The sequence below is a fragment of the Williamwhitmania taraxaci genome, from assembly GCF_900096565.1.
Taxonomy (GTDB): domain Bacteria; phylum Bacteroidota; class Bacteroidia; order Bacteroidales; family Williamwhitmaniaceae; genus Williamwhitmania; species Williamwhitmania taraxaci.
Window position 1 is genome coordinate 1 of record NZ_FMYP01000012.1, and the last position, 56,565, is coordinate 56,565.

General features: G+C 41.6%; 58 protein-coding genes (1 of these 58 only partly in view). 38 read left to right on the forward strand and 20 right to left on the reverse strand.

The window, feature by feature from the left end; all coding sequences use genetic code 11:
• Positions 1–632: 632 nt before the first annotated feature.
• From BLS65_RS04720 to BLS65_RS04745, 6 genes are all read left to right on the forward strand, one after another.
• The gene (locus BLS65_RS04720; protein ID WP_092436407.1) at positions 633–1,478 is read left to right on the forward strand and encodes a transketolase; all 846 of its coding nucleotides are present in this window, start codon (positions 633–635) and stop codon (positions 1,476–1,478) included.
• 49 nt (positions 1,479–1,527) lie between these two features.
• Positions 1,528–1,923, forward strand: coding sequence for a methylglyoxal synthase (locus tag BLS65_RS04725; protein WP_092436409.1), 396 nt, complete (start codon positions 1,528–1,530; stop codon positions 1,921–1,923).
• Between the two features lie 36 nt (positions 1,924–1,959).
• The gene (locus BLS65_RS04730; RefSeq protein ID WP_092436411.1) at positions 1,960–2,916 is read left to right on the forward strand and encodes a transketolase family protein; all 957 of its coding nucleotides are present in this window, start codon (positions 1,960–1,962) and stop codon (positions 2,914–2,916) included.
• A gap of 18 nt (positions 2,917–2,934) precedes the next feature.
• Positions 2,935–3,483 (forward strand): RNA polymerase sigma factor, encoded by a 549-nt coding sequence (locus BLS65_RS04735; RefSeq protein WP_092436412.1) that lies wholly within the window; start codon positions 2,935–2,937, stop codon positions 3,481–3,483.
• Positions 3,484–3,616: 133 nt separating this feature from the next.
• Positions 3,617–4,087: a hypothetical protein gene (locus tag BLS65_RS04740; protein WP_092436414.1), complete on the forward strand. Its 471-nt coding sequence runs from the start codon at positions 3,617–3,619 to the stop codon at positions 4,085–4,087.
• Positions 4,088–4,096: 9 nt separating this feature from the next.
• Positions 4,097–4,555, forward strand: a complete 459-nt coding sequence (locus tag BLS65_RS04745; RefSeq protein WP_092436416.1) for a hypothetical protein — start codon at positions 4,097–4,099, stop codon at positions 4,553–4,555.
• A 235-nt stretch (positions 4,556–4,790) separates the two neighbouring features.
• On the opposite strand, the gene hutH is transcribed toward BLS65_RS04745, so the two are convergent.
• Together hutH and hisS are read right to left on the reverse strand one after the other, a co-directional pair.
• Positions 4,791–6,293 carry a histidine ammonia-lyase gene (hutH, locus tag BLS65_RS04750; protein WP_092436522.1) on the reverse strand — a complete coding sequence of 501 codons (1,503 nt, stop codon included), beginning with the start codon at positions 6,291–6,293 and terminating at the stop codon, positions 4,791–4,793.
• 61 nt (positions 6,294–6,354) lie between these two features.
• Positions 6,355–7,725, reverse strand: a complete 1,371-nt coding sequence (hisS, locus tag BLS65_RS04755; protein ID WP_092436418.1) for a histidine--tRNA ligase — start codon at positions 7,723–7,725, stop codon at positions 6,355–6,357.
• 202 nt (positions 7,726–7,927) lie between these two features.
• Between hisS and BLS65_RS04760 the strand changes: the two genes are divergently transcribed.
• Positions 7,928–8,749 (forward strand): M48 family metalloprotease, encoded by an 822-nt coding sequence (locus BLS65_RS04760; RefSeq protein ID WP_092436420.1) that lies wholly within the window; start codon positions 7,928–7,930, stop codon positions 8,747–8,749.
• A gap of 76 nt (positions 8,750–8,825) precedes the next feature.
• Here the strand turns inward: BLS65_RS04760 and ettA are convergent, their stop codons facing one another.
• The 3 genes from ettA to BLS65_RS04775 form a co-directional block, all read right to left on the reverse strand.
• Entirely contained in the window at positions 8,826–10,505 is a 1,680-nt protein-coding gene (gene ettA, locus BLS65_RS04765) for an energy-dependent translational throttle protein EttA (protein WP_092436422.1), read from the reverse strand.
• Positions 10,506–10,666: 161 nt separating this feature from the next.
• The gene (locus BLS65_RS04770) at positions 10,667–11,515 is read right to left on the reverse strand and encodes a hypothetical protein (protein ID WP_125869767.1); all 849 of its coding nucleotides are present in this window, start codon (positions 11,513–11,515) and stop codon (positions 10,667–10,669) included.
• A 23-nt stretch (positions 11,516–11,538) separates the two neighbouring features.
• On the reverse strand, positions 11,539–12,213 hold the full coding sequence (locus BLS65_RS04775) for a hypothetical protein (RefSeq protein ID WP_092436426.1): 675 nt from the start codon (positions 12,211–12,213) through the stop codon (positions 11,539–11,541).
• Between the two features lie 135 nt (positions 12,214–12,348).
• Between BLS65_RS04775 and BLS65_RS04780 the strand changes: the two genes are divergently transcribed.
• From BLS65_RS04780 to BLS65_RS04815, 8 genes are all read left to right on the forward strand, one after another.
• Positions 12,349–14,154, forward strand: a complete 1,806-nt coding sequence (locus BLS65_RS04780) for a lysophospholipid acyltransferase family protein (protein ID WP_092436428.1) — start codon at positions 12,349–12,351, stop codon at positions 14,152–14,154.
• Positions 14,155–14,300: 146 nt separating this feature from the next.
• The gene (locus BLS65_RS04785; RefSeq protein ID WP_170830000.1) at positions 14,301–14,975 is read left to right on the forward strand and encodes a YceI family protein; all 675 of its coding nucleotides are present in this window, start codon (positions 14,301–14,303) and stop codon (positions 14,973–14,975) included.
• 153 nt (positions 14,976–15,128) lie between these two features.
• Positions 15,129–15,755: a ribosome biogenesis GTP-binding protein YihA/YsxC gene (gene yihA, locus BLS65_RS04790; RefSeq protein ID WP_092436432.1), complete on the forward strand. Its 627-nt coding sequence runs from the start codon at positions 15,129–15,131 to the stop codon at positions 15,753–15,755.
• Positions 15,756–15,884: 129 nt separating this feature from the next.
• On the forward strand, positions 15,885–16,829 hold the full coding sequence (locus tag BLS65_RS04795) for a ribose-phosphate diphosphokinase (RefSeq protein ID WP_092436434.1): 945 nt from the start codon (positions 15,885–15,887) through the stop codon (positions 16,827–16,829).
• Positions 16,830–16,920: 91 nt separating this feature from the next.
• A complete protein-coding gene (locus BLS65_RS04800) occupies positions 16,921–17,496 on the forward strand; it encodes a 50S ribosomal protein L25/general stress protein Ctc (protein ID WP_092436436.1) in 576 nt (191 codons plus the stop codon).
• Between the two features lie 9 nt (positions 17,497–17,505).
• Positions 17,506–18,069, forward strand: coding sequence for an aminoacyl-tRNA hydrolase (gene pth, locus BLS65_RS04805; protein ID WP_092436438.1), 564 nt, complete (start codon positions 17,506–17,508; stop codon positions 18,067–18,069).
• Between the two features lie 2 nt (positions 18,070–18,071).
• On the forward strand, positions 18,072–18,461 hold the full coding sequence (locus tag BLS65_RS04810; protein WP_092436440.1) for an RNA-binding S4 domain-containing protein: 390 nt from the start codon (positions 18,072–18,074) through the stop codon (positions 18,459–18,461).
• Between the two features lie 4 nt (positions 18,462–18,465).
• Entirely contained in the window at positions 18,466–19,011 is a 546-nt protein-coding gene (locus tag BLS65_RS04815) for a DUF4924 family protein (RefSeq protein ID WP_092436442.1), read from the forward strand.
• A 10-nt stretch (positions 19,012–19,021) separates the two neighbouring features.
• Here the strand turns inward: BLS65_RS04815 and BLS65_RS04820 are convergent, their stop codons facing one another.
• From BLS65_RS04820 to BLS65_RS04845, 6 genes are all read right to left on the reverse strand, one after another.
• Positions 19,022–19,993, reverse strand: coding sequence for a DUF3078 domain-containing protein (locus tag BLS65_RS04820; RefSeq protein ID WP_170830001.1), 972 nt, complete (start codon positions 19,991–19,993; stop codon positions 19,022–19,024).
• Positions 19,990–20,427: a DCC1-like thiol-disulfide oxidoreductase family protein gene (locus BLS65_RS04825; RefSeq protein WP_092436446.1), complete on the reverse strand. Its 438-nt coding sequence runs from the start codon at positions 20,425–20,427 to the stop codon at positions 19,990–19,992. Before BLS65_RS04825 ends, BLS65_RS04820 begins: the two co-directional genes overlap by 4 nt.
• Complete coding sequence (locus tag BLS65_RS04830; protein WP_092436448.1) at positions 20,408–20,941, reverse strand: flavin reductase family protein; 534 nt, start codon at positions 20,939–20,941, stop codon at positions 20,408–20,410. Before BLS65_RS04830 ends, BLS65_RS04825 begins: the two co-directional genes overlap by 20 nt.
• Before the next feature lie 172 nt (positions 20,942–21,113).
• The gene (locus BLS65_RS04835; protein ID WP_125869768.1) at positions 21,114–22,082 is read right to left on the reverse strand and encodes a hypothetical protein; all 969 of its coding nucleotides are present in this window, start codon (positions 22,080–22,082) and stop codon (positions 21,114–21,116) included.
• A gap of 84 nt (positions 22,083–22,166) precedes the next feature.
• Positions 22,167–22,736, reverse strand: a complete 570-nt coding sequence (locus tag BLS65_RS04840) for a SiaB family protein kinase (RefSeq protein ID WP_092436452.1) — start codon at positions 22,734–22,736, stop codon at positions 22,167–22,169.
• A gap of 87 nt (positions 22,737–22,823) precedes the next feature.
• Positions 22,824–23,807: a type I phosphomannose isomerase catalytic subunit gene (locus tag BLS65_RS04845; protein WP_092436454.1), complete on the reverse strand. Its 984-nt coding sequence runs from the start codon at positions 23,805–23,807 to the stop codon at positions 22,824–22,826.
• 107 nt (positions 23,808–23,914) lie between these two features.
• On the opposite strand from BLS65_RS04845, the gene udk reads away from it, so the two are divergent.
• Positions 23,915–24,535 carry a uridine kinase gene (gene udk / locus BLS65_RS04850; RefSeq protein ID WP_092436456.1) on the forward strand — a complete coding sequence of 207 codons (621 nt, stop codon included), beginning with the start codon at positions 23,915–23,917 and terminating at the stop codon, positions 24,533–24,535.
• 4 nt (positions 24,536–24,539) lie between these two features.
• Complete coding sequence (locus BLS65_RS04855; RefSeq protein ID WP_092436458.1) at positions 24,540–25,277, forward strand: 3'-5' exonuclease; 738 nt, start codon at positions 24,540–24,542, stop codon at positions 25,275–25,277.
• Here BLS65_RS04855 and BLS65_RS04860 read toward each other — a convergent pair.
• Positions 25,266–26,069 carry an alpha/beta fold hydrolase gene (locus tag BLS65_RS04860; RefSeq protein ID WP_092436460.1) on the reverse strand — a complete coding sequence of 268 codons (804 nt, stop codon included), beginning with the start codon at positions 26,067–26,069 and terminating at the stop codon, positions 25,266–25,268. The genes BLS65_RS04855 and BLS65_RS04860 overlap by 12 nt on opposite strands.
• A gap of 94 nt (positions 26,070–26,163) precedes the next feature.
• A complete protein-coding gene (locus BLS65_RS04865; RefSeq protein WP_092436462.1) occupies positions 26,164–26,880 on the reverse strand; it encodes a pyridoxine 5'-phosphate synthase in 717 nt (238 codons plus the stop codon).
• Positions 26,881–26,928: 48 nt separating this feature from the next.
• Here BLS65_RS04865 and BLS65_RS04870 point away from each other — a divergent pair, with 48 nt between their 5' ends.
• The 9 genes from BLS65_RS04870 (at position 26,929) to murI (ending at position 35,226) form a co-directional block, all read left to right on the forward strand.
• Positions 26,929–27,594: a CBS domain-containing protein gene (locus BLS65_RS04870; RefSeq protein ID WP_092436464.1), complete on the forward strand. Its 666-nt coding sequence runs from the start codon at positions 26,929–26,931 to the stop codon at positions 27,592–27,594.
• A 4-nt stretch (positions 27,595–27,598) separates the two neighbouring features.
• Complete coding sequence (locus BLS65_RS04875; RefSeq protein ID WP_170830002.1) at positions 27,599–28,477, forward strand: NAD kinase; 879 nt, start codon at positions 27,599–27,601, stop codon at positions 28,475–28,477.
• 117 nt (positions 28,478–28,594) lie between these two features.
• Positions 28,595–29,350, forward strand: coding sequence for an outer membrane beta-barrel protein (locus tag BLS65_RS04880; protein ID WP_092436468.1), 756 nt, complete (start codon positions 28,595–28,597; stop codon positions 29,348–29,350).
• A 13-nt stretch (positions 29,351–29,363) separates the two neighbouring features.
• Positions 29,364–30,005: a type IX secretion system protein PorG gene (porG, locus tag BLS65_RS04885; protein WP_092436469.1), complete on the forward strand. Its 642-nt coding sequence runs from the start codon at positions 29,364–29,366 to the stop codon at positions 30,003–30,005.
• Positions 29,974–30,756, forward strand: coding sequence for an isoprenyl transferase (locus BLS65_RS04890; RefSeq protein WP_262507980.1), 783 nt, complete (start codon positions 29,974–29,976; stop codon positions 30,754–30,756). The genes porG and BLS65_RS04890 overlap by 32 nt, the downstream gene beginning before the upstream one ends.
• 124 nt (positions 30,757–30,880) lie before the next feature.
• Positions 30,881–33,280: an outer membrane protein assembly factor BamA gene (bamA, locus tag BLS65_RS04895; RefSeq protein WP_244500662.1), complete on the forward strand. Its 2,400-nt coding sequence runs from the start codon at positions 30,881–30,883 to the stop codon at positions 33,278–33,280.
• A gap of 14 nt (positions 33,281–33,294) precedes the next feature.
• On the forward strand, positions 33,295–33,804 hold the full coding sequence (locus BLS65_RS04900; protein WP_092436475.1) for an OmpH/Skp family outer membrane protein: 510 nt from the start codon (positions 33,295–33,297) through the stop codon (positions 33,802–33,804).
• 45 nt (positions 33,805–33,849) lie between these two features.
• On the forward strand, positions 33,850–34,371 hold the full coding sequence (locus BLS65_RS04905; RefSeq protein ID WP_092436476.1) for an OmpH/Skp family outer membrane protein: 522 nt from the start codon (positions 33,850–33,852) through the stop codon (positions 34,369–34,371).
• Positions 34,372–34,431: 60 nt separating this feature from the next.
• Positions 34,432–35,226: a glutamate racemase gene (gene murI, locus BLS65_RS04910; RefSeq protein ID WP_092436478.1), complete on the forward strand. Its 795-nt coding sequence runs from the start codon at positions 34,432–34,434 to the stop codon at positions 35,224–35,226.
• Positions 35,227–35,279: 53 nt separating this feature from the next.
• Here the strand turns inward: murI and BLS65_RS04915 are convergent, their stop codons facing one another.
• Entirely contained in the window at positions 35,280–35,798 is a 519-nt protein-coding gene (locus BLS65_RS04915; protein WP_092436524.1) for a gamma carbonic anhydrase family protein, read from the reverse strand.
• Positions 35,799–36,122: 324 nt separating this feature from the next.
• Here BLS65_RS04915 and BLS65_RS04920 point away from each other — a divergent pair, with 324 nt between their 5' ends.
• The 5 genes from BLS65_RS04920 (at position 36,123) to BLS65_RS04940 (ending at position 44,105) form a co-directional block, all read left to right on the forward strand.
• Positions 36,123–37,973: a 2-oxoacid:acceptor oxidoreductase subunit alpha gene (locus BLS65_RS04920; RefSeq protein ID WP_092436480.1), complete on the forward strand. Its 1,851-nt coding sequence runs from the start codon at positions 36,123–36,125 to the stop codon at positions 37,971–37,973.
• 2 nt (positions 37,974–37,975) lie between these two features.
• Positions 37,976–39,010: a 2-oxoacid:ferredoxin oxidoreductase subunit beta gene (locus BLS65_RS04925; protein ID WP_092436482.1), complete on the forward strand. Its 1,035-nt coding sequence runs from the start codon at positions 37,976–37,978 to the stop codon at positions 39,008–39,010.
• A gap of 105 nt (positions 39,011–39,115) precedes the next feature.
• Complete coding sequence (locus BLS65_RS04930) at positions 39,116–42,109, forward strand: PEP/pyruvate-binding domain-containing protein (protein WP_092436484.1); 2,994 nt, start codon at positions 39,116–39,118, stop codon at positions 42,107–42,109.
• 134 nt (positions 42,110–42,243) lie between these two features.
• Complete coding sequence (gene gdhA, locus BLS65_RS04935; RefSeq protein WP_092436486.1) at positions 42,244–43,581, forward strand: NADP-specific glutamate dehydrogenase; 1,338 nt, start codon at positions 42,244–42,246, stop codon at positions 43,579–43,581.
• Positions 43,582–43,694: 113 nt separating this feature from the next.
• A complete protein-coding gene (locus tag BLS65_RS04940; protein ID WP_092436488.1) occupies positions 43,695–44,105 on the forward strand; it encodes an OsmC family protein in 411 nt (136 codons plus the stop codon).
• A gap of 26 nt (positions 44,106–44,131) precedes the next feature.
• Here BLS65_RS04940 and fabD read toward each other — a convergent pair whose 3' ends face one another.
• A complete protein-coding gene (gene fabD / locus BLS65_RS04945; protein ID WP_092436490.1) occupies positions 44,132–45,013 on the reverse strand; it encodes an ACP S-malonyltransferase in 882 nt (293 codons plus the stop codon).
• Between the two features lie 105 nt (positions 45,014–45,118).
• On the opposite strand from fabD, the gene BLS65_RS04950 reads away from it, so the two are divergent.
• On the forward strand, positions 45,119–45,826 hold the full coding sequence (locus BLS65_RS04950) for a porin family protein (protein ID WP_092436492.1): 708 nt from the start codon (positions 45,119–45,121) through the stop codon (positions 45,824–45,826).
• A gap of 60 nt (positions 45,827–45,886) precedes the next feature.
• Here BLS65_RS04950 and folE read toward each other — a convergent pair whose 3' ends face one another.
• The gene (gene folE, locus BLS65_RS04955) at positions 45,887–46,525 is read right to left on the reverse strand and encodes a GTP cyclohydrolase I FolE (RefSeq protein ID WP_092436494.1); all 639 of its coding nucleotides are present in this window, start codon (positions 46,523–46,525) and stop codon (positions 45,887–45,889) included.
• Between the two features lie 12 nt (positions 46,526–46,537).
• Positions 46,538–46,957, reverse strand: coding sequence for a 6-pyruvoyl trahydropterin synthase family protein (locus BLS65_RS04960; RefSeq protein ID WP_092436496.1), 420 nt, complete (start codon positions 46,955–46,957; stop codon positions 46,538–46,540).
• 506 nt (positions 46,958–47,463) lie between these two features.
• On the opposite strand from BLS65_RS04960, the gene rfaD reads away from it, so the two are divergent.
• The gene (rfaD, locus tag BLS65_RS04965) at positions 47,464–48,429 is read left to right on the forward strand and encodes an ADP-glyceromanno-heptose 6-epimerase (RefSeq protein ID WP_092436498.1); all 966 of its coding nucleotides are present in this window, start codon (positions 47,464–47,466) and stop codon (positions 48,427–48,429) included.
• A 39-nt stretch (positions 48,430–48,468) separates the two neighbouring features.
• Here rfaD and BLS65_RS04970 read toward each other — a convergent pair whose 3' ends face one another.
• Positions 48,469–48,678 (reverse strand): DUF1858 domain-containing protein, encoded by a 210-nt coding sequence (locus BLS65_RS04970; protein ID WP_092436500.1) that lies wholly within the window; start codon positions 48,676–48,678, stop codon positions 48,469–48,471.
• Between the two features lie 429 nt (positions 48,679–49,107).
• On the opposite strand from BLS65_RS04970, the gene BLS65_RS04980 reads away from it, so the two are divergent.
• From BLS65_RS04980 to BLS65_RS04990, 3 genes are all read left to right on the forward strand, one after another.
• Positions 49,108–49,710, forward strand: a complete 603-nt coding sequence (locus BLS65_RS04980) for a superoxide dismutase (protein WP_092436504.1) — start codon at positions 49,108–49,110, stop codon at positions 49,708–49,710.
• A gap of 139 nt (positions 49,711–49,849) precedes the next feature.
• A complete protein-coding gene (locus BLS65_RS04985; protein ID WP_092436526.1) occupies positions 49,850–50,425 on the forward strand; it encodes a superoxide dismutase in 576 nt (191 codons plus the stop codon).
• 98 nt (positions 50,426–50,523) lie between these two features.
• A complete protein-coding gene (locus tag BLS65_RS04990; RefSeq protein WP_092436527.1) occupies positions 50,524–51,099 on the forward strand; it encodes a nitroreductase family protein in 576 nt (191 codons plus the stop codon).
• 35 nt (positions 51,100–51,134) lie between these two features.
• Here the strand turns inward: BLS65_RS04990 and BLS65_RS04995 are convergent, their stop codons facing one another.
• Complete coding sequence (locus BLS65_RS04995; RefSeq protein ID WP_092436506.1) at positions 51,135–53,033, reverse strand: methyl-accepting chemotaxis protein; 1,899 nt, start codon at positions 53,031–53,033, stop codon at positions 51,135–51,137.
• A 180-nt stretch (positions 53,034–53,213) separates the two neighbouring features.
• Here BLS65_RS04995 and argR point away from each other — a divergent pair, with 180 nt between their 5' ends.
• Positions 53,214–53,687 carry an arginine repressor gene (argR, locus tag BLS65_RS05000; RefSeq protein WP_092436508.1) on the forward strand — a complete coding sequence of 158 codons (474 nt, stop codon included), beginning with the start codon at positions 53,214–53,216 and terminating at the stop codon, positions 53,685–53,687.
• A gap of 491 nt (positions 53,688–54,178) precedes the next feature.
• Complete coding sequence (locus BLS65_RS05005; RefSeq protein ID WP_092436510.1) at positions 54,179–55,054, forward strand: formylglycine-generating enzyme family protein; 876 nt, start codon at positions 54,179–54,181, stop codon at positions 55,052–55,054.
• A gap of 77 nt (positions 55,055–55,131) precedes the next feature.
• On the opposite strand, the gene BLS65_RS05010 is transcribed toward BLS65_RS05005, so the two are convergent.
• Positions 55,132–56,565, reverse strand: the 3' portion of a protein-coding gene (locus BLS65_RS05010; RefSeq protein WP_170830003.1) for a M6 family metalloprotease domain-containing protein. Its footprint extends 420 nt past the window's final position; 1,434 of the gene's 1,854 nt are visible here — the last part of the coding sequence; its start codon lies beyond the right edge, outside the window — the gene reads right to left on this strand; it ends in the stop codon at positions 55,132–55,134.

A 56,565-nucleotide genomic window follows, 5' to 3' on the forward strand; every position in this document is an offset into this window, starting at 1 on the left:
CTGAATTAATTGTCGTACATCCATGATATCTATCTTCTTTGCGGCCATATCCCTGATTTAAGTTTCAGCGATAAGATAGAAATCATTCCTTTCAATGGCTCAATGGCGCAATTTGCGTCGAAACGGGTGGCGCAACTTCGACCGAAACAATAGCCTAAATGCACCTAAAAAAGTGGCACAACTTCGACCGAAACGCCTGGCACAACTTGAACCGAAATGGGTGGCACAACTTCGACCGTTTTATCTAGTTTTCACCTAAGTAGGTGAAAATATTTTAATCGGGAAAGCCTTGTGATGATTATTATTACAGGGGTTCCCGATTATTTTATGCTTTTATGTTGCGGATATAAGGTAGTGTGCTAATTTGCTAATGAAAACGATCGAAGTGGGGGCTACCATTTGGGTTAAAATCTTAGCGAAAGCAATGAGGGTTTAGATTGCAACTGATTAGTAGAACGGAATTAGCAAATTACTACATTCTCTTATTGTCATTGGGCTTGCCGATGGATAATCAAAAACATCCATTAATCTATGGTAATCGTTGGAAAAGAGTTAATTTTACCACCGAATTTTCATAAACTAGGAGAGATGATTCTGCTAGTTTGCAATATGGATTAACTTTTTCAGAATTAATGGAAGACATAGAAAAGCTAAAGAAAATTGCTTCTCAAGTTCGACGGGACATTGTCCGGATGGTACATGCCCAAGCATCGGGTCACCCAGGTGGCTCATTGGGTTGCACCGATTTTATGGTTGCCCTATACTTTAGCGTATTGGAGCATGAACCAAAGAATTTTGACATGGATGGAAAGAATCAAGATCTATTCTTCCTTTCCAATGGTCACATTTCCCCAGTATGGTATAGCGTTTTAGCGCGCAGCGGTTATTTCGATGTTCGCGAACTCTCTACGTTTCGTAAGATTAACTCACGTCTTCAGGGTCATCCAACTCCAGCCGAACACCTTCAAGGTATTCGTATTGCATCAGGATCGCTTGGACAAGGGCTCAGCGTTGCTTGCGGTGCTGCCCTCGGAAAGAAGATGAATGGCGATAAGAAGCTCGTCTTCACCCTTCACGGCGATGGCGAATTGCAAGAGGGTCAAAACTGGGAGGCAATAATGTTTGCTGCCCATAATAAACTCGATAATATAATTGCTACCGTAGACTATAACGGTCAGCAAATCGATGGCCCTGTTGATAAGGTTCTTTCGTTGGGCAACCTTGGTGCCAAATGGGCTGCTTTTGGCTGGGATGTTCTTGAGATGAACGGTAACGATATGGCCGATGTGATTCGTGGTTTAAATGAAGCCAAGAGTCATGCCGGTAAAGGAAAGCCAGTTGTTATCATCATGAAAACAGAGATGGGCATGGGTGTCGATTTTATGGTTGGAACCCACAAATGGCACGGCAAAGCTCCTAGCGATGAACAATTGGCTTCGGCACTCGATCAACTGCCAGAAACTCTTGGCGATTACTAGTCAGTAGATACGATATTAACCCGGCAACTGCCGATAAACTCTTATTACAATGAAGAATATTGTTGTAATAGCACACGATGCAAAGAAAAACGATTTGGTTGAGTTCCTTAAAGAGCGGCTCGACTGGATTCAGGGCGTAAATCTTCTGGCTACCGGAAGAACTGCTGAATTTATAGAAGCACAAGGGATTGCTGTGAAGCATCTCAGTCCAGGTCTTTCGGGAGGGTATATTCAAATTACCGAAATGATTGGCCGCGGCGAGGTGGATATCGTAATCTTCTTGCGCGACCATAAACTGGCGCAGCCTCATCACGAGGATATTCGTCGGCTTTTGGAACAGTGCAACGTGCATAATATTCCGTTGGCAACCAACATTGCCAGCGCAGAGTTGCTCATTCTCGGCCTTATTAAAAAGGAGGCTTCTGAGCGTTTAAAACACAAGTAGGGATTCACTCTACAATTTTCTAGAAAAAACAGAATAATGAAGAAATACGTTTCCACAGGACTTAAAGAAACAAGAGCAGGCTTTGGCGATGCGCTTACTGAGTTAGGGAAAACAAATCCTAACGTAGTTGGGCTCTGTGCCGACCTTATTGGTTCACTTAAAATGGAGGGCTTTATTGAGCATTGCCCCGAGCGTTTCATTCAAACGGGTATTGCCGAGGCAAACATGATTGGTATGGCGGCAGGCCTTACCATTGGTGGAAAGATTCCATTTGCGGCTGGATTTGCTAATTTTGTTACTGGCCGAGTTTACGATCAAATACGCCAAAGCGTTGCCTATTCCAATAAGAACGTGAAGATTATTGCCTCGCATGCGGGTATTTCTCTTGGCGAGGATGGCGCTACGCACCAGGTAATGGAGGATATTGGGTTGATGAAAATGCTACCCAACATGGTCGTGATTAACACTTGCGATTACAACCAAACCAAGGCTGCTACGCTTGCCATTGCCGACTATAAGGGACCGGTTTATCTTCGGTTTGGTCGCCCTGCGGTTCCTAATTTTACTCCAGCCGATGAGAAGTTCGAAATAGGAAAGGCTATTGTTCTCAGCGAAGGCGAAGATGTTACCATTTTTGCCACAGGAAACCTCGTGTGGAAAGCACTAGAGGCTGCTGAAATTCTAGCGGAGGATGATATCTCCGTTGAGGTGATCAATATCCACACCATTAAGCCTCTCGACGATAAGGCAATTCTACGTTCTGCCGGAAAAACACGTGCTGTTGTTACTGCCGAGGAGCATAACATGAACGGTGGCCTTGGCGATAGCGTTGCTCAACTATTGGCTCGCAAGCTTCCTACTCCAATGGAAATGGTTGCTGTTGATGATGTTTTTGGCGAAAGTGGTAAACCATCCGAATTGATGGAGAAATATCATCTCGATACGCCTTCAATTGTTGAGGCCGTTAAGCGTGTTTTGAAACGGAAAAAGTAATAGTTCCAGTTTTACTAAATGGCTGAATACTCCGATACTACTATAGTTGAAATGTTCCGGGTGGGTGAAAGCAAAGACTTTGCTTTCACCCTTCTTGTACAAAAATATCAGGAACGACTATATTGGCATGTTAGGAGGATGGTGACCGATCACGATGATGCCGATGATGTTCTGCAGAATACCTTCTTAAAGGTGTGGGGCGGTCTTGGGGGATTTCGCGAGGATGCCCAACTCTACACTTGGCTTTATCGGATTGCTACCAATGAAGCTCTTACTTTCTTGAAGAAAAAACGAGCAAACGTCTTTATTCCATTGGGTAACGTGGAGTATCAGTTGGGTAATACTCTTGCGTCCGATCCCTATTTTAATGGCGATGAAATCCAAGCTAAGCTGCAAAAGGCTATACTGAAGTTGCCCGAAAAGCAACGCCTTGTTTTCAATATGAAGTACTACGATAATATGAAGTATGATGAGATGTCGGAAGTGCTTAAAACTTCTGTCGGTGCGTTGAAGGCATCATTTCATCATGCCGTCAAAAAGATTGAGAAATTCATGCTTGCCGATTAAACCTTTGCATGGGGGGGTAATCCTACCCACAAGCAAATGATATTTAGATGTCCCCATATTCATTAAAATTGGCTATTTATGGGGTTTTCAACGGCTCGCCAAGCCCGAATAACAACGGAGAAAAATTACTACAATGAAAACGAATTTTAGTGGAGAAGAGAATCTCGAGAAATTGCTTAACGGACTTCCAAAGGGAAATCCCTATTCTGTTCCTGAGGGTTACTTCAATGCATTTCCACAAAAAATTTCTGAGAGAATTGCTCAAACAAAAAGTGGACAAGAAACAGATACTTCAAACAAAGGATGGTCCATGCGACCCTATTTGGCCTATGCTGCCGGACTTGCTCTGGTTTTAAGCCTAGGTTACATTGGCACCAAAATGAGTTTGAATGAAAAAAGTATTTCGGTATCTACCAAGGCAATTGCACAAAGAACCGATAGGGGAACTTATGTCGATTTTGATGAATCTTCATTAATTCAAGCATTACACGAGGATAGTCGTGTTCCAAAACCAACCCTTGGCGAAACAGACAATCGTGACGCGATGATTCAATATTTGGTAGATGAGAATGTTGACTATACAACCCTCGTTGAAAAGTATTAAAAGGACACTATGACAATCTTGAAGTATATATTTGCCATTTCCATATTTGCCTTTGTAAGTTTTGGCTTTGCAGCCAATGCGCAAGATATTCAAGACAAGGCTGAGATAGTGAAGGCTCAGAAAATTGCTTTTTTTACAGAGAAACTTGACCTTACTTCTTTGGAGGCTCAGGATTTCTGGCCTCTTTATAACGATTACTGGAAGCGGAAGAATGTAATCATAAGTGAGCGTAGGGAAACCATGGTTTATTGTGAAAAGAATTTAAACCGCATGTCGACTAAAGAGATTAAGGCATATGCTGATAAATACGTTGGCTTTCAGCGCAGAGAGGCTGATCTGCTCAACGAGTTTAATGGTCGTTTTCAAAAAGTTCTTCCGGCAGAAAAGGTTATGAAACTCTATTTGGCCGACAATGAATTTAAGAATTGGCTACTTCAGCAAATAAAGGGTTCCGGGAAGAGTGACTGATGATGAACGTCTGTGGCGTTAGCCGACGTAAATAAATCGAAGCGCAGCAAGGATTACGACACAGCGTTTCGATGATTCCATAAATAAAAGTATAACCTCGATTCGTCGGGGTTTTTTATTAGGATAGATATCCTTCCGATCCGAAAATATTTGGAGCGATAAAGTGTGTCTGCCTATAGCACAAAAAAATACGGGGCTGCATCATTTGATGCAGCCCCGTTTATACTTTCCTCAGTTATACGATGGGCTTAATGCCGATCTTCTGAATGAAATCTACGGTCTTGTCAATTTCGAGATACATAATTTTATCCTCGGTAATGAAGGAAACCACCTTGCGGTAACTTGCAAGGAAGTCCTCCAAGTAGGGGGATGTTTTTGCAGGCCGACGGAAGTCAAATGCTTGGGCGGCATCCATTAATTCAATGGCCATTATTCGCTCCAGATTGTCGATTACCTTAAGCAACTTGGTAGCAGCATTTGCTCCCATGCTTACGTGGTCTTCCTGTCCGTTGCTCGAGACAATCGAGTCGCAGGAGGCTGGGAAACAATACATTTTATTCTGACTAACCATGGATGCTGCAGCATACTGCGGAATCATATAGCCTGAGTTCAAGCCTGGGTTTGCCACCAAAAATTCAGGAAGGCCACGAAGACCTAGGATTAGCTGGGCTGTTCTTCTCTCCGATATGTTTCCAAGTTCGGCAAGAGCCAAGGCAAGAAAGTCCATGACAAGCGCAATGGGTTGACCGTGAAAGTTTCCACCCGAAAGGATTAGATCTTCGTCGGGCCAGATGGTCGGATTGTCGGTTACCGAATTGATTTCGGTTAAAACTACCGAGGCAGCATAGCGAATGGTGTCCTTCGAAGCGCCGTGAACTTGCGGCATACAGCGGAAGGAGTAAGGATCTTGAACATGCTTTTTTGCACGGTTTATCAGTTCGCTGTTGTTGAGTATTCTGCGTATGTTTTGTGCAGTTTCAATTTGACCTTTATGCGGTCTAACTGCATGGAGGTTTTCGTGGAATGGTTCAATTCTACCGTCGAAAGCTTCCAGCGATACAGCCCCAATGATGTCGGCAAGGGTGCTGATTCTAAATGCCTTTAATAGAGCAAAAACAGCATGTGAACTCATGAACTGGGTTCCGTTTAGCAGAGCCAACCCTTCCTTGCTCTGTAACTCAATAGGGGCCCATCCTAATTTTTTGAGTACGTCGGCCGATTGCATCTTTTCGCCCTTAAAACGAACTTCGCCTAAGCCTAGTAATGGGAGGAACAGATTGGATAATGGAGCTAAATCGCCCGATGCTCCTAGCGATCCGCGATCGTAAACGATGGGTAATACATCGTTGTTGACCATCTCAATAATCCGTTCAACGGTGATTACCTGAACACCGGAGTTGCCCATCGAAAGAGCGTGCGCCTTGAGGAAAAGCATTAGCCTTACAATATCTCGGCTTACCTCTGTTCCGGTGGAGCACGCGTGCGACATTACTAAGTTCTTTTGCAGTTGAGCCAGCTGATCGTGTGAGATAGATTGTTTACACAACGATCCAAAGCCTGTGGTGATTCCGTAAATTGGCTCGGTTTGATTCTTTACCTTGTTGTCGAGGTAGGTGCGGCATTTTTGGATGAGGGCCTTTGCCTCCTCCGAGAGTTTTATCTCAATATTTCCTTCGAGAAATTTTTCCAATATCTCAAAAGAAAGAGGGGTTTGATTAATGTAGTGAACTGTCATAATTGGTTGTTTATGATTTATTGGAGACACAAAAACCCTTCCAGAGGAGGGGTTTTTGCGTGGTTTATTGGTTTGTTAAGAAGTCGTTGAGTTGATGGAATGCTACTTGATGCTGTTCGCCGGAGGCCATCGACTTAACGGCCATGGTTGAGGTTGCTATCTCGTTCTCACCAATCAGCGCAACGAACGGAATCCCTTTTCTATTTGCATAATCCAGCTGCTTTTTCATTTTAGCAGAATCGGGGTAAAGTTCGGCTGCAATGCCAGCCTTACGGACTAGGGCGAGAAGACCTAGGCAGGTCTGAGCTTCTTTTTCTCCAAAGTTTACAAACATAACTTTGGATGTGGCTGCCGATTCGGCCGGGAATATATCCAGCTGTGCCATCACGTCGTAGATCCGGTCGGCTCCAAACGAAATGCCTACCCCCGACATGTTGTTTAGTCCAAAAATTCCGGTGAGATCGTCGTAGCGTCCACCTCCACATATACTGCCAATGGCAACATCCTTGGCCTTAACTTCAATGATTGCACCGGTATAGTAGTTCAGCCCCCTGGCAAGGCTTAGGTCTATCTCAATAGGGGTGCTTAGTGATAGCGATTCGGCGTAGGCAAGTATTGTTTCCAACTCTTCAATACCCTTGATTCCGGTTTCGGAGGAGGCGAGGATTTTTCGCAGGGTATTTAATTTATCTTGGTTTTTACCTTCCAGTAGAAGTATTGGTTCCAACTTCCCAACAGAATCGGCAGAAACACCTCGCTCGATTAATTCGTCTTTAACGGCATTGAGTCCTATTTTGTCGATTTTGTCGATGGCAACCGTAATATCAGTAAGGCGTTCCGAAGCATTTAAGTATTCAGCAATTCCCGATAGTATTTTGCGGTTGTTTAGCTTTATTACTACTTTAATCTTTAGTTTTTCGAAAACGGTATCGATGATTTGGAGCAATTCGACCTCGTTGAGAAGTGATGTGCTGCCAATAACATCTACATCGCACTGGTAGAATTCGCGATAGCGTCCCTTTTGTGGACGATCGGCGCGCCATACTGGCTGGATTTGGTAGCGCTTAAATGGAAACGATATTTCGTTTTGGTGCATCACAACGTATCGGGCAAAAGGCACGGTAAGGTCGTAACGTAGCCCCTTCTCCGATATTCGTGTTGCTAGAGGTGAACTACTTTCGGGTGTAAGGTCGCCCTGTGGTATTTTACTTAAATAGTCACCCGAGTTAAGTATCTTGAATAGGAGTTTGTCTCCTTCGTCACCATATTTACCAAGAAGGGTAGATAGGTTCTCCATTGCAGGGGTCTCCAGCGGTTGATATCCAAAGCACTGGAACTGGCGCTTTACTGTGTCGAATATGTAGCTTCGCTTTGCTGATTCCTCAGGTGAAAAGTCTCTTGTTCCTTTTGGAATACTTGGTTTTTGAACAGCCATGATAAATAATTTTCACAAAGATAGGAAAACAACCTTATTCTTTGCTGTTCATGCTGTTTAGCATTGGTAGTTTGCGGCAATGTTTTGGAAACAGCTGTTTTGAACAATATCAAATAGGGCTAAGTTTATTGTAGTTGTATTGTTTTTTAATATTTTTGATTCGTAAATACTTGTGTTATTTCAATGTAACCCCAAACTGATTATGAGGCGTTTATTTATTGTGCTTGCGGTGGTTGTTCCTTTGTCCGTATTCACGGGATGTAGTAAGGATGGCGGAATTAACTTATTTACGCTACAACAGGATATTGAGTTTGGGCGACAGCTCGATTCTTCAGTAATGGCAAATCCAGATGAGTATAAGATATTGGATAAAGCCACTCATCCTAAAGCATACGAGCACTTAGAACGGGTTCGCGATGCTATTTTGAACTCAGGGCTTATTACGTATAAATCTGAATTTGAGTGGCAGGTAAAGATTATTGATAACGATGAGGTTCTAAATGCATTTGCTGCTCCTGGTGGTTATATGTATTTCTATACTGGGCTCATTAAATACCTCGACAATGAATCGCAATTTGCCGGAGTGATGGCTCACGAAATGGCGCATGCTGATAAAAGACACTCCACTCAAACGATGACTAAGACGTATGGTTTTGATGTTCTCTTAAGTGTTTTGCTTGGCGATAAACCATCGGTTATGGCCGATGTTTTGGGCCAGCTGGCCAAAGGGGCAACTTCGCTTAAGTTTAGCCGGGAGCATGAATACCAAGCTGATGAGTTTGCGGTTAAATATCTTAATGCAACCAATGGCAACTCGAACTATGCACCTCGCGAGGTAGCCGGGTTTTTTGAAAAACTCACTGCAGCCGGTCAAAGTGGTAAAACGCCTGAATTCCTAAGTACTCACCCTTCGCCAGAGAATCGAATTAGCGAAATTGAGCGTATTTGGAAGGAGTTAGGCTCAAAGGTAGGTGAAACCTACATAGACAGATATAATGAGTTTAAAAGCAGCGTGTCGAAATAAACGTTGTTCATAGAATAAAAAGAGCGAGGGCGTTTCTGATGTGAAACGCCCTCGCTCTGTTCTATAGTATTACGAATTAGTCGGCAATAAGCTTCTTGTAACGAAGCCTTTTTGGCCCCTCTTCTCCCAATCGCTCCTTCTTGTTAATTTCATAATCGGAGTAGGATCCTTCGAAGAAGTAAACCTGTGAGTTGCCTTCGAAGGCAAGAATATGCGTAGCAATACGATCGAGGAACCACCTGTCGTGCGAAATTACTACTGCACATCCAGCAAAGTTCTCTAGACCTTCTTCAAGGGCACGAAGGGTGTTGATGTCGATATCGTTGGTAGGCTCATCGAGCAGTATCACATTACCTTCCTCTTTCAGAGCAACGGCCAAGTGCAACCGGTTACGCTCTCCGCCCGAAAGCGCAGCGCACTTTTTTTCCTGATCGGCACCAGAAAAGTTGAATCGACCAACGTATGCCCGAGAGTTTTGCATTTTCCCTCCGAGTAGCATTGTTTCCGTTCCGCCCGAAATAACCTCAAAAACCGATTTTACAGGGTCAATGTCTTTATGCTGTTGGTCTACATAGGCCACTTTTACTGTTTCGCCAACCTCAAAGGTTCCATGGTCCGGTGTTTCAATACCCATAATCAACCTAAATAGGGTGGTTTTACCGGCACCGTTAGGGCCAATTACACCAACAATTCCGGCTGGAGGTAAAGAGAAACTTAAGTCTTCGAAGAGCAGTTTGTCGCCATAGCCCTTCGATACATTTTTAACCTCAATTACCTTGTTTCCAAGTCTCGGTCCATTGGGGATGTATATTTCTAACTTTTCCTCTTTTTGTTTCTCGTCTTCATTCAGCATCTTGTCGTATGCCGCAAGACGTGCCTTTCCTTTGGCTTGGCGAGCTTTAGGAGCCATCCTAACCCATTCCAATTCATGTTCCAACGATTTTCTTCGCTTGCTCTCTTGCTTCTCTTCTTGAGCCAATCGTTTGGATTTCTGATCGAGCCAAGAGGAGTAGTTGCCTTTCCATGGAATTCCTTCGCCACGGTCTAACTCGAGAATCCACCCTGCAACGTTATCGAGGAAATAGCGATCGTGGGTTACTGCAATAACGGTTCCTTTATACTGCTGTAGGTGTAACTCCAGCCACTCAACACTTTCGGCGTCGAGGTGGTTAGTAGGCTCGTCGAGTAGAAGAATCTCTGGTTCTTTGAGCAGTAATCGGCAGAGAGCTAATCGGCGTCGTTCTCCTCCCGAAAGGTTCTTTACAATTGAATCGCTATCGGGGCAGCGAAGAGCATCCATTGCCCGCTCTAACTTGCTGTCGATTTCCCATCCGTTCACTGCATCAATTTGTTCGGTAACAATACCTTGCCGCTCAATGAGTTTGTTCATTGCATCATCGCTCATTGGCTCTGCAAAGCGATTATTTATCTCTTCATACTCTTTTAGGAGATCAATCACCTCCTGCACGCCTTCTTGCACAATCTCTCGGGCAGTTTTTGTCTCATCGAGGTGCGGCTCCTGTTCGAGATAGCCAACGCTGTAACCCGGTGAAAAAACAACATCTCCTTGAAATGATTTCTCAATACCCGCAATAATCTTGAGTAGAGTCGATTTTCCAGAGCCGTTTAATCCAATGATGCCTATTTTGGCACCATAGAAAAATGAGAGGTAGATGTTGCTTAGAACTTTCTTTTGAGGAGGGTATGTTTTAGTAACCCCCACCATCGAAAAAATGATTTTTTTGTCGTCAGCCATTATTGTTGTTTAATTGTTTTCGAAGAAATGCCCCGCTAGTGCGGGGCAAATATATTGCAATTTAACCATCTCTGGTTTACACCGTAGAATGAACTCGTGTCCTCTTCAATCGTTCCTGATAATTTGGCGATTGTGGGAGGACTTTGTTGTGTATCTAACGCCTACTTGTTCAGTTTTTTTAGATCCTTAATCATAAGTCCATCGTCTTCTTTGTTCTTGATGGTATGATAATCCCAATAGTATAGCTTGTTTTCGCCTATACCTATAATCATTTTATAGCAACGGGCTTGCATTCTGGTTCCCTCGGGACCTACCTTATGTAAAAAAACCACGTTGGTATTTCTCTCTTCAATTGCCTTCTCAATATCTTCGGACTTTACCACTTTAATGGTGAATTTATAGTTCGATTGAAGTGTTGCTAAACTACGGGCCTCTTTGGCGAGGTCTTTTTCTACAACCCAAAGCTCTTTAGTATGTACGTCTCCTCGGTTTTTATTGTAGTAGTTAAACATGTTTGCCGTTAGCAGTTCGGAATTTGTTTTCATGAGCTGTATGTGGTTCTGGAGAAAGGTGACTAGCGCTTTCGACTTGTAAGCCCAGCTAAACTCATCCACATTGGCATAGCTAATTGGAATACCGCAAATTTCGGGCATGTCGGTAATCCTCTTCACTGCTGCACCAAGCAATACGCTTAGAAAGTTATAGCTTGCCTCTATTTTGTCTTTTGGAAATTTTACCTGAATAACTACCAAAAATGACTTTTCAGGGTCTTTGCGCATTTCCTCAAACTGGGTGTTGTTGATAAACTCGAAGGGGGTGATGGTCCAAAACTTTTCAACAGCTTCCTTCACTTTCATGTTGTACTCGCTCATTGGATTGTTTTGGAGCACAACATAGGTTTTGGTTTTGAAAAACCGATCAACGTCAGCCTGAGTGGGGACGTATCGTTCAGCGCTACAGTAGAAAGCGCTCAATATTAGCGATGCGGTAATGAAAATGAATTTTCTCATAGCGTATGGTTTTTGTTGTGATTTTATTTCTTTGTTGGTATTAAAAGCGGATTGCATTGGTTATACCTGCGAATGTAAAGAAACTTTAAATCTTTTTTCTTTCTCTTGCTTAAATTTAAATACTCTTTTGCCAACTCGTCATCGGCTGCAATGGAGGTCGATACATTTGGGACGGTGTAGTCGGAGACTTTACCTGTTTTAAAATTTAATAGGAACTGGCGCGTCTCCTGTATTGAGTAAAGGTTTGGTGAGATATTGTAATTGGCTCCATAGCCATTATAGAAGGGATCGTAATATTGTTGATTTGTCACTGTAACGGTTGCAATAAAGTGGCAGAGGTTGCCTACAATTGAAATCTTATTAAAACTACCTCCAAGGTTTATGTAGATTACGCCATTGTTAGAGAATCCCCAAATTTGTTCGGTTAATACCTCTTTTCGAAGCCCATTCTCATCGAAAAAGAAAATCTTTTTTCCGCCCAATACTTTATCGAAGAATGCGGGGCTGGAAAGATTCTCGGAGATGATTAGGCGTGACTTAGGAATGGGATTGTTGTTCTTTACTTGTGCAAAAGTAAGATAAATCCCATTATTAAAAGAGAAATCGGGGGTATATACGGTGCTCGACAAACTGTCCGATTGGGCATGAAAGCCTGTGGATAGAAGTAAGAGAACTAGTAGGTTGATGAACTTAGTCATGTGAGGATATTAATCTTCCAAAATTACAAAAATATACTAATTCAAGGCTACGTTTCGGTTAAGGCATGTCTTTACTTCTTATTTTTTTCACGATAATATCTATCTTGCGACCAAATTCAATAGAACAGTTGAGCTATGAACCTAGTTGATTCGGAAGAGTTTAAAAAGGCTGCGAACTTGAACACTGTAGGTGGGGATAGTCTATCCAAACTCCTGATGTACATGTTGAAAGTTAACGCAATTAATAAGGTTTATGCAAAATTTGCCGACAAAAAGGGTTTGGAGTTTATAGATGCGGTAATTGGTGAACTCGAGGTTAAGTTTGAAATTAGTCCCGAAGATCTTAAGCGAATCCCAAAGACCGGATCATTTATAACTGTTTCGAACCATCCCTTTGGAGGCATTGATGGAATTCTTCTGATTCGAACATTGGGGGAGATTAGGCCGGATTACAAAGTGCTTGCTAATTTTATGCTTAGTAAGATAAGGCCCATTGAAGAGTTTTTTTTCCCCGTTAATCCTTTTGAAACACGTAAGGGAGCGAAATCGAGCCTTACGGGACTGAAGTTGGCTCTCAACCATCTACACGATGGAAATTGCCTCGGAGTTTTTCCTGCTGGTGAGGTATCGTCCTATCAATCAGGTTTTTTGGGAGTGGCAGATAAAAAATGGCAACCTTCTATTGTTAAATTAATTAAGAATGCAAAGGTGCCAGTGGTTCCCGTGTATTTCGATGGCACCAATAGCAAGTTATTTCATTTGCTTGGGTTGATTCATCCTATATTGCGAACTATTAAGCTACCTTCCGAACTGTTCAATAAGCGCAACAAGGTAATCCGCATACGGATAGGGAACCCCATATGCGTTAATGAGCAGGAAGAATTTTCTGATTTGAGCCAATACTCACGCTTCCTTCGTGCAAAAACCTATGCGCTGGGAACTTCGTTGGAGGTAAAAAAATTCTTTTCTCCTAGGATTAAAGAGGTTGAGGTGGTCGAAGATATTGTTGCCCCGATCGATCCTTCCATTGTTCTTGAGGAAGTCGAAAACCTAAAGAAAGAATATTTGCTTTTTCAGAGTAAGAACTATTCTGTGATATGCGCTCCTTCGGTTCAAATGCCGAACATGATGAATGAAATTGGGCGTCTGCGCGAAATTACTTTTAGGGAGGTAGGCGAGGGCACAAACCGAAAAATTGATATTGATGAATTTGACCTTTACTATAATCAACTCTTTATTTGGGATGAGGATGAGAAAAAAATTGTGGGGGCATACCGAGCCGGTAAAGGACAAGATATCCTAGATCAATATGGAATTGATGGGTTTTATCTGCATACGCTGTTTAAAATTGATGAGAATTTCTCACCTTACCTCAGACAAAGCATCGAACTGGGAAGATCCTTTATTGTTAAGGATTATCAGCGAAAGCCCATGCCGTTGTTCTTGCTATGGAAAGGTATTCTTTATTTCATTCTAAAACATCCCGAATACAGGTACTTGATAGGCCCGGTTTCTATTAGCGATAAACTCTCGATGTTTACCAAGGGTATCATCATTCAGTTTATGCGCGATAATCATTACGATGTGGAACTGGCCAAGTTTATTAAGCCACGTAAACGATTCAAGGCTAAGTTTGGAAACGTAGATGCCGATATTTTGCTTCAGCACTCCAACGATATAAATAAGTTGGATAAATTTATCGCCGATATTGAAGATGCCGACTATAGGATGCCGGTGCTCCTGAAAAAATACATAAAGTTGAATGGTAAGATCATTGGGTTTAACGTCGACCCCCTCTTCAACAACTGTCTTGATGGTCTTCTGATCCTTGATTTGTTTCAGGTGCCAATTGAAACGATTACCTCGCTTTCAAAGGAGATTAATGATAAAACGATTTTAGAGCGGTTCAATCTCTCCGACTATACCTTCGAGGAGGAGTAATCGTTGTGTTAATTGTGGCGAAGTGCTTCCGTTTTTCTGAAGCACGTTTGTTTTTGCTGAACAATCTTATGTAAATGAGACGCTGTTTAATTGCACATCCCGCTGTTTTTTTGTTATTTGCATAGAAATTCATTAATACCATGGCCATGCAAAAGAGATCAATGTTTTCTATCCTTACCCTGATGGTGAGTTTTATTATGGCCTCCTGCAGCGGTGGGGGTGACGGTTCAATTGTCGAAGTTAAGGCAGGTTCCCCACAGGAGGTGGAGTCGATTTCGAAAACGACTTCTCTGTTGCAGATCGACACCGTTGCATCTCTAGTTAATTGGATTGGAAACAAGCCGGGTGGAAGCCATACCGGCACTCTAAAACTTCAAAGCGGTTACTTGGAATATGCCGATCAACAATTAGTTGGTGGTAGGATAGTATTCAATATGAGTTCCATTGCAAATACCGACATTAGCGATTCCGAGTCGCGCATTAGGTTGGAAACACATTTGAAATCGCCCGATTTCTTTAATACCGTCCGGTTTGCAACTTCCGATCTGGTTATAACAAAGGTGAATTTTTCCGACTCCAACAAATCGGGTGAGTGTATTGTAAGCGGAAATTTAACTATTAAAGGTATAACAAAAGGTATTGTTTTTAGCAGTCGTGTTGAGGTTAGCGGTGGTCAAGTAACTGCGCACGTTGGTCCAATCTCAATAAATAGAACCGATTGGGGGGTTAACTATGGCTCGAAATCTATTTTCGACAACCTCAAGGATAAGTTTATTGACGATAATATTGAGATCACGGTTGTATTAAAAACAGTAAAGTAATATTTTTGGATTCTTACCCGTAATGCTCCAATTCTAATAAAAAATATGACCGTAGGCACTGGTGTAGATCGTTTTTGTGTTCTCTTTTTATAATACTATCAATTAATCGCTTGGATTAACCTCAAGCCTTCCTACCTTTGCAAAAAAAGCAAGATGGATAATTTGGTTAAAAAGGCATTGTTTGTAAAGTCGAGCGCCAAGATTGAGGAGTGTCCAGCCGATGGAATCAATGAGTATGCCTTTATTGGCCGAAGCAACGTTGGAAAATCGTCTCTTATTAATATGCTCACAGGCCAAAATGGTATGGCTAAAGTGTCCCAAACGCCAGGCAAAACGCAGCTGATCAACCACTATTTTATCAATGGGAGTTGGTATTTAGTCGACCTTCCTGGTTACGGTTTTGCAAAAACATCAAAAGCGTCACGGGCGATATTCCACGCAATGATTACCAACTACATCCAGAATAGGGAAACGTTAATAAACCTTTTCGTTTTGGTTGACTCAAGGCTAGAGCCACAAAAGGTCGATCTGGAATTTATAAGTGCACTCGGAGAGAGCCAGGTTCCATTTACAATAATCTTTACAAAGGCCGACAAGATTAGCAAATCCGCACTTCAGCGAAATATAGCAACGTACCAAGAGGAGTTGTCCAAAGAGTGGGACGAGTTGCCTAAGATGATTGCTACTTCTGCGGAAAGTAAGTTAGGGCGAGAAGAAGTGATGCACTTCATCGACGAGTTGAACCGCCTTGTTAAGGAGGAGAAGTCTGAAAACAGTTAGTTGCTCGTAACAGAGATTCTGTAAACATGGTATTAAACAGTAAGGAATATCGTACGTCAGCAATTTATTATCATTAAATTTGTGCCGTAATTATTTGCAGTAAATCCATACCAAATAAATATTTCACCAATGCCTCACAAGAGCCCCATCAAGTTTTTTACAGGTAGAAACTCTCGCTATCTCGCTGAAAAAATTGCAAAGAGTTTTGGAACGGAACTGGGAAAATCATCGGTAATTGACTTTAGCGATGGTGAATTTCAGCCCTGCTTTGACGAGTCTGTTCGAGGTGCTACCGTCTTCATTATCCAGTCTACGTTTCCGCCCACAGACAATTTGTTCGAGTTATTGCTGATGATAGATGCTGCTCACCGCGCATCTGCCTATAAAGTGGTAGCTGTTATTCCTTATTTTGGTTTTGCAAGGCAAGACCGCAAGGACAAACCACGCGTGTCTATTGGAGCTAAGTTGGTGGCCAATTTGCTCAGCGCAGCAAAGGTTGATAGGATTATGACCATGGATCTGCATGCCGATCAAATTCAAGGGTTCTTCGATGTGCCAGTGGATCATCTGTATGCCAGTTCTATTTTTGTGCCTTATATCAAGGCGCACAACTTAGAAAATATTGCTATTGCAGCTCCTGATATGGGCGGTGCAAAAAGGGCAAATGCTTATAGTCGTTTCTTCGATGCTTCCATGATTATTTGTCACAAAAATCGGGAGAAAGCGAATGTGGTTTCTGAAATCACGGCTATTGGCGATGTGATGGGGAAGAACGTGCTTATTTTGGATGACATGATTGATACTGCGGGAACCATGACCAAGGCGGCTGACATGCTTATGGATCGTGGTGCAAAAAGTGTTCGGGCCATCGCTACCCATCCGGTACTCTCAGGACCGGCATACGACCGGATTGCCAATAGCGTTTTGTCCGAAGTCTTGGTTACCGATACCATTCCACTCAAATTGGGTGAGGATATCTCCAAGATTCATGTGTTAAGCGTGGCTGATTTGTTTGCAGAGGTAATCGATAAAGTTTACAACTACCAGTCAATAAGTTCCAAGTTTATAATTTAATGCTATATTTGCACCTCCATTTTTAGCAAATGGTGTAATGGGGAGCATATGCTCTGAGTAGCACTAATTACTAATTTTTAATTACACAAAAATGAAAACTCTAGAAATTCAAGGCACAATCCGTGCTAGCATTGGCAAAAAGGAAACAAAAGCGTTGAGAAACGAAGGTCTGGTTCCTTGTGTTCTTTATGGAGGAGGCGAAAACCTTCACTTTGGCGTTGAAGAAAAGTTGTTGAATACTTTGATTTACACTCCTAGTGCTCACATCGTGTTGCTTAACCTTGATGGTAAAGTTCACAAGGCTGTGATCCAAGCTAGCCAATTTGGTCCTGTTTCCGATCGCACCATTCACGTTGATTTTGTTCGCATTTCCGACGATAAGAAAGTTGCTATTGATGTGCCAATTACTATCGTAGGTTCTTCCGACGGTGTTAAGCAAGGTGGTAACTTACAACTATTGTTCCGCAAAATTCGTGTTTCTGCAATACCTGCTAATCTTCCCGATTCAGTTGTTGTTGATATCACTGGTTTGGATATGGGCAAGTCGATGTTTGTTAGCGAAATTGTTGCCGACAACTACGACATTCTTACTCCTAAAACTGCTGTTGTTGCAACTGTGAAAATGACAAGGGCTGCGCGTGGTGCTGCTGCTACTGAAAAGAAATAGCATTTTAAGTTGAAGTATTTAATTGCAGGGCTTGGCAATATTGGCGCTGAATACGCCAATACTCGCCACAATATAGGTTTTAAAGTGTTGGACGCCCTTTCAAAAGCGTCCAACATTTTTTTTGCGGATAACCGTCTTGCTGCAAAGGCTGAGTATAGGTTTAAAGGTAGAACGTTTATCTTTATAAAGCCTAATACATACATGAACCTTAGCGGGAAAGCGGTTGGCTATTGGATGCAGGCTGAGAAAATACCTATCGAGAATCTTTTGGTGGTTGTGGACGATCTTGCATTGACCATGGGACAAGTTCGCTTGCGTGGGAAGGGCAGTGATGGAGGTCATAATGGGCTTAAGGATATCACTCGTGTGCTGGGTACCAACGATTATGCCCGCTTGCGATTGGGGATTGGAAGTGATTTTGGCAAGGGGAAGCAAGTCGATTACGTCCTTGGTGAATGGACTGAGGCTGAACTGGCCACGCTTCCGTCGGTTTTAGATAAGGCCTCTGAGGCAATCGTGGGTTTTGGAACTATCGGTCTTGCCTTAGCAATGAACCAGTTTAATACTAAGTAGCGATGCATCCAGTTGACGAAGTTCGCATTGATAAGTGGCTATGGTCGGTAAGGGTTTATAAAACCCGAAGCGAAGCCGCTGAGGCTTGTAAAAAGGGAAGAGTTAAGGTAAATGGCATGGAAGCCAAACCTTCCCGCGATGTGCGTATCAACGATATTATTACTATCCGTAAATCACCGGTAGTTTATACTTTTAGGGTGATAGGCTCGATTAGTAATCGACAACCTGCTAAACTTGTGGAGAATTTTGCCGAAAATTTAACCCCGCAGGAAGAACTCGACAAGCTTAATGCGAATAGTTCAGTAGTTACCATGGTGCGAGAAAAGGGTGCTGGTAGACCAACCAAAAGGGATCGACGAAAAATTGGTGAACTTAACGAGGAGGATGATTAAATAGATGGATTTTGCCCGAGAACTAAAACAGAAATCACTTTTTGAGTATCTTCTCTTCATGTATCAGGTGGAAGATGTTATTCGGGCATGCCACTTCGATAGGAGTGCAATATCCAAGGTTGCGCTAGATCGCTTTGGATCGCTTATGGGGGATCAAAACCAGGGCGTTGACTGGTTTTTGGCTATGGCTGAATTTATGGAACTGGAAAAAATTCAACAATTTGGACATCTTCAGCACGTTAAAAATCTTGTTAATGATCTGAATCAGACCCATCTTCGGTTGACTCGATCACCAAAGGAGGATGAATATCAAGGCCTTTATTACGAAGCCGAATCGGTTTTAATTGAGCTTCGGCGACGTGGTGGAGAAAATAGTAACGTTGTGGAGTTATCCTTAATTGGTATTTACGGAGTATGGCTGCTCGGGCTCAAAGGCGTTACCGTTTCAAATGAAACAAGGCAAGCTACCGAGATTTTAACTCGATTTCTTGCCTTGCTGTCGGATCTTTACAATAGAATAGAATTGGGGGAGAAGGAACTCCCGGAATAAACTAGTTTGGTTACCATTTAACTCCAATGCCCAATCCAAATATCTCCTTTAGTTGTAACTTGGCAGTGTATTTATCGGCAGTGCCATCTCCATCTGTATCCGTCCCTATCTTTGAGTTGTCGTCGTAAATTGCAAGGGCAAAGAGTCTTGCAGTAAACCAGCTGTTTATCTTTACTTCCAATGTATTCTCGAAAATAAGATCAATATTTTGCGGGTCTTTTAAATAATTTGAGAACAACTCCAGCTTGGAAGTCAATATTGTTTTTCCTTTATTGAATGGGAATGTGCCTGTGATTTGGGTAAGTCCCCCTGCTTCCCAAAGAGTATTCTTTCCATCCTTAATCTTATTTCCCATTCCATCAAATGTTGCTTTGTCAACGCCAAAACTACCTTTGTCGGCAAGATCTTGTCTCTTTACTACAGTTAATTTGCCCGAAAGAGGGGAGAGAAATACGCTAATCTGAGAGGTCGGTTTATAGTCCATACCAATTGACAATCCAAAATATCCCGGTGCCATCCAATCCGAAATTATCGTCGAATCATTTGGATAGTTATATCCAGGGAGCATTTGTGTCCTAAAACTTGCAAGGATGGAGTAGTTCCATTTTGATGAAGCTTTCCTGCCATATTTGGTGCTTAATAGAATTCGGTCATCGTTCTTGATGTTTTTGGAGTCACCCTGTCTGGTTTGTCCGTAGGCGAGATCAAAGGTTGATTCCCATGAGTTATTCTCATCTTTAAATTTAGATCCAAAGATGTAGGACCCGTTGCCTGAGATTGATTTTTCGCCCCCTGCAACCCAATTGGAAAGTGCTACTTGTGAGAATGTAATGGACAGAGCATTTGTTATTTTCCACGGTTTTTCCGGGACTTTTTTCGTCGTATCTGCTGTCTCTTGCGATTTTACGGACGTAACCGTAATTAAAAAAAACAGTAGGAAGGCTAGTGCTGTCTTTCTCTTGTTTGGTAAGTTGTGTTTCATCGTGAAAATGTTTTGTGGTTGAATTTTTCCTTGTTTAAGATATTGCATTTTGTGCTTTGACTTAGGGGTAATCTTTTTTTTGCAACCCAATTGTAGGCAGCATTAATAATAGGGTTGGGGATTAGCCAAATGAGTGTTGCTATAATCATAGCGGCATAGTTTAGCTTCAACGCAATCCTTTTTAATGCGTCTGCCTTTGTATAGGCCATTGAGTTTGTCAGTAAAATTATTGAATCTTCGCGTGCAAGCGCTTCGTCCGAATTTACAATTGCCAAAATGGCACTACTGTTTCGGGCAGCAATCATGAAATGATCTTTTCTCTCCAGAAAAAGTAGCAGGAGTAATGCTCTGTTGCAGAACAAGCAATCCGTGTCAAACACAAGCACAGACTTACCTTCTTGTATAGCAACTTCGTTACTCAGTTTGAATTTCATCGATGTTGTTTTTCCAGCATGCTTCTATTTCTCCGATATATAGTCGATGAAAATCGCTGGTAGGGTAAACGGATGGTTGGATGTTTTTATCGATAAAGGTGCCGGCAGACAAATCGGTAAAGAAAAGTTTGCGGCAATCCATCATAATTCGGGCTTCCTTAAAACCGGGTGAACCTGTGGGTAGTTCTATTAGAGTAAGGCCTGCGTCCTCTATTTTATTTGTATCTCTTCCCGATTTTGATCCGCAGAGTTTTAATGCCGCGCGGTAATCTTCGGCAAAGAAGGAGAGGCTTAGTCTTTCGCTGTGTTCTATAAATTCAAAGGTAAATCGCTGTGGTCGTATAAATACAAAGGCTACTGGTTTGTTCCAAAGAATTCCAAAGCCACCCCAGCTTGCGGTCATTGTATTGGTTTTAAGGTCTGCTTTTGCCGTAACTAGCATCCATTCTTTGTCGAGTAGTTTGAATGGATTGTCGGTTAAAGTGTATAAATCCGTTTGGTGAAAATTTTTCATATCTTGTATTGTGGCAGGGTTACAATATTTTTTTTGATTATTAATGATGGAAATTTAAGGAAAAAGAAATTTATGAGCAATAAATGAAACGATTTATTGATGTGATAGTTCACACGGAAGCGAAAAAGGCCAGCATAACTGCTGGCCTTTTTCGTTGCTGTAAATGCGATTTTTATTTGTAGAACTCGTAGGTGTATTTGTAGAGCACCTTGTAGTTGTATGGTGCATAATACGTGTCAACTTCCACAAGAATACCTTTGGGGTTGTATTTGGATTCTTTCTTCGAAAACTGATCGGCATCGCCCTCGTTCCACTGCTCTTCGAGGAGGTTACCTTTTGTATCGTATTTATACTTGCTGAAAACAAATTTCTCACCATCAGCATTAGTTTGGTCAGTCTGTACAAGATTGCCCTCTTTGTCGTATGTAAAGAACTGTTTGTAAATAAACTTCCCTCCCAAGTATACATCTTTTTGAATTTCAAGGTCTTGGTTGTTGAATTTCATGACGTACCGTTTGGATGTTGCTCCAGAATTTTCTTTTCTGATATCTTCAACCACGTTACCTTTTGCATCTAAAACCTTTTCCATTGTGTAGGAAATCGTTTTTTCTGGTTTGTATACCGTAATTGTGATCTTGTTGGCTTGTTGAACATATGCCCATCTTTCGTCTACGGTGTTAGCCCCTTTGTATCGAATGATTTCTGATTGCTTGCCGTTGTTGTATTTGTAGGTTACACGGTAAGGTTCGGCACCGTTATAACCATTTTCGTTTGCTTTATTGTTGTTCGCGTCGTAAGAAATGTTCTGAAGAAACGTTGTTTTACCCTCTTTTCCGTCAATATTTACGTAGTTGGTTTTGTTGCCAGTTTTGTCGTAAGAGTAGGTCTGCTTCGAGGAGATTTCCCCTGAAGATTTGAAATTAATGACGGAGACTGGGAACCCTTTGTTGTCGTAAGTAGTTTCAGAACTTTTGTAACCCTTTGCAGAAGGTTTTCCATCGGCATACTTGTGGTTCCAAACCGTAATAACTCTAATCTTATTCTCTGCGATTCGTTCCCTTTCTCGCTGCTCATTAAGCGTTTGGCCATAACATATCCCTGTCCAAGCAAATAGTGCAACCAGAATTAGAATATTTTTCATCTTGCTTCGTTGAAGTTTGGGCTTAAAGTTAACCATTGTTACTAATATCCGATTGCCTGAGGCCGATATTTTTATACATAACGGCTACTTATCATTATGATTGGATGGGATATTTACAATTAGGATGAAGAAGTGTGATTTATCATCAAATGGAACAAAGTGGTAGAATAGTTTATTACCTGACTTACGAGCAATATCAATCAAGCCAAGTCCGGCGCCTCCTTTTGTGTCGATTTCTCCATTGAGCATCTGTTTTATAAAGAAGCCACGAAGTTCTTCGGTTGCGGAGTTGTTTAAGAGATCTATCCGCTGCCTCAGATCCTGTATTCGTTCGTTCCTAATAATATTCCCGGTAATTACATAAAAACCTTCTTTTGTTTCACCTACAACAAAAAGCCCATTGCCAATGTGCTGTTCCTTTTCATCGAAGTCATCGGAGTGCTTGGTGATGTTTTGCAAACACTCAATTATAATGTGAAATACTCTTTTTCTAACAGCCGTCGGGAGATTCTTCTCTTGTATTTTTCGGTTTGCCATTAGAGCGAATGTTCTCATGACACTATGACTCATCTCGCCCTTGTAAATTAAGGGAAATCCGCTCGAAGCAAGTTCGTTCGTTAGGATCGATTTTATGAAGTATATTACGTTGTCCATGCGATTTTAATTCAGCATGAAAGTAGAAAAAAAAAACGCACCAATGGTCGGTGCGTTATTAAATTGTGACGAGTAATGAGTAATCGTTTACGGAATGTGTATTTCTAGCAGTAAAGTGGCTCTTTCTGGATGAATTGTGAAGGTTCGGAGGTCAGCTGGAATTAAAACAGTTTCACCACCCTTAATGGTTGTTTTATTCCCCGATCCCTGAACAATGGTGGCAGATCCTTTTATACACATATATACTACAAACGAATCTATAGTGTTATAGTCAATCACGAGGTCTTGGTCGAATTCGAGCACGTTAGTTATGAAATAGGCCGATTCTACCAGAGGCATGGATTTGTTCATCTGCTTCGAATACTTAACTTTTCCGGATGTCTCGCCGGAATAATCAATAACATCGAGTGCAAGATCGAGGTGTAGTTCCCGTGGATTTCCGTTGTCGTCAACTCGGCCCCAGTCGCTAATGCGATACGTGACATCCGATGATTGTTGGATCTCTGCAATGAGTAGATTGCTTCCGAGAGCGTGAATCTGTCCAGCCGGTATGTAAAAGACGTCACCCTCCACTGCATCTGTATAGTTTAGCAACTCGGTGAATGTGTTACTTTCTACTGATTTTCTGAATTCCTCTTCGGAAGTCTTCCTTCGGAAGCCAGAGATTAGTTGTGCTCCTGGTTCGTTTTCAATAACATACCACATCTCCGTTTTTCCGTAGGAGAGATGCCTATCGAATGCGATTTCATCGTTTGGGTGCACCTGAAGCGATAACAAATCCTTTGCTTCAATGAGTTTGATTAATAGTGGAAATTCGGGACCGAATTGATCAAAAACCTTTTCTCCGACCAAATCGGCCATGTAAATCTCAACCAGTTCGTTCAAACTGTTCCCCTCGAGGAAGCCATTCTTAACAATAGATTCATTCCCTTCAATTGCTGAGAGATCCCAACTCTCCCCAATTTTTCCGGATGGTACATTCTTTCGGTGAAATTTTTTAGATATTCTAGTGCCCCCCCAAATTTTTTCTTGGTATATTGGCTGAAATTTAAGTGGATATAGTTCTTGCATAATCGTTGCTTTTGTTTGAAAAAAGAGTAATAATCGTATATAAGTTGGAGGATATCCAGAATTAATTTCTGAACTTTGCAAAGTTAGCTTTTTAATTTTTTACATCTATGCTGGTTATTGGTATTGCTGGGGGCACTGGATCGGGAAAGACAACCGTCGTAAAGAAGATTGTTGATTGCTTACCGCCTGGTGAGGTGGTGGTTATTCCACAGGATTCCTATTACCGTGATAGTAGTCATCTACCTTTTGATCAACGCCAAGAAATCAATTTTGATCACCCGTCAGCAGTTGAGTTTGAATTGTTGGTGAGCGATGTGGAGAAGATGAAACAGGGCCAGGCTGTCCATCAGCCAATCTATTCCTACCTGAATTGCACCCGTGAATCGGAAACTATATATATTGAGCCTCGCCATGTGATCATTGTTGAGGGCATTCTGATCTTTACTAACCCTGAATTGCGGGATCTGATGGATATAAAGGTATTTGTAGATGCCGATGCCGACGATCGTCTCGGACGTGTGGTTCGACGGGATATTGTGGAGAGGGGCCGGTCGGTAAACAAAGTACTTGAACGCTACGAGAAAACGGTTAAGCCAATGCACTTGCAGTTTATTGAGCCATCGAAACGATATGCCGATATTATTGTGCCTCAGGGTGGTAATAATGAAGTGGCAATTAGTATTTTAACTACTATAATAGAGAAGACCTTACGTCAACACGGTTTCTGAGCCTATGCTTTACGACCTTAAAGTTGAGAATATTTTGTTCCTCGATATCGAGACAGTTCCGGCTGTGTCTACCTACAGCGAATTGCCCGATGCCTTCAAGTTACTATGGGATAAGAAAGCGCTTCAATTAAAGAAGGAAGAGGATCAAACCCCCGAGAACCTATATGGTCGGGCTGGGATTTATGCAGAGTTTGGCCGGATCGTCTGTATTTCTGCTGGTTTCGTTTTCTTTAAGAAGAAGATTCCTTACTTCCGGCTTAAGTCTTTTTATAACCAAGTTGAAGCAGATTTGTTGCTCGATTTTGCGACCCTATTAAATCGATTCGGTAGTAAGAAAGGTGCTCTTCTCTGTGCCCACAATGGGAAGGAGTTCGATTTTCCCTATATCGCAAGGCGCATGCTTGTAAATGGGGTTAAGTTGCCTACTCTGCTCGATGTGGCCGGGAAAAAACCTTGGGAAGTATCCTTTCTCGATACTATGGAGTTATGGAAGTTCGGTGACTATAAACACTACACTTCGTTGAATCTGTTGGCAAATCTCTTCGGTATACCTACTCCAAAAGATGATATTGACGGCTCCATGGTTGCAGATGTTTACTACAAAACTGGCGACATCGAACGGATAGCACGTTACTGCGAAAAGGATGTTATTACTATAGCCCAACTGTTTCGGCGTTACCGAAATGAAGATACTATCCCTGCTGATAATATTGAAAGTGCCGAAAGTGATCTAGATCGCTAGGAATTTTTCAATTACCTCGTAAAATAGTTTTTGTTGTTCAGCATGAACCCAATGACCTGCTCCTGGAATCGAAATTATTTCAGCCGAAGGGAATAGTTCCTTTATTATGGGCTTGTCTTCAATGACGTCGATGTAGGGTGATTGTTCCCCCTTAATAAAGAGGACCGGGAAGTTTTGGGCAGGAATGTAGTCTTCTGTTTTTATTCCCCCCATCAACGATGGGAGTTTTTTCCACAGAGCGTTTAGGTTTAACTTCCAAACAAACTTGTTGTTTTCGTCTCGGTCTAGGTTCTTGAGTAAGAACTGTCTTATTTGAAGCGACGGGATTTTACTGGAGAGAATCTCTTCTGCTTCACCTCTGGACCTCAGTTCGCTCAATGGCAATTCTCTCAATGCGGTTAGGATGGAAAAGTGTTCTTTGGCTTGAGGTGCATATCCATTTGCATCGGTATACGACCTTGGCGAAATGTCCACGATAACTAAAGACCTGAGTTTGTCTGGGTGATTAATTGCAAATTGCATTGCGGCTTTGCCACCCATGGAATGCCCCATTAGGCTGGCGTTTGACAGTTTTAGTTTGTTGAAAAGTTCAAACAGATCATCCGCGAGATCACTGTAGGAGTGCGAAGGCGAATGTGGTGATTGTCCATGGTTGCGTAAGTCAACTAGAATTACTTTGTATTTTTCGGCGAGTAGTTTAGCAATACTTAACCAATTGTCGGATGATCCATAAAGCCCATGGGCAATTACGATGGGCCTTCCTGCTCCTAATTCTCTATAAAAAAGTTTCATTATGTGCTTTAATCGGTTTTTTTATCGTGCATTTAAATCAATGGAGGGGCAACTAAGCGTGATCGAGTAGGTTCCGCTAACGTGTTTTCTCTTGCTAACTTTTGATTTTTCGTAGGTAAAGTTGAATTGTATTTTCTAGTCCATAGTAAAGTGCATCCGAAATTAGCGCGTGGCCAATGGATACCTCAAGTAATCCGGGAATATTCTTTTTGAAGAATTCTAAGTTTACTAAGCTTAAGTCGTGACCTGCGTTTAGGCCAATGCCGCACTCCATGGCAACTTTTGCGGCTGCAATGAAAGGTTCAATGGCTGTTTCCTTATCTGTTTCATAGTTTGATGCGTATGGTTCGGTGTAGAGTTCTACTCGGTCGGTGCCAGTAGTGGCTGCATGTCTAACCATGTTTTCGTCTGGATTTACGAAAATGGAAACACGAATGTTTTTAGCGTGAAACTTTGCAATTACCTCTTTTAAAAACACTTGGTTTTTCTCCGTGTCCCATCCGGCACTGGAGGTTATGGCCTCAGGTGGGTCCGGAACTAGTGTCACTTGTTCAGGGACAACATCCAATACTAACTTGATAAATGATTCTGAAGGATATCCTTCGATGTTGAACTCGGTCTTTACCACCTTCTTTAGATCATACACATCCGCGTAGCGGATATGGCGCTCATCGGGGCGTGGGTGAACTGTTATTCCTTGCGCTCCAAAACGCTCACAATTGATGGCTGTTTCAACCAAATTAGGTGTGTTGCCACCCCGTGCGTTGCGGATTGTTGCAATTTTGTTTATATTTACACTAAGCTTTGTCATTCTCGCATTTTTACAATTGTAACGGCACAAAGTTAAAACATTTACGTTATGCTGGCTAAGGATTTAATTTCTGACGTGATTCCCGCACTTCGCACCTCCGATACAGGCACAAAGGCGCTTGGATGGATGGATGTTTTTAAGGTGGCTCACCTGCCTATTGTGAATAACGAAGATTTTCTCGGAGTTATTAGTGAGAGCGATATTTACGATATGAACATGCCCGATGAACCACTGGGAAATCATCCTCTCTCGCTCTTGAGGCCATATGTATTAGAAGATCAGCATGTTTTTGAGGTAATGGATGTTATGTCTCGACTTCAATTGTCCCTAATTCCAGTTTTGAATGCCAGTAAGCATTACATCGGAGTCATTGCGCTACCCGATCTTCTGCACTATTTTGCCGATCTTTCGGCTTTGAAAAATCCCGGAGGTATTGTAGTGCTTGATCTCAACGCAAATGATTATTCTTTAGCGCACATTGCCCAAATTGTGGAAGGGAATAGTGCCAAAATTTTGTCTAGTTACATTACTGCATATAAAGATTCCACGAAAATTGAGCTTACTTTGAAGTTGAATGTGGTTGATTTGACCTCCATTCTACAAACTTTTGAGCGGTACGAATACGTTGTGGTTGGTTCGCATATGAAAGTGGACGAAATGGATGATTTATATGAAGACCGGTTTGATCTTCTAATGCGCTACTTAAATGTATGATAGGATGAAAGTTGCTATTTATGGTCGATACTTTCCCGAAGAATTTCTCAGTTGCCTAAAACTTTTATTCCTCCGATTGAATCAGCGAGGCGTTAAGGTCACTGTTTACCGAAAATTTTTCGAATATTTAAACCAAAAGCATGGTTACTCTCCCAATTTATTTTCTCTGTTCGATACATCCGATCAACTCGATATCGATACGGCATGTATGTTTAGCCTTGGAGGGGATGGCACTTTTTTAGAAGCAGTTGCATTGGTTCGCGATTCCGGAATTCCTATTGCTGGAATCAATGCAGGTAGACTCGGCTTTTTGACTTCGATATCGTGCGAAAATATTGACGAGGTACTCGATGCTTTCTTTAGTGAATCGATTCCAGTTGAGAATAGAACTTTAATAAAAGCGGAGGGATTGCCATGGCCTCTTAGCGATTTTCCGTATGCACTAAATGAGTTCAGCATTCAAAAGCATGGTTCTGCCATGGTCTCAATTAATGTGTTTCACGAACAGACTTTCATTAATACCTATTGGTCCGATGGTTTGCTGGTGGCAACTCCAACGGGTTCCACCGCATATTCTTTAAGCGTAGGGGGTCCCATTTTAACGCCAGACTCAACTAACTTCGTTATTTCGCCAATTGCTCCTCATAATTTGACTGTTCGCCCCTTGGTGGTGCCTGATTCATACTCGTTACGATTGGAACCGATTTCTCGTGATGCAACTGTTGTGTGTGCGCTCGATAATCGCTCCGTGGAAGTTGCTTCGGGTATACAAATTCTAATCTCTAAGGCACCCTTTACTGTTAAGCTGCTTCGGCTTGGCGAAATTGATTATTTTTGCAGATTGCGGAATAAGTTGATGTGGGGCGTTGACAAACGAAGTTGATTTTTGACAACTTTTTGCTCGCTAAACAGTTAATTAGTATTAAAGAAGACTCCGCTTTTTTGGAATCTGTGGTTTAGGAGAAAAAAAAAGTATATTTGCACGAATAAGCTATTGATCATGAGAGTTCGACACCTGTTTATAATAGTGCTTTTCTTGGTAGCCGGGACTAGTGCTTTTGGACAACAATGGAAACAAAGCCGTTTCGAGTTGCTTGGTGGTATCTCTATATGTCAACTGTTTGGCGATATTGGAGGATCTGCGTCGTCAAATAATCTAATGGGCCTAAAGGATTTGTCCTTTTCTGCTTTGCGACCAGGTATTGTTGTCGGTACTCGTTCTGAATTGAATGACCGCTTTTCTGTTAAGGGATTGGTTTCCTCTACTTTCATGGTAGCCAACGACGCTGGCTCAAGAAATGAAAATAGGGGGTTTAAGGCAAATGTTTTTGTTACGGATTTCTCAGTTACTGGAGAATACTATATAACCAAATCTAACGATAATAGAACTTTTTCTGTTATGGCTGTTCGCGGTGGTGTTAGGCCCTATGGAACCCCTTTTGGCATTTATATCTATGCAGGAGTTGGTGGTGCTTTATTATCTTCCAGTGGAAATAGTGCATTGAAAGAGCACCCAAATTATGTGGGCGGATCTTCTTTTACAGCGATATTCCCTGTTGGGGTTGGTGTTAAGGTTAATTTGAGACCGAGATTGTCATTCAATGGCGAATTTGGTACCCGGATTACTTTAACCGACAAGTTAGATGCCTATACCTCCCAATATTCTAAATCGAATGATTTATACTATGCGTTAACTTTAGGCGTTTCTTATAAGATAATTGTTAAGAAAACGGATAGTAAACGCTGGTTCTTCTAGTAGCCCAAATTGCATGAGAAAACTTTTTTTTGTTAGCATATTTTTAATATTATCCCTTTGGGCTGTTTCACAAAATAAAACTGATATTGGTTTCCGGTTGGGTGCCACCTATTATATTGGAGACTATAATGAATCTCTGCCATTTTCCTCGCCTAGTTTCGCAGGTGGTGGATTTATTAAGTATAACTTCAACGACTATTATGCGGCCCGTTTTGGGCTAAGTGGAGGTTCCTATACTGGCTCATACAATGCCAGCGCAGGATATCTACCTGCTGCCGGAGGGGCTTTTTCGTCTTTAATTATTGACGGATGTGCTGCGTTTGAAGTTAATTTCCTACCATTTAGTCCGCTGGCATCCAAAGGAAAGCGGATGTCACCCTTTACTTCCATCGGAATAGGGGTTTCCTATGACAACGGACAAATTATTCCGGTGATACCCTTGAGTATTGGGGTTAAGTATCGACCTGCCCCTCGTTGGACAGTTGGTGTGGAATGGATATTAACAAAAACATTTTCTGATAAAATGGATGGCTACACAAATCTTACCGATCAGAAAAAAACCATATTTCACAACAACGATTGGTACTCGGTAGCTGGATTATTTATAACTTTCCGCCTTTTAAATAACCGGACAGTTTGCCCGGTATACCAATAATAGCGTTCAAAAGATGTCCAAAGATTGTATCAACATGCAGAAAGTTCCGGCGCACGTTGCCATTATAATGGATGGTAATGGTCGTTGGGCCGAGCAACGAGGAAGTCATCGTATTTTTGGCCACCAAAACGGCGTAAATGCCGTAAGGGAGGCGGTTGAGGCAGCTGGAGAACTAGGCGTTAAGTACTTAACACTTTATGCTTTTTCAACTGAAAATTGGAATAGGCCTAAAGCTGAAGTTGATGCTTTGATGGAATTACTGGTTTCGACGATTCATGATGAAGTGGACAAACTGTCGAAAAACAAAGTTCGCCTTCATGTAATTGGCGATTTAGATAGCTTACCCGCTTCAGCTAAGGATAACGTTTTGGCAGCAATGAAGAAGACCGAAAGTAATACAGGTCTTAATCTTGTGTTGGCGCTTAGCTATAGTTCACGGTGGGAGATCGTAAATGCCACACAAAAAATTGCGGCCGATGTTGCTGCAGGTAAATTTCGACCTGACGACATTACTACCGAGTTGTTCTCTCAATATTTATGCACTTCAGGAATTCCCGACCCTGAACTGCTAATTAGAACTAGCGGCGAAGAGCGGTTAAGTAATTTCTTGCTTTGGCAATTGGCTTATTCCGAATTCTACTTTTCGGAGATACTTTGGCCAGATTTTACTAAGAATGAGTTCTATACGGCAATTCTCGAATATCAGAAACGAGAAAGACGTTTTGGAAAAACTAGTGAACAGGTAAATTAATAGTGTAAATTCAATATAATAACAATCACGAATGTTTCGCACGACCATACTATCTGCAATACTGCTTATTTTTTCTTTGTCCACTTTTTCTCAAGGTTCAGATTCCTTGAGTATTAAAAAAGATATGGATTACGCTACTCCTCAAAAATATATTGTGGGAGGAGTTACCATTACCGGCCTTCGATTCTTGGATGCCCAAACGTTGGTTAACTTGTTTGGCGTTGACGAGGGTGAAACCATTATGGTACCTGGCGATGCTATTAGCAAAGGCATTAAGAAACTCTGGAAACAGGGCCTTTTTTCCGACATTAATGTGGTCGTTGTTAATGTGGTTGGAGATACCGCCTTTTTTAACATCGACCTAGTTGAACGACCTCGAGTATCGAATATCGCATATACTGGAGTTAAGAAATCGGAACAGGAGTCGCTTAAAGAGAAGATGACTCTACGAGTTGGCGACCAACTAACGGAATATCTATTGTCGAATGCATCCAATACCATAAAAAAGTTTTATGGTGAGAAGGGGTATCGTAATGTTTCTATTGCACTGGATCAAGCAAACGATACTGTAATCGCCAATGGGGTGCGTGTTACCTTTAATGTCGATCGTAAGAAGAAGGTGAAAATTAGCGAAATCAATATTGATGGAAATGTTGCCATTTCGGATGGAAAGTTGAGAAGAAAGATGAAGAAGACGCATCGCAAGGATTGGAATATCTTTAAGAGTGCGAAATTTGTTGCGGCCAGTTATGAGGATGATAAGGAGAATATTATTACATACTATAATGAGAAAGGGTATCGGGATGCTAAAATTGTTTCCGATTCTATTTATAATGTAAATGAGAAGCGAATCGGTATTAATATTAAGGTGTATGAAGGACCTAAATACTATTTCCGGAATATTTCGTGGGTAGGCAATACCAAATACCCTGCTGAATTTTTGTCGGCCGTGCTAAAGATGAAGAAGGGCGATGTTTACGATAAAACACTTTTAGAAAAACGTCTATCCACTGATGAGAATTCAGTTTCAACCCTCTATATGGATGATGGTTACCTCTTTTTCAATATTGAACCAACCGAGGTTCGGGTCGAAAACGATTCCATCGATTTGGAGATGCGTATCTATGAGGGTAAGCAGGCTACTATTAATAACGTAATTATCGTTGGAAATACGAAGACCAATGAGCATGTAATTCGCCGTGAAGTTTGGACTAAACCTGGCGAACTATTTAGCAAGAGTGATATTATGCGTACCAATCGTGAGTTGGCTCAACTTGGCCACTTCGATCCCGAGAAAATGAATGTTATTCCAATGCCGAACCAAGCTGATGGAACGGTTGACCTAAAATATATTCTCGAGGAGAAACCAAATGACCAACTTGAAGTGTCAGGCGGTTGGGGCGCGAATATGTTTGTTGGAACTATTGGTATTAGGTTTACAAATTTTTCGGCTCGTCGAATTTTCGAGAAGGGAGCATGGAGGCCCGTCCCTTCCGGCGACTCTCAGTCCCTGTCGCTTCGTGCCCAAACCAATGGTAGTTACTATAAGGCTTATAGTTTAAGTTTTGTGGAACCTTGGCTGGGTGGCAAAAGACCAACGTCACTATCTGTTTCCCTGTATCATACTGTTCAGAATAATAGTAGTTATCTGTATCAGTCTAGTTCGCAGTATATGAAGGTAAGTGGTGTTAGTGTTGGAATTGGGCGTAGATTAAAGAAACCCGATAACTACTTTACATTGCAGAATGAGCTTAACTTTCAAAATTACAACCTAAGCAACTGGAATGGTTTCCTCTTTAATGATGGAAATGCAAATATCATCAGTCTGAAAACGACCTTTGGTAGGAATTCGGTGGATCAACCCATATATCCACGGCGAGGATCAAACTTTTCCATATCGGTCCAGGCTACTCCGCCTTACTCTTTGTTTAATAATAAAGATTACACGGATAAAACAATGCCTGGTAGTGAGCGATATAAGTTTATAGAATATCATAAATGGAGTTTTCGTTCGCAGTATTACAGCCAGTTGGCTGGTGATTTAGTTCTGGCTACAAATATGCAGTTTGGATATTTGGGTTACTATAATCGTGATCTGGGGTATTCACCCTTCGAAGGATTTGATTTAGGAGGCGATGGTATGTCGGGCTACAACCTATATGGAAAGGAAACCGTCGGACTTCGTGGATATGAGAATGGTTCATTGACACCTTATAATCTTGAAAAAGGTATTCGTGTCGGGAATATTTTTAATAAGTTTTCTGCGGAAATTCGATACCCATTGGTATTGTCTCCATCGTCAACGATTTATGCATTAACCTTTATTGAAGGTGGTAATGCTTGGTATAATTTTACTGATTTTAGTCCTTTTACCATTAAGCGTTCGGCTGGGATTGGGTTACGCCTATTTCTTCCTATGCTTGGTCAACTTGGTATTGATTGGGGTTACGGATTTGATGAGGTGAAAAATTCTCCAAGCGCAGGCGGTTCACACTTCCATTTTGTGATTGGTATGCCATTCTAAAATTATTAGTTATTATGAAAAGGATACTACTTCTTTCTATTTTAATGATTCTTGGAATTGCCGGTTTTGGACAGAAGTTTGCCTTCGTTGATTCCGATTATATTTTGAAGAAGATTCCTCAATACCGGGCTGCCCAAGAGCAATTGGATAAACTTGCAATTCAATACCAAAAGGAGGTAGAAGATAAGTTTTCTGCTGTCGATGAGCAGGTCCGGTCGTATCAGACAGAGAAAGTTTTGCTCACGCAGGACATGCGCAGCAAGCGGGAGCAAGATCTAATGGATAAGCAAAAAGAGGCACAGAATTTGCAGCGAAATTACTTTGGTCCTGATGGTGTCCTTTTTAAAAAGAGGACAGAGTTAATAAAGCCAGTTCAGGATCAAGTTTATAATGCGGTTAAGGATCTCGCTTCCGAAGGAGGTTATGCAGCCATATTTGATGTGGCCAATAACCCTACGGTGCTCTTTTCTAACTCCAAGTATGATAAGAGCGATGAGGTTTTGCAGAAACTTGGCTATAGGTAGTTGAAATATTTTTTTTAGATTTGTATTAACATAAACCCAGATAAAATGAAGAAGACTATTGCAATAGCAGCATTGGCTGTGTGTTTTGCGTTCACCGGAAAAGTTCAGGCTCAATCGTTTAAGTTTGGACACATTAACGTGCAGCAAGTTATTTCTCTAATGTCCGAAAAGGATAGTGCTGAAGTTAAACTCAAAAAGTATGGCGAAAGCCTTTCTGCCGATCTCGAAACGATGCAGGTAGAGTTTAATAATAAGTATCAATCCTACCTTCAAAAGAAAGATAGCTATACTCCAGCTATCCGTGAAGCTAAGGAAAAAGAGATTCAAGATATGCAGCAGCGCGTTCAAGAGTTTCAACAAACAGCCCAAGAAGATTTTCAAAAAATGCAAGGTGATGTTTATAAGCCAGTTTTAGAAAAGGCTAATAATGCGATTAAAAAAGTAGCAAAGGATAATAACTTTACCTACATTTTTGACATCGGAACACCTGGTGTGGTTTACTACTCCGAAGCCCAAAGCACCGATGTTACTGCTATGGTTAAAAAGGAACTTAAGATTGTGAAATAATCGATCTGAACTTTTGAAATACGGCCATTCTATTTCCAGAATGGCCATTTCTTTTTATATATGGGACCTATTGGTGTTTTTGATTCGGGTGTTGGCGGCCTCTCTGTCTGGCGTGAAATTGTTAAGATTCTTCCCGATGAGTCTACATTATACTATGCCGACAGTGCAAATTGTCCTTATGGGGATAAGTCGCAAGCGGAGATTATTCGTTTAGCCGAAACGGTGACCTGTTTTTTAATTGAAAAGGGTTGCTCAGTAATTGTTGTGGCCTGCAATACCGCTACGGCTGCGGCTATTGATTATTTACGATCAAAATACACTATCCCATTTGTGGGGATGGAACCAGCCGTAAAGCCGGCAGCTATAAATTCAGTTTCGGGGGTTATTGGGATACTTGCTACTCAAGGTACCTTTAATGGCCGTCTTTTTCATGAAACAAGCAGTAGGTTTGCCAGTGGTGTGAAAATGATTATACAGCCGGGTTTTGGTTTGGTGGAGTTAGTTGAGGCTGGTGATTTTTCTTCCTCAAAAGTATCCGAATTGCTACACAAATATATCGACCCCATGATGGACGCAGGTGCGGACCATCTCGTATTAGGCTGCACTCATTATCCTTTTTTGTCGGATGCTATTTTCGAAATTACCGGTGGCAATATTGCTATTATAGATCCGGCTCCGGCGGTTGCTGCTCAGGTTAAGCGAATTGTATCTGAATACAACCAAGGCTCATTGCGAGAGCCAGTTTTTTATGATTTCTTTTCAAGTGGTGATCTACTCACACTAGAGACGATTATTCGTCTGATTTCCATCAAACAAGCTATTAATACCAATAGACTGTCCTTTCGGGAGGATTAGTATGGTTGAAAATTTAAAATTGAGGTCACCGCAAGATTCGTTGGCCTAGTATTTTATTCCTCCTTATACCAACTCGAATACATTAGGTAGTTCTTGGCAATGCGTTGATTGATTTCTTGGGCTTGGGCAGGATCGACCTTTTTTACAAATTTTGCTGGTACACCTGCGTAAATACTACCAGGTTCAATAATAGTGTTGCTGAGCACAAGTGCATTTGCCGCAATTATTGCACCTTCCCCAACTACGGCACCATCCAAAACAGTTGCCCCCATGCCGATAAGTGCTCCATCCCTTACCGATGCCCCATGAATGGTTACATTGTGACCAATGGAAACGTCGTTTCCGATTTCGATCGTTGATTTTTGGTAGAGGCAATGCAGCACTGCACCATCCTGTACATTCACTCTGTTCCCAATGGTAATTGTATTTACGTCGCCGCGCAAAACTGTATTGAACCAAATACTGCAATCATCTCCAATAATTACCTCTCCAATTATGGTTGCGTTTTCTGCCAAGTAGCAGTTATTGCCAATTTTAGGAGTAAAGCCTCTTAGCGATTTTATTAGTGCCATTTTTTTGATTTCAAAGTTAGCGGTTGTTTGGTTATTTTCGCCGTGTTTACAGGCTATTGTGTTTAACAACATTGAACCAAAAAGGTTTGGAACCGTAATTATTGGACAACTTTCATGTTGAAACCCTATGGGCTAAATCGATTGCGGTTTTTAAAAAAAAGTTGACTTTTGATATCGCTTGATAACTAAAAACGCTAAATTTGTGAACATTTTCACATCATCTGGATAGTGTTAGGTTTGCTGTTTTACAACAGGTTATGATGGCAAGATATCCTAACGCTATATAAATACCAGAGGATGGGTTTAACTAAAAAATAGTTTACTATGGACCAAAATGTAAATCGGGTTGAAATTGAGGAGGTTGCAATTCGCTTTTGCGGAGATTCCGGCGATGGAATGCAGCTCACCGGTACCTTATTTTCCGACACTTCAGCCTTGGTTGGTAATGGTGTATCAACCTTTCCTGATTATCCTGCCGAAATTCGTGCACCGCAAGGAACGGTGAGTGGCGTTTCTGGTTTTCAGGTAAATCTGGGAAGCGTTAAAATATTTACGCCAGGCGATTACTGCGATGTCCTTGTGGCTATGAACCCTGCAGCTCTTAGGGCTAATGCCAAGTGGGTAAAAAAGGGTGGCTCAATTATTTTGGATGCTGATACCTTTAATGAGAAAGGTATCGTACGTGCTGGATTTAAAACTCTTGATCCTATTGAGGAAATGAAGCTTTCCGATTACCACGTTCTTTTTTCGCCAATTACTACGCTGACCAAGGAGAGTTTAAAGGAATCCGAGATGGATAATAAGAGTATTCTTCGTTGCAAGAATATGTTTGCTCTCGGAATGGTTTACTATATGTTTGATAGGCCAATGGAGCATACCGTGGCCTATTTTGATAAGAAATTTGGTAAAAAACCTTTTGTAGTTGCTGCAAACAAAAAGGTTCTTTACGATGGGTTCAATTATGCAAGTAATATACACGCATTACCAAGCCGCTATAGCGTTGCACCTGCTCACCAAGAAAAGGGGGTTTACCGTAATATCAATGGTAATACTGCTGTTGCTTGGGGGTTAATTGCTGCTTCCGAAAAGTCAGGATTACCTCTTTTCTGCGGATCGTATCCTATTACTCCTGCTACCGAAATTCTTTATGAACTTGCAAAGCGTAAGGACTTAGGCGTTAAAACATTACAGGCAGAGGATGAAATCGCCGGTATTTGCACCGCTATTGGTGCTTCTTTTGCTGGTAACTTTGCTGTTACCACAACCTCAGGACCTGGCCTTTCCTTAAAATCGGAGGCACTTGGTCTTGCAGTAATGACCGAATTGCCTCTTGTGATTGTTAACGTTCAGCGTGGTGGTCCATCAACTGGGTTACCTACCAAAACTGAGCAAAGCGACTTGAATCAAGCATTATGGGGAAGGAATGGAGAGTGCCCTATGGTTGTGATTGCTGCCAGCACACCTTCCAACTGCTTCGATTATGCGTTTATGTCCGGTAAGATTGCCCTTGAACATATGACCCCTGTGTTGTTGTTAACAGATGGCTTTATTGCCAATGGTTCTCAACCTTGGAAAGTGCCAAGTATGAAGGATTTTCCTTCAATAAAGGCTCCGGTTGTACCTGAAGGTAGTTTGGATTTCGCCCCTTATAAACGTAATCCCGAGACACTAGCTCGCTTCTGGGCTTTGCCTGGTACAAAGGGACTCGAGCATCGTTTAGGTGGTTTGGAAAAACAAGATGTTACCGGTTCTGTGTCGCAGGATCCTGCTAACCACGAATTAATGGTTAAGACTCGTGCTGATAAGGTTCAACGTGTGGCTAATTTTGTACCAGAGCAAGATTTGATTGGCGATAATGAGGGCGATTTGCTCGTGATTGGCTGGGGTGGTACTTATGGCCACTTGGTTAGCGCCGTGAGCAGACTTCGTGCCGATGGCAAGAAGGTAAGTTTGTGCCATATTCATTATATTAACCCACTTCCAAGAAATTTGGCCGAGATATTTAAACGGTTTAAGAAATTGGTTGTTTGTGAGTTAAATAGTGGTCAGATGGCTAATTATTTAAAGATAAATCACCAAGAATTTGAATATCATATGGTGAATAAGGTTCAAGGTCTTCCATTTACCGTGGTTGAACTTACTGAAAAATTTAACAATATTTTGGAGGGCAAATAGTCATGGCAGAAGTTGTAAAATTCACCCCGCAAGATTTCAAGAGTGATCAGGAAGTTAAATGGTGTCCAGGATGCGGTGATCATGCTATTTTGAGTTCGGTTCAAAAGGCACTACCTGAAGTTGCTTCGACACTGCACTATACCAAGGAACGGTTTGTGTTTGTTTCGGGTATTGGATGCTCTTCGCGTTTTCCTTATTACATGAACACTTACGGGTTTCATGGTATTCACGGTCGTGCTGCTGCTATTGCTACAGGAGTAAAGGTGGCGAACCCCACTCTCAGCGTTTGGGAGATTACTGGTGACGGTGATGCACTGGCCATTGGTGGGAACCACTTCATTCATGCCGTACGTCGTAATATCGATATTAATATTATTCTCTTCAATAACGAGATTTACGGTCTTACCAAAGGTCAATATTCTCCTACATCCAAGATGGGGGTTATTACCAAGACTTCACCTTTTGGAACAGTGGAGCATCCTTTTCGCCCAGGGGAACTCGTTATTGGTGCGCAAGGTAAGTTCTTCGCTCGTTCCCTCGATGCAGAAGTTAAGTTGAGTACTGAAATACTAGTTGAAGCAGCAAAGCATGATGGCACTTCGGTGGTTGAAATGCTGGTAAATTGCGTTATCTATAATGACCGTACTCATGCTAATTTTACTGACAAAGATGTACGCGAAGATCGGGTAATTGTGCTTCGACATGGAGAAAAGATGTTGTTTGGTAAGAATAAAGACAAGGGGCTTATTCTTGATGGTCAGGCACTTCGTTTAAAGGTCGTTACTGTTGGTCAAGATGGTTATACCCTTGATGATATCCTAGTTCACGATGCAACAAATCCAAATCCAGGTTTACACATGATGCTCGTTAATATGGAGTATCCTGAGTTGCCTGTTGCACTTGGGGTTATTCGTAAGGTAAAGGACACAACCTACGATGATAATGTTCGTGACCAGGTCCTTGACGTTCAGAAGAAAGCAAAGATTCACAGTATGGATGAGTTGCTTCGTAGCGGTGAGACTTGGGAAGTAAAGTAAACTTTACTTGCAAATAATATAGAATAAGGAGCCCTTCGAGGCTCCTTATTTGTTAGGTAGTAGTTCCAAATTGTTATATTTATCCAAATTCTAATACACCGTAAGATGGCTCCTCATAGTAATTATTTTCACGATGTTAATTTGGACTTTAGCGATACGCAGTTTGATCTACTGATGCAAAAGCGTATTCATAAGGTTTTGCTAATATGTTCTAGTTATGATGCCTTTATGCTGGAAGAGGATGGCCGCATTGAGGAGTTAATCTTCAATGAGTATGTCCTTCATAATCTTCGGTATCCACCTTCATTTGTTCGGGCATCTTCGGCAACAGAAGCTATTGATGTGCTTCAATCAGAGCCTATTGATCTCGTAATCTCGATGCTTAATATTGGGGAGATTGATACCTTTGAAATGGCTAAAATGATGAAGTCGATCTGCCCTCAGGTACCCATTGCTGTGCTTACCCATTTTTCTCGAGAGGTTTCACTTAAACTGGAGAAGGAAGATCTTAGCGCGGTTGATTTTGTTTTTTCTTGGCTGGGTAATTCTGAACTACTTTTATCTATTATAAAGTTGATCGAAGATAGGATGAACGCCGAACACGATATACTTGAAGTGGGCGTCCAGACGATAATCCTTGTGGAGGATTCCATACGTTACTATTCCTCTTATTTGCCACATATATATAAGGTTGTGCTTCAGCAATCCAAAATGTCGATGCGGGAGGCTTTGAATGAGCAGCAGCAGATGCTGCGTATGCGCGGTCGGCCAAAAATATTGCTGGCCACTAATTTCGAAGAGGCCAAAGAGCTGTATGATAAATATAAAGACCATCTTTTAGGCGTTATTAGCGATATTACCTATAAGATGGCCAGGGAGGATACGTTTAAAGTTAAGGCTGGATTCGAACTGTGCAGAATGGTGCGCAGCGATGATCCACATATGCCCTTTATTCTGCAATCGTCCGATAAGAGTAATAGTGAAAATGCAAGGGAATTGGGCGTAGGCTTTATCTACAAATATTCGCGAACCCTTTATAGTGAACTACGCCATTTCATTGTTAGCCAATTTGCCTTTGGCGATTTTATTTTTATTGATCCAGAAACAGGCCAAACAGTTGGACGAGCTAATAATTTAGAGGCAATGCAAGCGATAATTTTGACTATTCCCGATAGTTCCTTGCAATACCATGCGAGCCGTAACCATATATCTAAGTGGCTTTTTGCACGTGCTCTTTTCCCTGTAGCTGAGATTTTTAAGAGAATAACGCCTGAAGATTTCCAGGACTTGGTCCAAGTAAGGCAGTATATACACCAGTCGATTTCAAATTTTCGGTTTAAAGCGGGCCGTGGAGTAATTTCAAAATTCGATAGAACTACCTATAATAAGTATCTAACTTTTGCTCGCATAGGTGATGGTTCCTTGGGGGGTAAAGCTCGCGGCCTAGCCTTTATCAACAATATCCTTAATAAGCATAAACTGTTTGATAAATACCCCGGTATCCTTATTACCATTCCTCGGACGGTCGTTCTTTCTACGGATATATTTGATGAGTTTATGGAATCAAACGGCTTATCGCAGCTTGTTCTCGATGATTTATCCGACGAGGAGATTCTTCGACGGTTTCTTGACTGCCCGCTACCCGAAAAAGTAATCCCCGACCTACAGACATTTATTGGGGTGGTATCTAATCCTATAGCGGTGCGATCCTCCAGTAAACTTGAGGATTCTTACTATCAGCCATTTGCAGGGATTTATTCTACTTATATGATACCGAGAAGTTGCGACGACAAACGTGTGTTTTTGCTTCTTTGTCAGGCTATTAAGAGTGTTTATGCTTCTGTTTTTTATCGCAGCAGCAAAGCCTATATTGCCGCTACTTCCAATGTGATTGATGAGGAGAAAATGGGAATTGTGTTGCAAGAGGTAACTGGAAGTCAACATGAAAATCTGTTTTACCCTACAGTTTCGGGAGTAGCACGGTCAATCAATTTTTATCCTATTGGCTCGGAAAAAGCAGAGCATGGTATTGCCAGTATTGCTTATGGCCTAGGTAAATACATTGTTGATGGAGGTATTTCCCTTCGGTTTTCACCACGATTCCCTAAAAAGGTGCTTCAACTCAGCACACCAGAGATGGCCTTGCGTGATACTCAAAAGATATTCTTTGGCCTTGACCTTTCCCCTGAAACATTTGTGCCTTCCACTGACGATGGTGTTAATCTACGTAAAATGGAAATTGCTGATGCTCCAGAAGATAGTGTCAGGCATGTGGCTTCTTCTTACGATCACCAGAGTGGGGTTATTATGGATACTTTATCTGGGCTTGGCCCTCGTGTGGTTACCTTTTCGAATATTCTTAAGCATAAAACCTTTCCTCTGGCCGAAATACTTGCTGAATTACTGGAAATAGGACAGCGAGAAATGAATAACTCTATCGAAATTGAGTTTGCCATTAATTTGGAAACCCCCAAAGGGCAACCAAAAGTCTTTAGTTTCCTCCAGATTCGTCCAATTGTTGAGGCAGATCAACTGGAAGAGTTTTCTTGGGATGGAGTTGATCTTTCCAAAGCCCTCGTGTATTCCGAATCGGCATTGGGCAATGGTCGAATCCACAATATCGTTGACTTTATTTACGTGAAGCCTGAGTCCTTTGATGCAGCAAAATCGATGGAAATTGCTGCAGAAATGGAGGAACTAAACGCCAGATTTATACAACTCAAGCGGAACTACGTGCTTGTCGGACCCGGAAGATGGGGGTCAAGCGATTCTTGGCTGGGTATTCCCGTAAAATGGTCGCAGATATCAGAGGCAAGGGTGATTGTAGAGGCTGGTCAGAAAAATTTCCGCGTCGACCCAAGTCAGGGTACGCACTTTTTTCAAAATCTCACCGCTTTTGGCATCGGCTACCTCACCATTAATCCGTTTTTGGGGGATGGAGTATTCAATCAGGACCTGCTGGACTCTATGCCCACCGAGTATGAGTCGGATCAGATACGTTGGGTTCGCTTTGACAATCCTCTTGACATCATTATTGATGGTAAGAAAAGCAGAGGCTTGTTACTGCAGAATACCGAAATGGAAAAACCTTCAGAATAGTATTCTTTAACATGCTCTTTTCATTTGATAAATCGTTAATAACCATTTAAATTTACAGAGTAATTGTAAGCGTAAATCGTTTGCGCTTGAATTACTCAAACGTATTCTTCCAAAAAACTAAAAACCTTTAAGCGATGAATGTACAGAAATTAATGTCCGAGCTTGAAAAAAAGCACCCAGGCGAAAGAGAATACCTCCAAGCAGTGCACGAGGTATTAGAGTCAATTGAAGAAATTTATAACCAACACCCAGAATTTGAGTCTGCAAAGATCATCGAGAGATTGGTTGAGCCAGATAGATCATTCACTTATAGAGTGGCTTGGGTAGATGATGAAGGAACTGTTCAAGTTAACCTTGCTTACCGTTTCCAATTTAATAATGCGATTGGACCTTATAAAGGTGGTTTGAGGTTTCACCCAAGTGTAACTCCTAGTATTCTTAAATTCTTAGGTTTCGAGCAGACCTTTAAGAATGCACTTACCACACTTCCTATGGGTGGTGCAAAGGGTGGTTCCGATTTCAATCCAAAGGGTAAGAGCGATGGTGAAATAATGCGTTTTTGCCAAGCCTTTATGACCGAATTATGGAGAGTGATTGGTCCTCAAACCGACGTTCCTGCTGGTGATATTGGAGTTGGTGGTCGCGAAATTGGATACCTTTACGGTATGTACCGCAAACTTGCTCAAGAAAATACTGGTGTTCTTACCGGAAAAAGTTTAACATGGGGCGGTTCACTTATTCGTCCTGAAGCTACTGGATTTGGTGGTATTTACTTTGTTGAGGCCATGCTTGCTACCCGCAAGACGAACTTTAAGGGTAAAACTGTATCTGTATCTGGTTTCGGTAACGTGGCTTGGGGTGCTGCTCTTAAGGCTACAGAAAAGGGTGCTAAGGTTATCGCTCTTTCTGGTCCTGACGGCTACATCTTTGATGAGGCTGGTATGACCCAAGAGAAGATTGCATACATGCTTGATCTCCGTAATTCGAATCAAGATGTTGTTGCTCCTTACGCAACGAAGTTCCCAGGTGCTAAGTTTGTAGCTGGTAAGAAACCTTGGGAAGTTAAGGTTGATATCGCTCTTCCTTGCGCAACCCAGAATGAACTTAACGGTGACGACGCTCAAACTCTTCTTAAGAATGGCGTTATGTGCGTTGGCGAAATCTCCAACATGGGTTGTACTCCAGAAGCTATTGCTGCATTTATTAAAGCTAAGATTCTATATGCTCCAGGAAAGGCAGTTAATGCAGGTGGCGTAGCTACATCTGGTCTTGAAATGAGCCAAAATAGCATGAAACTAAGCTGGTCAGCTGAAGAAGTTGATGCTAAACTACAATCAATTATGCACAGCATTCATGTGGCATGTGTTGAACATGGTACAGGTAAGGATGGATTCATTAACTACGTTAATGGTGCAAACATTGCAGGCTTCATGAAAGTTGCGAAAGCAATGGTTGAGCAAGGTGTTATTTAATTGTACACTTAGCAACTAAATATTTGGGGGGACTTCGGTCCCCTCTTTTATTATGGGGCCAATGAACTCCATCCGAATCTTTTTGTTATTCAGTTCAAAATACACATACTAAGATGGAAACGGTAAGAACAAAGTATATTGGAGATCTTCGAACAGAAGCAACTCATGTGCGCTCGAGTGTGAAAATTACCACTGATGCGCCAGTTGATAATCAGGGAAAAGGAGAGTTTTTTTCACCTACCGATTTATTAGCTACTTCTTTGGGAAGTTGTATGCTTACTATTATGGGAATATCGGCTCGAACTCATGGGTTCAATATCGATGGAACTGAGGTAAGTATTACTAAAGTTATGGGAACTGAACCGAGAAGGGTTGTTGAGGTGGTTGTGGAGCTTACATTTCCTCACAACAACTACTCTGCCAAGGAGCGGAAGTTGCTTCAACTTTCGGCTAAGGAGTGTCCTGTTGCTAATAGCTTACACCCAGATCTAAAACAGAATATTATTTTCAAGTTTAAGGAATAAAAAAAGGCGGGGTAACCCGCCTTTCTTTATAGTGATTGAATGCTTTCGGCTTCAACCTTTTCGATTTTCTTAACCAAACCTTGCAACACTGCACCAGGGCCTAACTCGGTGAAGAAGGTAGCACCATCGGCAACCATGTTCTTAACGCTTTGGGTCCAGCGAACTGGTGCTGTGAGTTGAGCAACCAAGTTCTTCTTAATAACTTCCGGATCCAAAACTGCTTGTGCCGTAGCATTCTGATAGATTGGGCAAATGGGCTTGCTTACGGTAGTAGCAATAATTGCTTCTTCCAATTCTTTGCGAGCTGGTTCCATAAGCGGGGAGTGAAAGGCACCGCCTACTTTAAGCGGTAGAGCACGTTTTGCCCCTGCTTCTTTCATCTTTTCGCAGGCAATCTCAATCCCTTTCATTGATCCACTAATAACCAACTGGCCAGGGCTGTTGTAGTTTGCAGGAACGACTACTTCATCAATGGATTGGCAAATTTGCTCAACCTTTTCGTCCTCAAGGCCTAGGATTGCGGCCATGGTTGATGGCTCAATCTCGCAGGCCTTTTGCATGGCCATTGCACGCTTATACACTAGACGGAGACCATCTTCAAAGGTTAGTGCTCCAGCAGAAACGAGTGCGGAGAACTCTCCCAATGAGTGTCCTGCCACCATTTCGGGCTTAAAGTTTGAACCCAAAGATTTTGCCAGTATAACCGAATGCAAAAATATTGCTGGTTGCGTTACTTTAGTTTGGCGCAAATCCTCATCGGTGCCTGTAAACATTAAGTCGGTTATGCGAAATCCAAGAATTTCATTTGCTTTCTCAAAAAGCTCTTTGGCTGCGGGGTTGTTATCGTAAAGATCTTTTCCCATGCCTACAAATTGGGCTCCCTGTCCGGGAAACACGTATGCCTTCATAGCAGTTTTGTTAGTTACTCGACAAATTTAATACAAATTCTAATTAGCTTGCTCCCATAATTAGTGAATGTAGTAAATTGCCTAAACATAAATACCCAAAGACCTATGAGAACAATTATACTTGTTGTTACCTTTTGCTTTGCTTCTCTTACTATGTCTGCCCAAGTGCTTAAAATTGGAAATCGTGAATTTGGGTTTGTCTATGCAGGACCTAAAATTGGATTGGGTTTTTCCAGGATTTCCAATGCGGATGAATCTTTTGGTGGGAGTGAGGTGAAATTTCGTACCGGTTTGGAGTTAGGGATTGTTGGAAAGATTGGTATTACCGATAGACTTTCCATTCAGCCGGAACTAACTTTCTTGCAGCGCGGCGTGAAAACCGATAATAATGGGTTTGAAAGTAAGTATAAGGTTAGCTATCTTAGTATTCCAGTCTTGGCTAAGTATTCACTTAAGGCATTGGGTTTCGCTAAGATTCATGCGATAGGAGGCGTGTATTCCAGCGTAAGGACAGGGGGAGAGGTTGAGTTTAAGGATGCGGCAGGTACTTCTACACAAAAACTCGATAATTCCGGATGGCGTCGAATGGACTATGGTTTTTCTGTTGGAGTTGGGGCCGAGTTGCCTAAGACTAAAGGCACATGGGTGTTCGATATTCGTTATGACTACAGCATAATGGATGTGCACAAGAGTGATGATACCTATAATTCGAACAGAACGATTGGTGCCTCTGTTACCTATCTCTTTGATTTTGTTGACTTATACAAGAGAATGAAAGATACGAAAAAAAAGACGGTTGCTGCTGGTAATTAAATCATTGGCATAATATAAAAAAAAGAAAAGGGCAGTTGTTTAGCCCTTTTTCTAGTTTTCCTAGTGTAACTTGACTCCAATTAGGTGTATGAATTCCTCCCTAGTTTTATTGTGTGAAAGGAAGGCACCCGTAAATGCAGATGTGGTGGTGGATGAGTTTTGCTTCTGTACACCACGCATTTGCATACACATATGGCTTGCCTCAATCACTACGGCAACTCCTAACGGCTTTAGCGTTTCTTGAATTGCATCGCGAATTTGAACTGTTAACCTTTCTTGTACCTGCAATCTGCGAGCAAACGCATCAACGACTCTTGCTATCTTACTTAGTCCTGTTATGTATCCATTAGGTATATAAGCAACATGCGCTTTACCGTAAAATGGAATCATGTGATGCTCGCACATCGAGTACAACTCGATGTCTTTTACAATAACCATCTGTTGGTAATCTTCCTTAAACTTTGCCTTACGCAGAATCTCGGTGGGGTCGGTATTGTAACCTTGAGCTAGAAATTGCATCGCTTTTGCAACTCTTACGGGTGTATCCAATAACCCTTCTCTGTCGGGATCCTCGCCAATTAGTGAAAGAATGGATTTGTAGTGCTCAGCTATGAGTCTTGTTTTCTCAGGGTTCCATCGCTCAATTTTTGCGTAACCCTCGTTCTCGTTGATGCTGGTGCCATTATTAATTATTTCCATATATAACTGGTGTTAATTTCCGTAGTATTCTGCCGAATTGTTCTCTGTTTCCTCAACTCTGACGCAATGCAAAGTTGCACCTTTTTCTTCAATCAATGGCGCAATTACTTCCCAAATTGCTATGGTTAAATTTTCGGTAGAGGCTATTTTCCCTCGCATGAAATCAACCTCAAGGTTCATGTTCTTATGGTCGATCTTTTCAATAATCTCAGTTTTGAGAATCGTGCTCAAATCTTTGAGGTTCATGGCGAATCCAACCTTTTGGTTTACTTGGGCCTTAACCGTTACGAAGAGAATGTAATTGTGCCCATGCCAATTAGGATTAGAGCACTTTCCATATACATTATAGTTTTCATCGTTCGAAAGTTCTGGTCGGAAGAGTCGATGAGCTGCATTGAATCTTTCCCTTCGGGTTATGAGTACTTCTGCCATACTAATGTTGTCAATTATTCAGGTTGAATTGATCTCGAAACATATAACTAAAGGTAAACTTTTTTGGCATCTATACCAAACTGGTTTTGTTTTTACGTCAAACCTAGGTCGCAAATTTATATTGCTTTGGTTTGTCTACATTATAACATGTAGATCCTTCAAGTGTTCATTGTATGGCTAGAATGATTATACAGCCACAACTGTTTCGATCATCTGGTTAACATGGGGCTGATGCAGAGCATGGCTATCTTTAACTATTCGATATCTGCCTTTTGATCGCCTTGATTAATTAAATCGGAATAATGGGAGTGCCTTTAGGGATAGGAATTTCGATTAGTAGGTCGCTTGGGGTTTTCAATAAGATATTTGTCGTGGCAAAATACGTTCACATTATAATCAGTATCTTTGATGCGCGATGTGTTACGTTTAATTGGTCAAAACTTTGGATGTTAACACTAGGCGTTGGAATCGTTTTCGCTTTTTGTTGAATTGTTAAATTGATTGCTATGATCGTAGTTACAGGCGCTGCAGGTTTTATTGGTAGTGGTTTAGTGGCAAGGCTAAACTTAGAAGGTTACAATGATATTGTTTTGGTTGATGATTTTTCGCGAGCCGATAAAAACAAAAATTTTGAGGGGAAGACTTATTCCGAGATGGTTGATCGGGAAACTTTTCATACTTGGTTGCAGGAAAATCATGCACAAGTGGAGTTTGTGTTTCACCTTGGAGCTCGTACTAATACGGCTGAATTTGATAAAGCAATCTTTGATAAGCTAAACCTTGGCTATTCTCAAATGATATGGAATGCCTGTGTGGAATATGGGCTTCCAGTGGTTTATGCCTCTTCGGCTGCAACCTATGGAATGGGAGAGCATGGCTATAGCGACGATCATGCCATAATTCCTCAGTTGAAACCATTGAACCCATACGGCGATTCGAAAAATGATTTCGATAAGTGGGCCTTAGTTCAACCCAAACAGCCTTTCTTTTGGGCAGGACTCAAGTTTTTCAATGTTTATGGCCCCAATGAGTTTCACAAGAGTCGAATGGCCTCGGTTATTTTCCATTCGTATAATCAAATTAAGGCTTCAGGCAAAATGAAGCTGTTCCGCTCGCATAACCCAAAATTTAGTGATGGTGGGCAAATGCGTGATTTTGTTTATGTTAAAGATCTTTGTGATGTGATGTTCTTTCTCATGCTGCATCGAAAGGATTCGGGTATCTATAACATGGGAACAGGAAAGGCTCGTACGTTCTTGGATCTGACCAAGGCCACTTTTAAGGCCATGGATGTTGCAGAGGATATAGGTTTTGTTGACACCCCCGCTGATATTCGCGATAAGTATCAATATTTTACCGAAGCCGATATGAGTAAACTTCGATCCATCGGATATGCAGAACCATTCACCTCTCTGGAGGAAGGTGTTGCCGATTATGTCAAAAACTACTTAATCCCGGGCAAATACTGGTAAATCTCCATATGTTAAAACTCTGCTCTTAAGGCAGAGTTTTTAATTTCTGGTTGGTAGATTTTGTAAGTCAACTACAAGGGCGTCAATTTCACTGCTAGTGAGCCCTTTTTCTTTGGCTAAATCTTCAATAGTTCCCCATATGGGTTCACCACACTTGATGCAGCGAATTCCTTTGTCGCAAAGGTATTTTACAGATAAGGGCACATTAGTGATTACATCCTCTACGGTGGTGGCTTTTGTTATTTTCATGTTTTTTTTCTTTGTTATTGGTTACAATTTCCGAAAAAATAGTGTAAATTGTATTAAAATATACGGATTAAATTGGTCGTTAATAAAAAGAGTGTTCGTCGATCTCGAAAGCCATTTTTTGGCAAACTTTCAAAGTTAACCGGATCTGTCGATTCGCTTGATGGGAAGTGGCATGTTGATTTTTTTGAGGTAAGGTATTATTTCCTTGGTGTTGAGCTGTTCTCCCAAACCAAAGAGACTGTGGTGACCAATAAATCTTCCTCTTAACCCCGTTTTTACTGGCTATTTGTCTATTGTTGCGAGGTTTGTACCTCTCGTTGGGTATTTTGTTTTAATATTGGTTGAGATTCTCTCCTCACCATGAACTTTTTCGTTTTGTTGTTGTTTTTATTTTAGAATGATTCTTAATAACAACAAAACTTTAGCATTATGCCATTCGAACTACCTAAATTACCTTACGATTATAACGCATTGGAGCCTTACATCGATGTCACAACCATGGAGATTCACCATTCCAAGCATCATGGCGCATATACTAGTAACCTAAACAGCGCAATCCTTGGGACTGAGTTGGAAAATATGTCATTGGATGATATCCTTAAAGACATATCGAAACGTCCCGTGGCTGTTAGGAACAATGGTGGAGGATACTACAATCATAATCTTTTTTGGACAATACTTTCACCAAATGGTGGTGGAGAGCCTACTGGCGACATTGCCAAAGCTATCAATTCTCAATTCGGTTCATTTGCTGCTTTCAAGGAGGAGTTTAATAAAGCGGCGTTGAGTCGTTTTGGTTCTGGTTGGGCGTGGTTGGTCGATGTGCAGGGACGGCTTGTCATAAGCTCTACACCTAACCAAGATAATCCCAAAATGGATGTGGCAGAGTTGAAAGGATATCCAATATTTGGTATAGATGTATGGGAACATGCTTACTATTTGAAGTATCAAAACCGAAGAAATGAATATATTGCTGCATTTTGGTCGCTAATAAATTGGGATGAGATTAATCGTCGCTATAGCTGTATATAGATCTTTTGATTGTTTATGTTTTTTGGGTTAGATGAGTTGATTAGCCGGCTGCAATGCCGGCTTTTCTTTTGTCTCTTTTATCTTGGTTATTGATCCTGTTTACCCTAACTTTGTTTACAAACTTTTAATAGGGAAAGCCATGATACACGAATTGCCTAAATTACCCTACAGTATTGATGCACTTGAGCCACATTTGAGCAAAAAAACTTTTGAGTTTCACTACGGCAAGCATCATCAAGCTTATGTAACAAACCTGAATAATCTCATTGTTGGGTCGAAGTTTGAGAATGCCACTCTCGAAACAATAATTCGCGAAGGTGACGGTGGAATATTCAATAATGGAGCACAAGTATGGAACCATACTTTCTATTTTTTTCAATTTTCGTCAGAACCATTGCTGATGCCTTCGGGGCCTTTAGCCAAGGCCATTGATGCATCGTTTGGATCATTGCCTGAGTTTAAGGAGCAGTTCAATAAGGCTTGTGCTACACTCTTTGGATCGGGATGGGTTTGGCTTGCTAAAAACCCCCAAGGAAAACTTGAGATCATTCAAGAGTCAAATGCTGGAAATCCTTTGCGACAAGGGTTGGTGCCACTTTTAACCTGTGATGTATGGGAGCATGCCTATTACCTCGATCAACAAAACAGGAAGCCTGACTATATTCAAGCATTTTGGAATGTACTCGACTGGAAAATAATTGAAGGTCGATTCTAACTTACCTTTTTCCTAAAACTGCCACTTTTATCGATGGCAGTTTTTTGTTTTTGAGTATTTATCTTGCTGGTATATTTACCGTTAAAATCGATTTTTTTATGAACCTTTCGAAAATTGTTGTTAAGAATCGAAGCTATCGCAGGTTTTATCAGGAAAGGCCTGTTTTGGAATCGAACTTGCTCTCGCTTGTCGATTTGGCTAGATTGTCGCCTTCCGGCAGAAACTTACAACCATTAAAGTATTGCATAATCAACGATGCCGAAACCTGTGCACAGTTATTCCCTTTGCTGGCTTGGGCTGGATACTTAAAAGACTGGGCTGGGCCCGAAGAGGGTGAGAGGCCATCGGCCTATATTGTGATGGTTGAGGATACTTCTATCGCCGCAGAAAGTGCACATGATCAAGGTATCTCCGCGCAAAGCATCATGCTTGGTGCTGTAGAATTAGGATTTGGGGGCTGTATGATCGCCTCCATAAAGCGCAAAGAAATTTCGGAATTGCTAAACTTCAGCGAAAACTTAAAACCGGTATTGGTGCTCGCCTTAGGTGTACCCAAAGAAGTAGTTTGCATTGATCCAATGCCGGCCAATGGTGATGTTAAGTATTGGAGGGATGAGCATCAGGTGCACCATGTCCCCAAAAGATTGTTGTCGGAAATTATCTTGAAGAAATAAGTGAATGCCCTGATATTTCAGGGCATTCACATTGATTATTGTTTCGTGTTGAAGTATCCAATTATTTCAAGGAATTGTTCCGATTGGCTGGTTAACTCTTCTGCCGATGTTGCCATTTCCTCAGCTGATGCCGCATTTTCCTGGGTAATCTCGTTGAGTTGCTGTATTGCGTTGTTTACTTGTTCCGCTCCCAATGCCTGTTCTGCCGAGGCTGCTGAAATTTCTTGAACTAAGTTGGTGGTCTTTTCCATCTCCGGCATTATAGATTCGGCTAAACTGGCTGATTTTTCCGAGAGTGAAACTCCTTGTTTTGATAGTAAAACGATTTCGTCGGCAGCAATTTTACTTCGTTCGGCAAGTTTTCGAACCTCTGCCGCTACAACTGCAAACCCACGACCTTGCTCACCAGCCCTTGCTGCTTCCACCGCCGCATTTAAAGCCAAAATATTGGTTTGAAATGCGATGTCGGTTATTATCTTTATTTTCTCTGCGATTAGTTTCACCGCTTGCATGCTATCAAGGGCTGACGCCTTTACTTGAGCCATGTTGATTGTAGCAGAAGTAGCAATCTTTTCAGTTTGCCGCGCATTCTCCGAAACCTGATTGATATTCGAAACCATCTCTTCCATTGATGAGGAGATTTGCTCTACTGCCGATGCTTGTGTGTTGGCACCGTGGCTTAACTGTTGTGAACTAATGCTGAACTGCTGGCTTGCATCCGCTATGCTTGTAGCACCTGTATCAATTTGGGTCACAACCTCTCGTAGCTTAACAGTCATACGGTTTAGTGCATTTGCAAGTTCTCCCACCTCATCGTTCTGGTCGATGGCGAGGCTAGTCCTAAGGTCTCCATCTGCTACCGTGTTCGAAAACATTACTCCTTTTTGCAGTGGTTTGGTTATCGATCGGCTAAAAATCGAGAGAACCACAATGAAAATCACTAAAGTGAAAAAGACCGTTAGAACAACAAGGTTCCTCAGTGCTTTTATTGGCGCATAAACTTCCTGAGTTGCTACCGAAATGATTACAAATGAATCAATGTTGGCAACGTATTTTGAGAAGTAAAGAGTATTTTCACCCTTGCTGTCTTTCTCTTCAAACGTATTGATACCGTCTCCCTTTTCGGTGTTTAAGCGCGTAAAGTAGGTCTCCTTTGCAACATTGCTGCCCTCGACAGTTGGATGTATATACACCTCGCCACTGGAGTTGATAAGGGATAAAAAACCACTTTGTAAAATTTGCTGAGAGGCGAAAGCAGTTTTCAGCTGATCGATATCTTTCTCCTTAACTCCAGTGTAAAGCATTCCTGCTATTTTGTTGCTTATTTTTATAGGGGTATAGTTGGCAAGGTACCAATTATCCACTACCAATGCTCTTCCTTTGTAGGATTGGCCTTGCTCGATGGCCTGTACTACTGGGGAGTTATTGGGTATGTAAGTGCCTACTGCTCTGTTGCCACTTGAGTTCGTTACGTTAGTAGAAATGCGCAGGTAGCCTTTGCTGGTTTTCTGAAAAATGGTTGCGCTGCCTCCGGTTAACTCCTTGATCTTATCTACAAGGTTGAAATTCTGGTAGAGCGATTTTCCGGCCAGTTGAAGTGGGAAAATGGTTTCTGATGATTGCTGATTGCTGACTTGATCAGTAACTTCTGTAGTCACCGGTGTTCCTGAAAATGTTGTTGTTCCTGAACTGTAGTAGAGATCCTCAAAAACTTTAGTGTAGGAGTTCACTTTTTCTTGATTTGAGGTGACTTGTGTATTAACCAATACGGTCATGTTGTTAACCAATTGGGTTATGTTCGTGTTGAGGTCGGTTAGTAGCCTCGTTTTCTGGTTTAAGTAAGTGAATGTACCAAGAAATGTAATGATTATTAGTGCCATTGACCCTACAACTAGGTTTAGCCTTACATTGAGTTTGATGTCAGTTACTTTCATAGATTTTTTTGTGTTAAATATATGGGATTAAACGCAGGATAATTTTTAATGGGCTCTTTCTATGAGCGTATTTTGATGGACCAATAAATTCTTACCACCAACAGGTGGTATTGATTGTTTAAAGTTTTGCAGTCTCATTAATACTGTATAAACTTGCATGTAAAATGAGTTTATACACAGATGTCCAAGAAAAAGGATAGATTTCAGGAAATTGGGAGGTTGATTGCTTCCGAGAAAATTCACACCCAAGAGGGACTTCTCGAAAATCTCTCGAAAAACGGTTACGATGTAACTCAAGCTACTTTGTCGCGCGATTTAAAGGAGATAGGAGTAGCCAAAGTTCCCGATAATGAGATGGGCTATGTGTATGTAATGCCCAATAGTATTAGCCAAGCATCCAAGCATATGTCGATGGTTAATTTGCCGGTGGAGAGCGTAATTTGGGTGGAGTTTACCCATAGTTTTGCAGTATTAAAAACTCATTCAGGATTTGCCAGCAGCGTTGCAATGTTTATTGACCATGCAAAAATGCCTGAGATTATTGGTACTCTGGCTGGCGACGATACTATTCTTGTTATAAATCGAGATAATTATGCTCGTAAGGATATTCTTGCGGCACTTAGGCGTCTTTTCCCTGGGTTAAAGGAGCACTAGTCTCGTAGCTTAACGTTGACGGAAAATATTAACTCCATTTTGGATCGGGTGAGAGTTCCTGACTACGACATTAATCTCAATAAACACCCCGCAGAATGAGTCGTTAGTTGGGCTAGTCTGTCTAATTTTTGGTAAAATGCTACTCATCCTTTTTTACTTAATTGTTGGCTCGTTCAACTTCAGCTAAAACACCAACAATTTTTCGAACCGAACTATATAGTTCCAAGTTGTCCGTATTGAAAGTGTAATCTTATGCTCACATTGTTTTCCCCATAATCGTTTGGTGATTTATGGTGGTATTACCATTCGTAATATTTGGTTACGTCGTGATCTATGGCGATTTTACAACGAGGTTTCTTTTGTAATGGAAGTCACTACTCTTTTCTTTATTTTAAGTTATTTGACCTGTATGCTGTTTTAAATATTTTGTTTAATTTTATGCGGCAAAGTGTTAATTGTTACGGTCATCCTTTACCTAATATAAGTTTTCTATGAAAAAGATACTTCTTGTTGTTGGAATGTTTGCTTGTTGTTTCGGCCAATCAATAGCCCAAAAAGCACCCAAGGGCTTCTCTTACATTCCTATGGGAATGGCTTCTGTTAACGGTGCTTTGATTCAGGTTGATGGCTTCTATATGGGACAAACCGAGGTTACTAATGGCGAATACCGTGATTTTTTGCGGGAGATAAGCCTGTCTGGGGATAACTCGCTGTTGGATATCTGCAAGCCTGATAGTGCACAGTGGCTTACAGCGTTTACCTATAGCTATAATGCACCTTATGTGGATACCTACCACTGGCATCCAGCTTTTAAGGATTATCCAGCTGTAAATATTTCGAGCGAGGCAGCAGTTGCGTATTGCCGTTGGCGCACAGAGAAATGCGGAGAAGGTAATGTTGGTGGAAAAATGGTAAAGGGTGTTTATCGGTTACCAACTGAAGCTGAATGGGTAAGAGCTGCTAGGGGAGATCATCACCAGTGGGTTTATACATGGGGTGATCCTAAAGGTAAGCGTGATTACGATAAGTATTTGCGAAACAAGAAAGGTGAATTTGAATGCAATTTTCTTTCTAATAGTCTAGAGTTTAAGACTATGGACACTGTTAATATTGGCAAAAAAAAGCAGGCTAATTCTGTTCTCGACAACTACTTGGTTACGGGTAAGGTGAACTCATACCGTGCAAATCTGTATGGAATCTATTGTATGTGTGGCAACGTAGGGGAGATGGTGGGCAGTGGCGCGCTAACCAAGGGTGGTTCCTTCAGTTCGTCAGCTTATAGTGTTAAAATAGATACTCCAGCCGAACTTTTTTCGAAACCTTCACCATCCGTTGGCTTTCGAATGGTATTCATACCGAACTTATAGATTTATTACTAGTTAGTCTGTAAATTAAAAAAGGCGAGAAGTTATCTCGCCTTTTTTATTTAACTATAATGTATTCGCTATTGTTTTACCGTTTTTATTGTTGTTGCTATTCCATTCGCATCAACCACCTTCACTAAATAGTATCCGTTGGATAGTGCTGATGTATTTACCGTTTGAATGTTCTCTCCTGTTGCCGTCTGATAGACAATGATTTTTCCAGTGAGGTCGTAAATAGTGATGGATTTTAACGGACCCTGGCTACTAATGTTCAGGTTGTTGCTGAAAGGTGATGGGTAGCAATTAATACTTGAGGCGGTGATAACCTTTACATCTGTAGTCGATTTTGTGAAATTGAAAGTCACAACGTTGGTTAGGGTATTTTCAGTAATGTTGGTAAGAGCAATTCCAGAAAGGGCGCCATTGCTTGACTTTGCTGATGGGATCGTTTGGTCGCTGAAAGTATTCTTGTTTGAGGTGCCGGGAAAGGTGCATCCACCTGAACTTATATTGCCATATGAAGATACTGTTGTGCCTGGGTTAGTTGTTGCCGATGCACAAACAGGATACATTAATTGTGGGGCTTTAATGTTGATGTCGTTGTTGTTATAGTGCTTGGTGACATCCTTGTCTACATGGTAGATAAGTAGGCCATGTCCTGGAGTTTTCGCATCAAAGCCCAGTTGCTGCCTATTCTCCAATAAATAATACTCGTTGGTTGTTGTAGTAGGAATGCGGTAAAAGGCTTTATCATTTGTTATTGATGCTGGAATCTCTATCGAGGCACTGCTGCTGAGTTCGGTCGCTGTAGCCCACTTGTATATGTTTACCTTGGTAAATGCATTGTGGTGGGCTGGGGTGATACCATGGTTATTCCATGAACCGCCTGCCATTAAATCCCAATTTCCGGTACCGTAAAAATCTCCATCCGATTTTTCGTAGTCGGTATCGTAGTAGTCGGGTGCACCAAGAACATGGCCAAATTCATGGCATATAACTCCAATAGAAGTCATGGTAGATCCACTATTGCCACTAAGTTCTGCTGAGCAGGAGTAGTCTTTGATGGTTTTTCCATCGTATGTGGTAGCTGGTTTTGTTGTTGGAATTTGCCATGCATGGGCCCAAATTGCATCCGCTGGTGCACCGACTTCTTCACCGTACCCGGCATAAATCACATAAACCCCGTCCACGGTGTCATTATTGTCATTATCGTAATCGGCATAGTTAATACTGGGGTTGGCAAGGCTAACCGCCTCTACTACCAGCGTGTCAGCTTTTACATCCCCGTCGTCGGAATCATTTGCTCCGTAGAAGGCCATATCGTGGCTTGCGGTATATGGTCCGGCAACCGTTACTGTAAGGTTGAACTTATTGTAGGAGTTTTCAAGATAGTAGTCCTTTACGCTTCCGGTAGCTCCGTTGGCCGAATAGTTTACTTGGTTAAAGAGGTTGTTGAAATCTGCTTGTGTTTTCGTAAAGGCTTTATCTTTAAATCCCATTAGGATGCATATCAA

Excerpts from the sequence above, each read along its gene's own strand:
- BLS65_RS04720 (WP_092436407.1), top strand. The coding sequence starts at position 633 with ATGGAAGACATAGAAAAGCTAAAGAAAATTGCTTCTCAAGTTCGACGG.
- BLS65_RS04725 (WP_092436409.1), top strand. The coding sequence starts at position 1,528 with ATGAAGAATATTGTTGTAATAGCACACGATGCAAAGAAAAACGATTTG.
- BLS65_RS04730 (WP_092436411.1), top strand. The coding sequence starts at position 1,960 with ATGAAGAAATACGTTTCCACAGGACTTAAAGAAACAAGAGCAGGCTTT.
- BLS65_RS04735 (WP_092436412.1), top strand. The coding sequence starts at position 2,935 with ATGGCTGAATACTCCGATACTACTATAGTTGAAATGTTCCGGGTGGGT.
- BLS65_RS04740 (WP_092436414.1), top strand. The coding sequence starts at position 3,617 with ATGAAAACGAATTTTAGTGGAGAAGAGAATCTCGAGAAATTGCTTAAC.
- BLS65_RS04745 (WP_092436416.1), top strand. The coding sequence starts at position 4,097 with ATGACAATCTTGAAGTATATATTTGCCATTTCCATATTTGCCTTTGTA.
- hisS (WP_092436418.1), bottom strand. The coding sequence starts at position 7,725 with ATGGCTGTTCAAAAACCAAGTATTCCAAAAGGAACAAGAGACTTTTCA.
- BLS65_RS04760 (WP_092436420.1), top strand. The coding sequence starts at position 7,928 with ATGAGGCGTTTATTTATTGTGCTTGCGGTGGTTGTTCCTTTGTCCGTA.
- ettA (WP_092436422.1), bottom strand. The coding sequence starts at position 10,505 with ATGGCTGACGACAAAAAAATCATTTTTTCGATGGTGGGGGTTACTAAA.
- BLS65_RS04770 (WP_125869767.1), bottom strand. The coding sequence starts at position 11,515 with ATGAGAAAATTCATTTTCATTACCGCATCGCTAATATTGAGCGCTTTC.
- BLS65_RS04775 (WP_092436426.1), bottom strand. The coding sequence starts at position 12,213 with ATGACTAAGTTCATCAACCTACTAGTTCTCTTACTTCTATCCACAGGC.
- BLS65_RS04780 (WP_092436428.1), top strand. The coding sequence starts at position 12,349 with ATGAACCTAGTTGATTCGGAAGAGTTTAAAAAGGCTGCGAACTTGAAC.
- BLS65_RS04785 (WP_170830000.1), top strand. The coding sequence starts at position 14,301 with ATGCAAAAGAGATCAATGTTTTCTATCCTTACCCTGATGGTGAGTTTT.
- yihA (WP_092436432.1), top strand. The coding sequence starts at position 15,129 with ATGGATAATTTGGTTAAAAAGGCATTGTTTGTAAAGTCGAGCGCCAAG.
- BLS65_RS04795 (WP_092436434.1), top strand. The coding sequence starts at position 15,885 with ATGCCTCACAAGAGCCCCATCAAGTTTTTTACAGGTAGAAACTCTCGC.
- BLS65_RS04800 (WP_092436436.1), top strand. The coding sequence starts at position 16,921 with ATGAAAACTCTAGAAATTCAAGGCACAATCCGTGCTAGCATTGGCAAA.
- BLS65_RS04810 (WP_092436440.1), top strand. The coding sequence starts at position 18,072 with ATGCATCCAGTTGACGAAGTTCGCATTGATAAGTGGCTATGGTCGGTA.
- BLS65_RS04815 (WP_092436442.1), top strand. The coding sequence starts at position 18,466 with ATGGATTTTGCCCGAGAACTAAAACAGAAATCACTTTTTGAGTATCTT.
- BLS65_RS04820 (WP_170830001.1), bottom strand. The coding sequence starts at position 19,993 with ATGAAACACAACTTACCAAACAAGAGAAAGACAGCACTAGCCTTCCTA.
- BLS65_RS04825 (WP_092436446.1), bottom strand. The coding sequence starts at position 20,427 with ATGAAATTCAAACTGAGTAACGAAGTTGCTATACAAGAAGGTAAGTCT.
- BLS65_RS04830 (WP_092436448.1), bottom strand. The coding sequence starts at position 20,941 with ATGAAAAATTTTCACCAAACGGATTTATACACTTTAACCGACAATCCA.
- BLS65_RS04835 (WP_125869768.1), bottom strand. The coding sequence starts at position 22,082 with ATGAAAAATATTCTAATTCTGGTTGCACTATTTGCTTGGACAGGGATA.
- BLS65_RS04840 (WP_092436452.1), bottom strand. The coding sequence starts at position 22,736 with ATGGACAACGTAATATACTTCATAAAATCGATCCTAACGAACGAACTT.
- BLS65_RS04845 (WP_092436454.1), bottom strand. The coding sequence starts at position 23,807 with ATGCAAGAACTATATCCACTTAAATTTCAGCCAATATACCAAGAAAAA.
- udk (WP_092436456.1), top strand. The coding sequence starts at position 23,915 with ATGCTGGTTATTGGTATTGCTGGGGGCACTGGATCGGGAAAGACAACC.
- BLS65_RS04855 (WP_092436458.1), top strand. The coding sequence starts at position 24,540 with ATGCTTTACGACCTTAAAGTTGAGAATATTTTGTTCCTCGATATCGAG.
- BLS65_RS04860 (WP_092436460.1), bottom strand. The coding sequence starts at position 26,069 with ATGAAACTTTTTTATAGAGAATTAGGAGCAGGAAGGCCCATCGTAATT.
- BLS65_RS04865 (WP_092436462.1), bottom strand. The coding sequence starts at position 26,880 with ATGACAAAGCTTAGTGTAAATATAAACAAAATTGCAACAATCCGCAAC.
- BLS65_RS04870 (WP_092436464.1), top strand. The coding sequence starts at position 26,929 with ATGCTGGCTAAGGATTTAATTTCTGACGTGATTCCCGCACTTCGCACC.
- BLS65_RS04875 (WP_170830002.1), top strand. The coding sequence starts at position 27,599 with ATGAAAGTTGCTATTTATGGTCGATACTTTCCCGAAGAATTTCTCAGT.
- BLS65_RS04880 (WP_092436468.1), top strand. The coding sequence starts at position 28,595 with ATGAGAGTTCGACACCTGTTTATAATAGTGCTTTTCTTGGTAGCCGGG.
- porG (WP_092436469.1), top strand. The coding sequence starts at position 29,364 with ATGAGAAAACTTTTTTTTGTTAGCATATTTTTAATATTATCCCTTTGG.
- bamA (WP_244500662.1), top strand. The coding sequence starts at position 30,881 with ATGGATTACGCTACTCCTCAAAAATATATTGTGGGAGGAGTTACCATT.
- BLS65_RS04900 (WP_092436475.1), top strand. The coding sequence starts at position 33,295 with ATGAAAAGGATACTACTTCTTTCTATTTTAATGATTCTTGGAATTGCC.
- BLS65_RS04905 (WP_092436476.1), top strand. The coding sequence starts at position 33,850 with ATGAAGAAGACTATTGCAATAGCAGCATTGGCTGTGTGTTTTGCGTTC.
- murI (WP_092436478.1), top strand. The coding sequence starts at position 34,432 with ATGGGACCTATTGGTGTTTTTGATTCGGGTGTTGGCGGCCTCTCTGTC.
- BLS65_RS04915 (WP_092436524.1), bottom strand. The coding sequence starts at position 35,798 with ATGGCACTAATAAAATCGCTAAGAGGCTTTACTCCTAAAATTGGCAAT.
- BLS65_RS04920 (WP_092436480.1), top strand. The coding sequence starts at position 36,123 with ATGGACCAAAATGTAAATCGGGTTGAAATTGAGGAGGTTGCAATTCGC.
- BLS65_RS04925 (WP_092436482.1), top strand. The coding sequence starts at position 37,976 with ATGGCAGAAGTTGTAAAATTCACCCCGCAAGATTTCAAGAGTGATCAG.
- BLS65_RS04930 (WP_092436484.1), top strand. The coding sequence starts at position 39,116 with ATGGCTCCTCATAGTAATTATTTTCACGATGTTAATTTGGACTTTAGC.
- gdhA (WP_092436486.1), top strand. The coding sequence starts at position 42,244 with ATGAATGTACAGAAATTAATGTCCGAGCTTGAAAAAAAGCACCCAGGC.
- BLS65_RS04940 (WP_092436488.1), top strand. The coding sequence starts at position 43,695 with ATGGAAACGGTAAGAACAAAGTATATTGGAGATCTTCGAACAGAAGCA.
- fabD (WP_092436490.1), bottom strand. The coding sequence starts at position 45,013 with ATGAAGGCATACGTGTTTCCCGGACAGGGAGCCCAATTTGTAGGCATG.
- BLS65_RS04950 (WP_092436492.1), top strand. The coding sequence starts at position 45,119 with ATGAGAACAATTATACTTGTTGTTACCTTTTGCTTTGCTTCTCTTACT.
- folE (WP_092436494.1), bottom strand. The coding sequence starts at position 46,525 with ATGGAAATAATTAATAATGGCACCAGCATCAACGAGAACGAGGGTTAC.
- BLS65_RS04960 (WP_092436496.1), bottom strand. The coding sequence starts at position 46,957 with ATGGCAGAAGTACTCATAACCCGAAGGGAAAGATTCAATGCAGCTCAT.
- rfaD (WP_092436498.1), top strand. The coding sequence starts at position 47,464 with ATGATCGTAGTTACAGGCGCTGCAGGTTTTATTGGTAGTGGTTTAGTG.
- BLS65_RS04970 (WP_092436500.1), bottom strand. The coding sequence starts at position 48,678 with ATGAAAATAACAAAAGCCACCACCGTAGAGGATGTAATCACTAATGTG.
- BLS65_RS04980 (WP_092436504.1), top strand. The coding sequence starts at position 49,108 with ATGCCATTCGAACTACCTAAATTACCTTACGATTATAACGCATTGGAG.
- BLS65_RS04985 (WP_092436526.1), top strand. The coding sequence starts at position 49,850 with ATGATACACGAATTGCCTAAATTACCCTACAGTATTGATGCACTTGAG.
- BLS65_RS04990 (WP_092436527.1), top strand. The coding sequence starts at position 50,524 with ATGAACCTTTCGAAAATTGTTGTTAAGAATCGAAGCTATCGCAGGTTT.
- BLS65_RS04995 (WP_092436506.1), bottom strand. The coding sequence starts at position 53,033 with ATGAAAGTAACTGACATCAAACTCAATGTAAGGCTAAACCTAGTTGTA.
- argR (WP_092436508.1), top strand. The coding sequence starts at position 53,214 with ATGTCCAAGAAAAAGGATAGATTTCAGGAAATTGGGAGGTTGATTGCT.
- BLS65_RS05005 (WP_092436510.1), top strand. The coding sequence starts at position 54,179 with ATGAAAAAGATACTTCTTGTTGTTGGAATGTTTGCTTGTTGTTTCGGC.